51 protein-coding genes are annotated in these 49576 nt (G+C 47.0%); 35 read left to right on the top strand and 16 right to left on the bottom strand.

The window, feature by feature from the left end:
- Positions 1-81 precede the first annotated feature (81 nt).
- Positions 82-828, top strand: a complete 747-nt coding sequence (locus tag CALK_RS08470; protein ID WP_022637267.1) for a ZIP family metal transporter — start codon at positions 82-84, stop codon at positions 826-828.
- A 43-nt stretch (positions 829-871) separates the two neighbouring features.
- Here the strand turns inward: CALK_RS08470 and CALK_RS08475 are convergent, their stop codons facing one another.
- The 3 genes from CALK_RS08475 to CALK_RS08485 are packed head-to-tail and all read right to left on the bottom strand — an operon-like array spanning position 872 to position 2091.
- Entirely contained in the window at positions 872-1216 is a 345-nt protein-coding gene (locus tag CALK_RS08475) for a DUF2023 family protein (RefSeq protein ID WP_022637268.1), read from the bottom strand.
- Positions 1213-1698, bottom strand: a complete 486-nt coding sequence (locus tag CALK_RS08480) for a flavodoxin (protein WP_022637269.1) — start codon at positions 1696-1698, stop codon at positions 1213-1215. Before CALK_RS08480 ends, CALK_RS08475 begins: the two co-directional genes overlap by 4 nt.
- Before the next feature lie 15 nt (positions 1699-1713).
- On the bottom strand, positions 1714-2091 hold the full coding sequence (locus tag CALK_RS08485) for a hypothetical protein (RefSeq protein WP_022637270.1): 378 nt from the start codon (positions 2089-2091) through the stop codon (positions 1714-1716).
- 511 nt (positions 2092-2602) lie between these two features.
- Here CALK_RS08485 and CALK_RS12285 point away from each other — a divergent pair.
- From CALK_RS12285 to CALK_RS12295, 21 genes are all read left to right on the top strand, one after another.
- Positions 2603-3586 carry a type II secretion system protein gene (locus CALK_RS12285; RefSeq protein ID WP_022637271.1) on the top strand — a complete coding sequence of 328 codons (984 nt, stop codon included), beginning with the start codon at positions 2603-2605 and terminating at the stop codon, positions 3584-3586.
- Between the two features lie 118 nt (positions 3587-3704).
- Positions 3705-5264, top strand: coding sequence for a hypothetical protein (locus CALK_RS08495; RefSeq protein WP_022637272.1), 1560 nt, complete (start codon positions 3705-3707; stop codon positions 5262-5264).
- A complete protein-coding gene (gene pilO / locus CALK_RS08500; protein WP_022637273.1) occupies positions 5261-5836 on the top strand; it encodes a type 4a pilus biogenesis protein PilO in 576 nt (191 codons plus the stop codon). The genes CALK_RS08495 and pilO overlap by 4 nt, the downstream gene beginning before the upstream one ends.
- A gap of 9 nt (positions 5837-5845) precedes the next feature.
- A complete protein-coding gene (locus CALK_RS08505; RefSeq protein ID WP_022637274.1) occupies positions 5846-6061 on the top strand; it encodes a hypothetical protein in 216 nt (71 codons plus the stop codon).
- Complete coding sequence (locus CALK_RS08510) at positions 6033-6461, top strand: hypothetical protein (protein ID WP_022637275.1); 429 nt, start codon at positions 6033-6035, stop codon at positions 6459-6461. Before CALK_RS08505 ends, CALK_RS08510 begins: the two co-directional genes overlap by 29 nt.
- Before the next feature lie 13 nt (positions 6462-6474).
- Positions 6475-8793: a type II secretion system protein GspD gene (locus CALK_RS08515; protein WP_022637276.1), complete on the top strand. Its 2319-nt coding sequence runs from the start codon at positions 6475-6477 to the stop codon at positions 8791-8793.
- Positions 8781-9890: a type IV pilus twitching motility protein PilT gene (locus CALK_RS08520; protein WP_022637277.1), complete on the top strand. Its 1110-nt coding sequence runs from the start codon at positions 8781-8783 to the stop codon at positions 9888-9890. Before CALK_RS08515 ends, CALK_RS08520 begins: the two co-directional genes overlap by 13 nt.
- A complete protein-coding gene (locus CALK_RS08525; RefSeq protein ID WP_022637278.1) occupies positions 9877-11532 on the top strand; it encodes a GspE/PulE family protein in 1656 nt (551 codons plus the stop codon). The genes CALK_RS08520 and CALK_RS08525 overlap by 14 nt, the downstream gene beginning before the upstream one ends.
- A gap of 3 nt (positions 11533-11535) precedes the next feature.
- Complete coding sequence (locus tag CALK_RS08530; protein ID WP_022637279.1) at positions 11536-12732, top strand: type II secretion system F family protein; 1197 nt, start codon at positions 11536-11538, stop codon at positions 12730-12732.
- Between the two features lie 11 nt (positions 12733-12743).
- Positions 12744-13262 carry a SurA N-terminal domain-containing protein gene (locus CALK_RS08535; protein WP_022637280.1) on the top strand — a complete coding sequence of 173 codons (519 nt, stop codon included), beginning with the start codon at positions 12744-12746 and terminating at the stop codon, positions 13260-13262.
- Complete coding sequence (locus tag CALK_RS13370; protein ID WP_022637281.1) at positions 13237-13371, top strand: hypothetical protein; 135 nt, start codon at positions 13237-13239, stop codon at positions 13369-13371. The genes CALK_RS08535 and CALK_RS13370 overlap by 26 nt, the downstream gene beginning before the upstream one ends.
- A gap of 1 nt (position 13372) precedes the next feature.
- Positions 13373-14785, top strand: a complete 1413-nt coding sequence (locus tag CALK_RS08540; RefSeq protein WP_022637282.1) for a type II secretion system protein — start codon at positions 13373-13375, stop codon at positions 14783-14785.
- A complete protein-coding gene (locus CALK_RS08545) occupies positions 14782-15303 on the top strand; it encodes a hypothetical protein (RefSeq protein ID WP_022637283.1) in 522 nt (173 codons plus the stop codon). Before CALK_RS08540 ends, CALK_RS08545 begins: the two co-directional genes overlap by 4 nt.
- Entirely contained in the window at positions 15300-15677 is a 378-nt protein-coding gene (locus CALK_RS12290; protein ID WP_022637284.1) for a type II secretion system protein GspG, read from the top strand. Before CALK_RS08545 ends, CALK_RS12290 begins: the two co-directional genes overlap by 4 nt.
- Before the next feature lie 214 nt (positions 15678-15891).
- Positions 15892-16041 (top strand): YezD family protein, encoded by a 150-nt coding sequence (locus CALK_RS12590; protein WP_022637285.1) that lies wholly within the window; start codon positions 15892-15894, stop codon positions 16039-16041.
- Positions 16042-16135: 94 nt separating this feature from the next.
- A complete protein-coding gene (locus tag CALK_RS08555) occupies positions 16136-18127 on the top strand; it encodes a TonB-dependent receptor plug domain-containing protein (protein ID WP_022637286.1) in 1992 nt (663 codons plus the stop codon).
- A 22-nt stretch (positions 18128-18149) separates the two neighbouring features.
- Positions 18150-19139 (top strand): HmuY family protein, encoded by a 990-nt coding sequence (locus tag CALK_RS08560; RefSeq protein WP_022637287.1) that lies wholly within the window; start codon positions 18150-18152, stop codon positions 19137-19139.
- Between the two features lie 12 nt (positions 19140-19151).
- Complete coding sequence (locus tag CALK_RS13040; RefSeq protein WP_022637288.1) at positions 19152-19853, top strand: hypothetical protein; 702 nt, start codon at positions 19152-19154, stop codon at positions 19851-19853.
- A complete protein-coding gene (locus tag CALK_RS08570) occupies positions 19840-20433 on the top strand; it encodes a MotA/TolQ/ExbB proton channel family protein (protein ID WP_022637289.1) in 594 nt (197 codons plus the stop codon). The genes CALK_RS13040 and CALK_RS08570 overlap by 14 nt, the downstream gene beginning before the upstream one ends.
- Entirely contained in the window at positions 20420-20761 is a 342-nt protein-coding gene (locus CALK_RS08575) for a DUF2149 domain-containing protein (RefSeq protein ID WP_022637290.1), read from the top strand. The genes CALK_RS08570 and CALK_RS08575 overlap by 14 nt, the downstream gene beginning before the upstream one ends.
- A 108-nt stretch (positions 20762-20869) precedes the next feature.
- The gene (locus CALK_RS12295) at positions 20870-25552 is read left to right on the top strand and encodes a cobaltochelatase subunit CobN (RefSeq protein ID WP_022637291.1); all 4683 of its coding nucleotides are present in this window, start codon (positions 20870-20872) and stop codon (positions 25550-25552) included.
- 740 nt (positions 25553-26292) lie between these two features.
- Here the strand turns inward: CALK_RS12295 and CALK_RS08590 are convergent.
- The 6 genes from CALK_RS08590 to CALK_RS08615 all read right to left on the bottom strand — a co-directional run bounded on the left by CALK_RS08590 (position 26293) and on the right by CALK_RS08615 (position 33716).
- The gene (locus tag CALK_RS08590) at positions 26293-26577 is read right to left on the bottom strand and encodes a TRL domain-containing protein (protein ID WP_022637293.1); all 285 of its coding nucleotides are present in this window, start codon (positions 26575-26577) and stop codon (positions 26293-26295) included.
- Positions 26578-26886: 309 nt separating this feature from the next.
- A complete protein-coding gene (locus tag CALK_RS08595) occupies positions 26887-29229 on the bottom strand; it encodes a tetratricopeptide repeat protein (protein ID WP_022637294.1) in 2343 nt (780 codons plus the stop codon).
- Positions 29230-29247: 18 nt separating this feature from the next.
- Positions 29248-30054 (bottom strand): right-handed parallel beta-helix repeat-containing protein, encoded by an 807-nt coding sequence (locus CALK_RS08600; protein ID WP_022637295.1) that lies wholly within the window; start codon positions 30052-30054, stop codon positions 29248-29250.
- 21 nt (positions 30055-30075) lie between these two features.
- Positions 30076-30912: a right-handed parallel beta-helix repeat-containing protein gene (locus tag CALK_RS08605; protein WP_034637542.1), complete on the bottom strand. Its 837-nt coding sequence runs from the start codon at positions 30910-30912 to the stop codon at positions 30076-30078.
- 155 nt (positions 30913-31067) lie between these two features.
- Positions 31068-32093 carry a D-alanine--D-alanine ligase family protein gene (locus tag CALK_RS08610; RefSeq protein ID WP_022637297.1) on the bottom strand — a complete coding sequence of 342 codons (1026 nt, stop codon included), beginning with the start codon at positions 32091-32093 and terminating at the stop codon, positions 31068-31070.
- A gap of 87 nt (positions 32094-32180) precedes the next feature.
- Complete coding sequence (locus tag CALK_RS08615) at positions 32181-33716, bottom strand: glycine--tRNA ligase (RefSeq protein ID WP_022637298.1); 1536 nt, start codon at positions 33714-33716, stop codon at positions 32181-32183.
- Between the two features lie 144 nt (positions 33717-33860).
- Between CALK_RS08615 and CALK_RS08620 the strand changes: the two genes are divergently transcribed.
- Genes CALK_RS08620 through CALK_RS08630 form a run of 3 tightly spaced genes read left to right on the top strand, consistent with a single transcriptional unit; the run spans position 33861 to position 37568 of the window.
- A complete protein-coding gene (locus tag CALK_RS08620; RefSeq protein WP_022637299.1) occupies positions 33861-35087 on the top strand; it encodes a sensor histidine kinase in 1227 nt (408 codons plus the stop codon).
- A gap of 11 nt (positions 35088-35098) precedes the next feature.
- Positions 35099-35521, top strand: a complete 423-nt coding sequence (locus CALK_RS08625; RefSeq protein WP_022637300.1) for a response regulator — start codon at positions 35099-35101, stop codon at positions 35519-35521.
- Entirely contained in the window at positions 35514-37568 is a 2055-nt protein-coding gene (locus CALK_RS08630; protein ID WP_022637301.1) for a chemotaxis protein CheA, read from the top strand. Before CALK_RS08625 ends, CALK_RS08630 begins: the two co-directional genes overlap by 8 nt.
- Here CALK_RS08630 and rsmI read toward each other — a convergent pair.
- Genes rsmI through lpxK form a run of 4 tightly spaced genes read right to left on the bottom strand, consistent with a single transcriptional unit; the run spans position 37565 to position 40119 of the window.
- A complete protein-coding gene (gene rsmI, locus CALK_RS08635; RefSeq protein ID WP_022637302.1) occupies positions 37565-38266 on the bottom strand; it encodes a 16S rRNA (cytidine(1402)-2'-O)-methyltransferase in 702 nt (233 codons plus the stop codon). The two genes, CALK_RS08630 and rsmI, sit on opposite strands and share 4 nt — an antisense overlap.
- Positions 38263-38676, bottom strand: coding sequence for a Holliday junction resolvase RuvX (ruvX, locus tag CALK_RS08640; RefSeq protein WP_022637303.1), 414 nt, complete (start codon positions 38674-38676; stop codon positions 38263-38265). The genes rsmI and ruvX overlap by 4 nt, the downstream gene beginning before the upstream one ends.
- The gene (locus tag CALK_RS08645) at positions 38673-39107 is read right to left on the bottom strand and encodes a hypothetical protein (protein WP_022637304.1); all 435 of its coding nucleotides are present in this window, start codon (positions 39105-39107) and stop codon (positions 38673-38675) included. The genes ruvX and CALK_RS08645 overlap by 4 nt, the downstream gene beginning before the upstream one ends.
- Positions 39100-40119 carry a tetraacyldisaccharide 4'-kinase gene (gene lpxK / locus CALK_RS08650; protein ID WP_022637305.1) on the bottom strand — a complete coding sequence of 340 codons (1020 nt, stop codon included), beginning with the start codon at positions 40117-40119 and terminating at the stop codon, positions 39100-39102. Before lpxK ends, CALK_RS08645 begins: the two co-directional genes overlap by 8 nt.
- Positions 40120-40192: 73 nt before the next feature.
- Between lpxK and folK the strand changes: the two genes are divergently transcribed.
- From folK to coaBC, 8 genes are read left to right on the top strand one after another with little or no spacing between them, the layout of a single operon-like run.
- Positions 40193-40678, top strand: coding sequence for a 2-amino-4-hydroxy-6-hydroxymethyldihydropteridine diphosphokinase (folK, locus tag CALK_RS08655; protein WP_022637306.1), 486 nt, complete (start codon positions 40193-40195; stop codon positions 40676-40678).
- A 10-nt stretch (positions 40679-40688) separates the two neighbouring features.
- Positions 40689-41231 (top strand): TatD family hydrolase, encoded by a 543-nt coding sequence (locus CALK_RS08660; RefSeq protein WP_155851838.1) that lies wholly within the window; start codon positions 40689-40691, stop codon positions 41229-41231.
- Entirely contained in the window at positions 41212-41409 is a 198-nt protein-coding gene (locus CALK_RS08665; protein ID WP_022637308.1) for a hypothetical protein, read from the top strand. Before CALK_RS08660 ends, CALK_RS08665 begins: the two co-directional genes overlap by 20 nt.
- Positions 41410-41453: 44 nt before the next feature.
- Entirely contained in the window at positions 41454-41660 is a 207-nt protein-coding gene (locus CALK_RS08670; RefSeq protein WP_022637309.1) for an FmdB family zinc ribbon protein, read from the top strand.
- A 6-nt stretch (positions 41661-41666) separates the two neighbouring features.
- Positions 41667-42659, top strand: coding sequence for an Obg family GTPase CgtA (gene cgtA, locus CALK_RS08675; RefSeq protein WP_022637310.1), 993 nt, complete (start codon positions 41667-41669; stop codon positions 42657-42659).
- 1 nt (position 42660) lies between these two features.
- The gene (locus tag CALK_RS08680) at positions 42661-43536 is read left to right on the top strand and encodes a YicC/YloC family endoribonuclease (protein WP_022637311.1); all 876 of its coding nucleotides are present in this window, start codon (positions 42661-42663) and stop codon (positions 43534-43536) included.
- An 11-nt stretch (positions 43537-43547) separates the two neighbouring features.
- Positions 43548-43778: a DNA-directed RNA polymerase subunit omega gene (locus tag CALK_RS08685; protein WP_022637312.1), complete on the top strand. Its 231-nt coding sequence runs from the start codon at positions 43548-43550 to the stop codon at positions 43776-43778.
- Between the two features lie 5 nt (positions 43779-43783).
- Positions 43784-44998, top strand: coding sequence for a bifunctional phosphopantothenoylcysteine decarboxylase/phosphopantothenate--cysteine ligase CoaBC (coaBC, locus tag CALK_RS08690; RefSeq protein ID WP_022637313.1), 1215 nt, complete (start codon positions 43784-43786; stop codon positions 44996-44998).
- 4 nt (positions 44999-45002) lie between these two features.
- Here the strand turns inward: coaBC and dnaA are convergent, their stop codons facing one another.
- Positions 45003-46403, bottom strand: a complete 1401-nt coding sequence (dnaA, locus tag CALK_RS08695; protein ID WP_081698094.1) for a chromosomal replication initiator protein DnaA — start codon at positions 46401-46403, stop codon at positions 45003-45005.
- 322 nt (positions 46404-46725) lie between these two features.
- Here dnaA and CALK_RS08700 point away from each other — a divergent pair, with 322 nt between their 5' ends.
- Both CALK_RS08700 and CALK_RS08705 read left to right on the top strand, forming a co-directional pair.
- Complete coding sequence (locus tag CALK_RS08700) at positions 46726-47376, top strand: hypothetical protein (protein ID WP_022637315.1); 651 nt, start codon at positions 46726-46728, stop codon at positions 47374-47376.
- Between the two features lie 5 nt (positions 47377-47381).
- Complete coding sequence (locus tag CALK_RS08705) at positions 47382-47705, top strand: MerR family transcriptional regulator (protein WP_022637316.1); 324 nt, start codon at positions 47382-47384, stop codon at positions 47703-47705.
- 7 nt (positions 47706-47712) lie between these two features.
- Here the strand turns inward: CALK_RS08705 and CALK_RS08710 are convergent, their stop codons facing one another.
- Both CALK_RS08710 and CALK_RS08715 read right to left on the bottom strand, forming a co-directional pair.
- Positions 47713-48522, bottom strand: coding sequence for a flagellin (locus CALK_RS08710; protein WP_022637317.1), 810 nt, complete (start codon positions 48520-48522; stop codon positions 47713-47715).
- A 79-nt stretch (positions 48523-48601) separates the two neighbouring features.
- A complete protein-coding gene (locus CALK_RS08715; RefSeq protein WP_022637318.1) occupies positions 48602-49498 on the bottom strand; it encodes a TRAP transporter TatT component family protein in 897 nt (298 codons plus the stop codon).
- Between the last annotated feature and the right edge of the window lie 78 nt (positions 49499-49576).

Consider the following 49576-nt stretch of genomic DNA (forward strand, 5'->3'; position numbering starts at 1 on the left):
TCAGTTATCTTATTTTTGTTGGTGATGCCCCATAGGATATATATTCTTACTGTACTGTACACATGTAGTGAAAGGATTCTTATGGAAAGTATACTGTATAGTTTTTTGGCAGGAATATCTACTTCAATTGGTGTTATATTTCTCCTGATTTTTGGTATGCCCGGGAAAAAGACCTTGGCAACCCTTCTGGGCTTTGCCGGAGGGATTATGCTTGCCATCTCTGTGTTTGAGCTTATGCCTGAAGCACTTGAAATTGGGGATATGCCCAGTACTGTTGTGGGGTTTCTCTTGGGTGTTTTGCTAATGTATTTGCTTGATGCCGTGGTACCGCATTCTCATTTGTCCACTCCAGACAGCCCTGTAGAGGAAAATGCTGCGGGTTTTAAAAGCAGTGCGTCTCCCATACTCCGAACGGGCTATCTTATTCTTTTTGGCATCGCCTTGCATAATCTTCCCGAGGGTCTTGCCATTGGAGCAGGCTTAGAATCAAGTCCTGAACTTGGTTTAATGATAGCTGTAGCAATTGCCTTGCATAATATTCCCGAAGGCATAGCTATGGCGGGGCCTTTGAAGGCTGGTGGTATGAAGAATATGAAAATATTCCTTTTTACGTTGGCAGCAGGATTAATGACTCCTTTAGGTGCTATTTTGGGGCATATCTTTTTTAATATCTCTGAAGTGTTTGTGGGAGGTTCTCTTGCCTTTGCTGCTGGAGCTATGATTTACATTACCAATGATGAGCTTATTCCTGAAGCTAACGCCATGCACAGTCACCTTGCCAATGGGGGTATAATTGCTGGTCTTCTTCTTGGCTTTGCCGTGTTATAACTATGTATAAGAGAGAAGGGCCGCCCCTTCTCTCTTGCGAAGATCATGCTATCTTGTTTTGTGCAATTTTCCATATTCTTTTTCTTCGCAAATAGCGTTGACTTTGCTGCACAACATCATAGCCCAGCAGTACTCCCACAATAAAATCTTCAGTATCGGTATACTCATTTAGAGGCTTCGTTCCAAAACTTTTTACCACTTCAACACAGTCACGATCACCAAAAAAAATATTAAATTTACTATCTGTGACATCTGAAATAGAGTAATAGATACTATTATCTTCCATTTTCTTAATGACACGTTCTTTCATATACAGGGGCATTGTGTGCAGTATCATGCGCCGCACCCCCTTTTTATATTCATAGAGATGATGACAGAGCACCCTCATAGAGACTCCTTGAGAGATGCGGTCCATGCATCTATTTTTTCGTCAACTTCATCGCTGCTGTTATCGTAGTCAAGGACCAGGCCGACAAACATGTCATTGATAACAGCACGGCTTTCCTCAAAATTATATCCCTTGGTAGCAGTTTTTCCTATGAGGCGTGCTCCCTGTGTATCAACAACTTTATAGATATCTGCCATGGCGTCTACAAATGAATCCGGGTATGACTGAGCATCACCAGTTCCAAAGATCGCCACTTTTTTTCCCGAGAGATCAGCGGTTTCAAGATTTTTGAAAAAGGGTATAAAATCATCCTGTAAGTCGCCTATTCCCCAGGTGGACGCTCCCAGAATAATCACGTCATTTTCAGCAAGATCTTTACTTTGTGCTTCAGACGCATTTTTTGATTCACAGCCCATGGCGTGTGCTATCTTATGTGCTGCATCTTCGCAGTTTCCTGTGGTTGATCCATAAATCACAATCATAGTTTCATCCTTTGTTTAGTTTTGGTTTGTACTGTTTTCTTCTATCGATTGAATAAGGTTTTCTATATCACGTCGTGACTGTTTATATTGAATATCCTCAAGACGTTTATATTCGCACCAGGCCTCTGCGGTAAGGTGCATAAATCGTTCAAATGCGTGCGGACACATTTGCATAGTTACTCCACGATAGGTAAGGTAGAGACGGTGTACGTGTGTTTTTGTAAGGGCCCACACTTTCGTTTGAGGAGTATCGGGAGATAGTTCCAAGAGGTGTGCAAGTTCGGCAAATTCTACCTTTGTCATATAGAGTTTAAGACAGCCAAAGCGTAATTCTATTTCATTTTCCGATACGAGATGTATTTCAGCTGTTGTTTTTTGATGCGCAAGACGCATAAATCCTCCTACAGTTAGATTATGCTAACAAAATACGGCAAGGAATATAATGTTTCAACCTTTTTTTATAAAAATTGATTATTCTGAACGAACTAGTATAATACTGCGTTTGTTATGGTGTCCTTTTGGTGGCTTCATAGTATCTTAATACTTTCATATAGAATGTTTTAGGAGTTTTTTTAAGCTCTTCTTCATTTTAGTGTTATTTGTAAGAACTATTGACGGGAAGGGGCTTGTGTTTATTGCATTTTCTCTTTCGTGTTATTTTATATGAAAATGTTAGACACGTCTATTGTATTTTGTTAAAAAATTTATTATATTATAATTGTCGGACGAAAACCGTCTGACAGAACTTTTTCTTGCGCATTGTGGAGATGGCGGAAAAGGCATATTCGAGAACCCTTTTTCAATGGGCCCAAACAAAAGGGGTTTTCACCCTATACGAACTCAGACTCTGCGGGTGGGTTGTAGTTCACACATTTTTAATTTTTTATACTTTTAGGAGTTTTTTATGAATGTTAAGGCATTGCGCTCCAATGCGGGTTTTACCCTCATTGAGCTGTTGGTTGTAATTGTTATTCTTGGGTTCCTTGTGGGGATGCTCGCGCCTCGTCTTGCCTCTATTATTGACGATCGTGTACTTGATACTGTGTGTGGGTCAAACCAGCGTACGGGTGTTCAGTATATTGATGTTTTTCGTCAGCAGGAAGGGCGTTATCCCTCCGGTCTTATCAATCTTGTTGTGCAAGATGGTGACGGGGTTGCAGATTTTGCTGATCTTGTTTGGGATGAGGATCCTGAGACCGTTGGTCTTTTTGATGAAGAGCTTGAAGATCATCTTAAGCCCGGTAATTGGGGGATGAATGAAGCTGAGGTTGAAGAGCTTCGCAATTTGGGTATCACCATGTATCGTATGATGAATCAATATGATGGGTATAATTTTGGTGAGGGTATTGAAGAAGAAAATCGTCGTGAGCGCCTTGCCCGTGTACGTCTGCGTGAAGCGGAAAGTGCAACGGCAACAGTCCTTATGGCTGGTCGTGCAAGGATTAATAATGGTGACCCCATAACTGATCCTTTGAATGCTGATAATTTTGGATGGCCTGAAGGCAGCGATATCTCTATTCCTGAGTTTATCGGTTCTTTTATCTTTGGGCTTGGTGAGACTTCTGAGCTGGTTACCGGTGGGTATGTGCAAAGTACGGCTCTTTGTCCCGAGGCGGCGCAGCTTGATAATGTGATTTACGGGTATTACTCCCTGGTATTACCTCGTCTTCAAGCTACTTCTGATAGGCTTTTTGGTGACAATGAGGTCTATGCGAAGTTTGTTGCTGAGGATGACGATACCCGTACGGAGATATTTGCTCTGCATGAAGGTCTGGCAGAGTGGAATTATGCCGTTGTGTGCACCCATGGTCATATGCTTGGCGTAGAGGTTGAGGAGTATGATTTTGTTGGTGCGGCGGCTACTCGTGAAGATGCTGAAGCATTGTAGTAGTATTGTCTCTTCCTGTCTTATTGTTTGCATAATGTAGAGTGGGTTTGGTGTCGCTGCAGTGAGCGGCGGCACCTTTTTTCCTGATTATTTTTTTACGTAAAGGAGAGGTGTTTTTTTGGCAGAGGCAAAGCGGCAAGGTGCACGGGATATACCGGGGCGTGTGGGCGGAGTTGTGCAAAAGCTGCTCTCCCGGGAGTATTTGGTTATACAGGTGAGTGAGTACTGTGTGCGGGGGCTTGTGATTCGCAAGGGCGTCCGGGGGGTGGAGTATGGTGCGTTTCGGGAGGTTTATTTTGATGTGTCCGGGTATAGCTTGCGCATAAAGCTGTCCCGTTTGTTTGAAGAGTTGGGCAAAAATATCCCCGCTGCCTGCCTTTATATTGGTGATGAGGTGCAGATGCTCAGTCTGGATCTTCCCTTTTTTCCTCAGAAAAAGATGGGTTCAAATACTCTCCGTATGAGGGATTTAGCATACGCCGAAGCCCAAGAGCTCCAGGGTGAAAGTCATGGGGCGTATGTTTCTGCGTATTGGGTGGAAGAGGAGCCGGAGGTTCCCCTTGTGGCGATGGATGAGCCCCTGCGTCGAGAGGCTCTTGTTGCGGTGGTGGGGGAGCAGTTTTATTCCGGTGTTGCAGGGGTGCTGAGGGGGTTTAATAAGAAGCTTGTTGCTATGACATCGCCCGATGTGCTTGGTTTTTCTTTGTGTGGAAAGACCGTTGCCACCGGCGGTGTGTATGTGGTGGTGGAGTGGCAGCCCGGAGAGGTTTGTGCTGCTTTGGTGGATTCCGGTGTGCAGAAAAAAACTGTTCGGGTTCCCGTGGACAGGGCTTTGGAGCAGCATGAACAGGTTGCCCAGGTGTGTTCTTTGTTGGTGGAAGATCCCGCATGTATTACAGAGGTGGTTGTGGGGGGTGAAGGGGTGGAGTCGTTGGTGTGGGATGGGAGTGTCCGCGGTGATGAGCTGGTTTTGAAGAAATGGGATTGTTCACAGGATCTTCCAAGGGTACACGGTGATATCCCTCTTCCTCCGCGCTATATGGTGGTTTGTGCCGGGGCGGCAAACTGGTTCGGGGAGAAGGAGGCCTCTCTGTTTTGTACGGATGCACAGCCCCTGGGGAGACGCTTGCGGGCAAATATTCACGCCCTTCCCTTTGTGGTGTTGGTTGTATTGGTTATGGGCCTTTTGTTTGAGTATGGTCAGCTTCAGCGACGCCAATATGATATCGGTCTTCGGGTTGAGTCTCTGGAGGAAGAGAAGGAGGAGTTAGAAGAAAGGCAGCAGCAAAAGCGGCGGCTTGATAGAAATCTGCGTACCTTGACAGACTCGGTTGCTGTGATGAAAGACCGGATGGATCTTTTGCGTGGAGATATGCCCTTGCGTTTGGTTGGGCAGAGGAATTTCCTTGAAGATCTTGTTTTGGCAATACCTCCAGAGGTGCAACTTATGAGTTTGGTGCAGGATTCCGATGAGCTGTATTATGTAGAAGGCCGGACCCGGCATGTACAGTCTGTTCAGTCGTTGCCTCTCCATTTGCGTGATATTCAAGGGGTTCGTGATGTGCGTCTGGAAAGAAGTGAGGAACGTCTTCACGGGCGTGGCGGATATGGGTCGGGGCGGGAGCGGTGGTATTATGCCCGCCTGCGGGTGCATGTCTCTGAAAGGGGTGCGTTGTGAGAAAATTAACGCGGAATGAACAACTGTTGCTTGTTGTACTTGTGGGGATTGCCGGGCTGTACTTTTTTAATACGAAGGTGCATCAACCGCTGAGTGAAAATATCGACGCCTTGGTAGAACAGAACAATCAATTGGTTTCAGAGGTGGAGGAGTTACGGGCTCTTCCCCTTGAAACGGGGGGGGTCCAACGCGCAATAAGCCGTGTTTCAAAGGAGGTTGCGGAAGTTCAGGAGGAGTATGAGACAGAGCTTTTTGCCCGCCTTCCCATGCGGGATCGTGTGGAGGAGTTGGGGGTCTCCGTGGGGAATATTATCACCCAAAATGGATTTGAACTTGATCATATTCGTTCGGTTCTTGATGAGAGTCATTCCGTAAAAGGGGGGCCGGAGCAGTGGAGAAGGGAGTTTTCTCTGCATTTGCATACCGTGCGTATTATGGGAAACTTTATGGATTTTATACGTGTCCTTACGGCGCTTTCTGCCATGGAGCGCATTGTGGTGTTGAGCGATATTGTTATAAAAGATCCGGATGTTAAGGGTAATGTTACTATTGAATTTTATCTCTTGCTGTGAGGAAGGTATATGAATAAGGATGTTATTCGTGCGGTGAAAGAGCATGAACGGGTTATGGCAAAACTCCAGGAGTTGTACCTTGAGCTTTATTCGCATGATGGGTTTGGTCAATTGCGTTTAGAGATGCGGTTTATGAAGAAGGGTCAAAAGGAGGTGCTTATTAATTGTGGAAAGGAATATCGGTATGTGCTGCCCTATGAAAAAAGCTCTGATTCTTCCTCATAAGGCTGTACTTTCGGCTCTTCTTTTTTGGGTGTTCGGTCACGCAGGGGGTCAGGGAAGGAATCCTTTTTCTTCTCCAGAGTTGCGTCCTGTACCGTCTTTTCAGTCTTCTTCCGAGGAAAAGAGTGCTGCGGGGGATCTGCTTATGGATGGGGTGCGTTGGGAATTTTTGCCGCGTATACAGGTTCGCGGGATTATTCTCAGTGGGGATGTCCCCACGGTTCGTCTCTACGTTGAAGGCCTGGGTAATTTGATCCTCCAATCGGGTGATCGGGTTCTTTTGCCTCCTCCTGCGGAGGATACCGGAGGAGAGTATGTTTGGTTTCGTGTGCATCATATCGAGAAAAATCAGCTGACCCTCTATTTTGATGACGGAACCATGGTTTCAGGACGATTTCTATGAATGCGGGAGTATTATGAAACAGTTTTTCTTTATATTGCTTATTTTTGGCGGCGGGGGGTGTCTTTTTGCATCGAATATCTCCTTGGTAGATGTGACAGATACGCCTGTGCGGGAAGTGGCCCGTATGCTTACATCTCAAACTCCCTACAATATTGTTGTTTCTTCATCTGTGGCATCCCGGGAGGTTTCGCTGTATATGGAAGATGTCTCCCTCACGGAGTTTGTGGAGGCCTTGTGCTTGGGGTATGGCATGTGGTACAACAGAAGCGGTGGAATGATACGGTTGATGTCTTTGGAGGAGTATGCCGACGGCCTTGTATTTGGGAGGGATGAGCAGTTGTATCGATTTCCCCTGCGCTACGCCTCATCCATAGGTATTGCCGGGGTTCTTTCTCAGCTCTACGGAGATCGGTTAGAGTATGCCTCCCCCAGTGATATAGAAAGCTTTAGCCATGTTGGTACGGATGCATTTCCCAATATCGGTGCTGTTCCCGGGGTGACGGCGGCGCAGGGGGGAGAAAGGCGCAGGGCATCGCAGAGACAACAACAGGGTGATGGGGTTTTTGATATTGGTGGGGTTGAAGTAAGTGAGGCGGAGTTGCAGCAGCTTTTAGCAACGCAAAAACACCTTGCCCGGGAACAATTGGTGGAAGACAGAATCGGCCGGACCGATGCCTTTATGACGGTTTTCTTGCGGGATAACTCAATTCTTTTACGGACAGTTGATGCTGACCTTGCCCGTGAGGTTGAAGGTTTGATTGCAGATCTTGATAGTCCTACACGCCAGGTGCTCCTTGAGATGAATATCCTGGAGATTGTCTTGCGGGATGGGTCGGAGTCTTTTGTAGACCTTTCCTTGACCCCCGGGGGACGGGTCAATGATGAAGGGGAAGTCATGCGCCAATTACAAGGTATCCGTGGAGTTGATATGGTAAACCGTGGTACCCTTCAGGAAAACAGTTTTTCCATGGCCTATGTAAATGATTTTATTCAGGCACGGCTTGAGGTTTTGGAGATGGAAGATCGGGTGAAAAAAGTGGGTTCTCCCCTTATGCTGTGTGCAAACAATGCCCCAGCGCGAATCTTTCAGGGGGTGGAAACTCCCATTCGGAGAGGATATTCTGTTACCACTGCTAAAAACAGGGATGGTAATATTACGAATGAGTATCTGGAGATAGATATGGCAAATGAGGAGGTTGGGGTCTCCCTGGAGATATCTCCCTCCATCAATTATGACAGCACGGTGACCCTTAAAATACATGCAGAAATGTCTTCAGTTCTTCAGGGAGGGGGGCCGGAAATCCCCTATGTTATAGGTGGTTCGGCTCAGCTTGGGCGTACCGATGCGATTCGTCGAACACAGCTCAATAGTATTGTCGCTGCACGGGATCAACAAAGTATTGCCCTGGGAGGGCTAATTGAAGATGAGGAGATTTTTGGGGAGAAGCGGGTTCCTCTCCTTGGGCGGATACCCCTTCTGGGCTTCTTCTTTCGCTCGCGAAATGAGAGTAAGGAACGACGGGAGATTGTGTTTATGATCACCCCGCATCTTATTTTTAGCCCCGCAGATGGCGGGAAGGTCCATGGAGATTTTTTTAAAGATGTGTCCGCACATCCCCGTTTTGTTCACGATGAACAACGTATTTTGGATTATAACGAAGGGGCGAATGCCCTGGAGGCACGGGTTCCCACGGAGGGAAAAAAACAGGTGCATCTTTTCCAAAAGCGTGAACGATATGGTGATGCTGCCGAGGATGAAGGTACAGCCGATGATACAAATACTATTATCCATGAGGATGCTCCTTCTTCTCCATTGGAAAATGATTCCCTGTACAAAAATTCTGACGATATCGCCTCCCCTTCCGATGATTTTTCCGTGGAAATCCGTCTCAACGGCATAAAACAGGTTGATACTCTCCAAGATGATCGGTGGGGAGATACCCCTTTCCTTGAAGAGGTTTCGAAGTTTCTTTCCACGTGGGCCCGCCGGTGGGAAGAACGTGATATGATGGCATACAAAGAGCTGTATCATGAAGACTTTATGATTGATGGTATGCCCCGTGAGGAGTTTCTTGCGCGGCGGGAGTATGTCTTTGAAAAGGCGCAGAAAATAGATCTTGCCATATCTGATATTTCTATTCTGAGTAAGGGAGAAGAGGTGGTAATTATTACATTTACACAGGAGTATCGTTCGGATTATTATGCCGACCGATGCACAAAGGAGATGGTGCTCCACCGGGGACAGGATGGCTATTCTATTCTTTCTGAAGAGGCGTGTGATGAAAGCATCGAGGTCCTTGATATATCACCGGGGGAGACATGGGACGAATAGGCCACCCAAAGCATATTGATGAAATACTGGAACGGGGCATCGGTCTTGGTGCATCGGATGTGCATTTATCCCAGAATGCACCGGCGGTATACCGTGTACACGGGACATGTCGAATGTCGGCTATGCCCCCTTTCAGTGGCGAGGAGATACAAAACCTGATCTTTCCTCTTTTGAGCACTTCACAACAGGATGCTCTTGAAAAATATCGTTCCGTTGATTTTGCCTATTCCTATAAAGGGGGAATTCGTTTTCGGGTAAATGTGTTTTTTCAGCGGGGGTATCCCTCGGCGGTACTGCGACAGCTGCCGGATGTGCGATTGGATTTGGCTACACTGGGGTTGCCTTCCTCCGTGGGAGATTTTGCCCGGTGTCGTGATGGCTTGGTTTTGGTGACGGGCCCCACGGGGTCAGGGAAGACGACCACCCTTGCCACGCTGATTGATGCCATAAATGAGCAGCAACGTGGACATATTATTACCATTGAAGACCCTGTGGAGTTTCTGCATGAACATAAAAAATGCCTCGTTACTCAGCGTGAGCTGCATACGGATGTTCCCTCCTTTGCTTCGGCCCTGCGGGATTCACTTCGGGAAGACCCTGATGTGATACTTGTGGGAGAAATGCGGGATATCGATACTATCCGAACGGCCATAATGGCTTCTGAGACTGGGCATTTAGTATTCTCCACCCTCCACTCGCGTGATGCTGTTTCTACGTTAATGCGTATGGTCAATGTATTCCCCGTTGCAGAACAACAGCAGGTGCGTCAACAATTATCCGGAGTGCTTAAGGGGGTTGTTTCTCAACAGCTTATTCCTTGTATAAGTGGGGAATCCCGTCATGCCGCTGTGGAAGTAATGCAGGTTACCACGGCTATTGCAAATATGGTACGTCTGGGCAAGTATGAGCAGATATACTCCCTTATTGAGACGGGGACCGCCCAGGGGATGCAAACTCTTGAGATGTCCCTGTTGGACCTCTATGGTGCGGGAAAGATATCCCGGGATGCGGCCTTGCGCATGGCAAAGAATGCAGGACAGTTTTCCCGTCGGCTTGACATGGTTTCTCCGGAGGTAGATCAGTATGGAGAAGGGTAGATCCTCCGTGCGGGGGATTTCAGTACAAAGGTCGGGGAATACCTCGCCCTTGTCTCGTCGCTTTGGAGAGTATCTTGTGGAAACGGGGCGGGTTTCTTCGGAGGATATTCGCCGGGCGGTGCGTATACAAAAACAGGAGAAGGTTCGTCTGGGAGAAGCCCTGGTGAGAATGGGGTTGATGGATGATATTGCCGTGGCGCGTGTACTGGCAGAAAAGTCCGGTTGTGATTTTTCGGAGGTTGTCCCCGAGCCTGCGGCTGAAGCGCTGAAGCTTCTCCCCGAAAGGATGGCTCGGTCCTATGCGTTGCTTGCCGTGGGATATGATGATGATGTCTTACGCCTTGCCTGTGATCGCCCGCTTCCGGATCATCTGCGGCGAACTGTTGAACGACGAGTAAAGGGGGCTGTCTATCCGATTATCTGCCCCACCGGTCGTTTAAAAAATAGCATCGCCCTTGCCTATACCGGCGATTCGACGGTTTCCACTGAGGATATGTCAACGGTTGAAATTATTGAAAAAATTATTATTCGTGCGGTGAAGTGGAAAGCCTCGGATATTCATATTGAACCATTGCAGGAACGGGTTCGTATTCGCTATCGTATTGACGGGGTGTTACAGGAGGTGGAGTCCTGTGGTCTTCACGCTTTCAAGGCGATGATATCCCGAATCAAAGTATTGGCACGATTGAATATTGCGGAAAAGCGGGCACCGCAGGACGGGGCAATATCCTTTCGCAAGGGAGGGGTTTCCGTGGATCTTCGGGTCTCCTGTTTGCCGTCTTTATACGGAGAGAAGGTGGTCATGCGCCTTCTTGCTGGTACGGATGAGAAGATAACCCTTGCAATGATCGGACTTTCATCAGCGCATAAGGACGCCTTTTCTGCGGCTATAGGACGTCCTTACGGTATTGTATTGATTGTCGGGCCCACCGGTTCGGGGAAGTCCACCACTCTGAGTGCAGCTCTCCACCATATCAATCGGAGGGAAATTAATATTGTGACCGTGGAAGATCCGGTTGAGTATAAAATCCCCGGCATTACTCAAGTGCATGTGGGTCAAAGCGATAAGCTCACCTTTTCTTCTGCATTGCGCGCTATATTGCGACAGGACCCCGATGTTATTATGGTTGGGGAGACCCGTGACCGGGAAACTGCGGAAATATCCTTGCGAGCGGCTCTTACGGGGCATATGGTTTTTACAACCCTGCATACCAATGATGCCCCCGGGGCTCTTCCCCGGCTGGTTGACATGGGGTGTGAACCCTTCCTGGTAAGCTCTTCCGTGACGGGAGTATTGGCACAGCGACTGGTACGAAAGCTTTGTCCGCACTGTCGGGAAGAAACTGTGTTGAGTCCTGCTCAGTGGAGCAGCATTGGGACAGAGCCGGTAAAGAAACCTGTATATGCTCCGCGGGGGTGTTCTCTTTGCAACGGAATTGGGTATAAAGGTCGAGTGGGTCTTTTTGAATATCTTCCCGTAACTTCGGCAATACAAAAGGCGGTCATGGCGGGGGCTTCAGGGGATCAACTCACGGTGGTTGCCCGTCAGGAGAAAATGACAACCCTGCGTGAAGATGGTATAGAAAAAATGGTGCACGGGGTGACTTCCTTTGAGGAAGTTATTCGTGTAACCGTGGAGTAAAAGATGCAGTATACCTATCATGCATATACCCCGGCGGGGGAGGAAAAACGGGGGCGGGTGGACGCCGATTCCGTTGATATAGCTCGTCAAAAGCTTGTCGATAAAGGTTTGTATGTGGCCTCAATGGAGAAAACAAATCGTGCCACAAGTGGCGGGGCTCCACCCTTGTCTGTTTTTACGCGGGTAGGCAAAAAAGAATTGGCCCTCTTTTTTCGGCAACTGAGTGTTATGTTGCGTGCCGGTGTAACCATCGTGCATGCCCTAACGGTTTTGCAGCGTCAGTCTTTTGGTCGGGGGATGACTGGGGTGACCACCTATCTCCTTTCATCTCTTGAAAGCGGCAGTTCTCTTTCTGAGAGTATGAAGGAATCCCGCCGGTTTAGTCTTTATGATGTCAGCATGGTGGCATCCGCCGAGGAAAGTGGTGAGTTGGATCAAATATGCTGTATTTTGGCTGATCAAATGGAAAAACGGCATGCCTTTAAGGCACAGTTTATAACCGGCATGATTTATCCGGCGGTGGTAACCCTTTTTTCCGTTGTCGTTATCATTATTCTTTCGGTTTTTGTGGTTCCGCAGTTTGCAGAAATTTTGGGCGGGCAGGAAGGGCTTCCCGCCTTAACCCGTTCCTTGATGATCTTTTCTGAATGGATGCAGGAATATTGGGGGGCAATCCTTTTGGGTATATTTGGCACTCTTTTCGGTGTTCCCCTCATAAAAAAAACACGGGAGGGTTCGTATTTCATCGACTCTGTGGCCCTACACATGCCATTGATTTCTAAACTTGTTAGATCAGCCGTATTGGTGCAGTTTTCACGAAACATGAGTGTACTTCTCCGCAGTGGGGTTCCTCTGAGTGATGGTTTGCTGACAGTACGTGATACCTTGGGAAATGCCGTGGCAGCACAGCATATTTCCACCGTACATGAGCAGGTTATCACGGGAGACTCCATGGCAGAAACCATGCGCACCATACCGCGTATTTTTCCACCAATGTTGGTTGAAATGGTTGCCACGGGAGAAGAAACAGGTAGTATGGATGAGGTGCTTATTTTATGTTCTGAAATTTATGAACAGCAGATGGATCAGGCGGTAAAACGCATGAATGCACTTTTAGAGCCCCTGCTTATTCTTATTATCGGGGGACTTGTAGGATATGTTGTTATTGCCCTTATCACGGGTGTGTTGTCATTGTATTAAAAGGAGATTGTATGAAGATTTGGAAAAAAATTTTGCGTGGTGCTGTGGTGCTGTTGTGTTTTTTTTGCAGTGCCTATATTGGATGGGTTCTTTTAGGACCAGAAAATATTCCTCAATGTCGTCATGAAAGGCAGGCCTTTCGTGCCACTCCTTCCCTCAAGTCGGATACGGCAGCTGTGGTGAATGGAAAGGTGATTGATTCCCGTTGTGTGAAACGTCGTGTTGATTTACTGGAGGGTGATTCTATTGCCATACTTCAAGAGAGTCTCCGTGAATTGGTTACTCTGGAGCTTCTCTATCAACATGCACAAAAAAATGGAGTTGAGATATCCCCGCGGGCGGGGAATATTCGTGCAAATATTGTGGCAAGTTCCTTTCCCAGTCGGGAGGAGTATCTCGATTTTTTTAAAGCAGCGCGACTACACGGAGGAAGAGTATGCCCAAGAGTGGTATCAAAAGGTAACCATAGATATTTTTGTGGAGGAACAGGTAGAACGTCATCTTTTGGAAAAGGCTGCAGAAAACCTTGATGACACACTCTTTGAAGCGTATGTGGAAAATATTGATTCTGTCGTACGAAATTATATGGATATTCGTATTGATTCTCTTTTTTCTGTTGCTGATATACAGGTGTTTTAAAATGAGGACCGCCGACGGATTTACCCTTATTGAGTTACTTGTTTCCATTATGATACTGGGGTTTCTCACGGCCTTGCTTATTCCTGCAGGGGGTGTTATCAGTGAACGCCGATTGTACCAAAAGACCGAAGAAAAACTTGCGGCCATCGGTGAAGCTATTTTGGGTCCTCACCGCCGGTTTGATGATTCCGGGATGCCTCATTTTCAGGGCTTTGTTAACGATATGGGAGGGTTGCCGCGGCTCTATTATGCTACAACAGATGCCACGGGGAAGCTTGTTTTTATCGATTCGGTAACCTCCAATAATGCCTCCTGTCCGGATATTGGTTTTACGGGAGCAGCGGGTGCACAGCCCCTTGAGCTGTGGGAAAACCGTGATAGTCTTTCTTATTGGAAGGGTCCCTATTTCTTACGTCCTCAAAACACCCCCCGGAAACATGACTGGGATTACACCCTCGGCGGTGGTGAACGTCGCCGGTTTCTTTTGGAAGAAAACAGAAATCATCTTACCGATGCATGGGGTCGTTCACTGGTTGTTTATGCAGATAGTCTGCTTGATTCCGGTCGTCCGGCAAATCTTATCTTTCTCAGTGCGGGGCCGAGCGGAATGTATGACCTGGATGATACTACAGCTCGGGCGAATGCAGATAATATATCCATGAAAATATCTCAACAGGAATGGGAATCTGTGTTTAAAAAGCGCTGGGAGCAGCAATCTAAAGAACTTCATAGAGCCGTGTGTGGTCCCGGAGGGTTTCTTACCCATGTACGGGATATTGCCCCCCTCACCGGTTCCTATGTACGACATGCTGGCACGGTATATCGATGTACGGTTGGACATGATTCTTCGTCTTCTTTCGAACCCAATAAATGGGAGGCGATTGCTTCGTTGAGTGGCGCTGGCTGGGTGGAAGATTTTACGCCCCATGAGCGGTATTATGCTGTCCCGGACTCCCTTTTTATGCTTACAACCAATACGGATGCCTTCAATAATGAGTATATACCTTCTTTTAGTGGTGACTCATGTGGTGTTATAATGGATGAAGATACGGTATACTATCCAATTCACGGTGGGTGGCGTGGGCCGTATCTCCGTGCTGGATATTCTCTTCGTGATCCCTGGCAGAAGATCATACGGGCTGAGCGGGATTTTTCGGGAAATATTGTGTTTCGTGGTGGAGGAACCCCCTTTACCGTTTATTTTAACGAAGTTACGGGAGTTTTAGGTTTGAAAAAAGAGAGTTCTGTATCAGCCTGTTTTATGAAGAGCGGGAAGAAAAAAGTAGATACCCTTTCAACGCAGGCAGAACCGTTTATTCACGGAACGTATCTTCTGAAAACGGACGGGGGCGTACAATATATCGGCCTACAGGCAGGGGATATTATTGACACACTTACTCTGGAGGATGAATGAAAAAACAGAATAAACGTCGTTCCTATGTGGTGTATCCACGAATACAATTCCCCCTGGCAGGGGTTGTCATTATTACCGCTGGAGGCTCTTTTCTTATCAGTGCCTTGCTGCTTTCGGCATATTTTTTAATGCATTTTACTCCCCGTTTGGTATACCCGATCAATCACCAGCTGATGCTCCTTTTGGGCATGGGATTCTGCGTACTTCTCGTTGTTATTTCATATCTTTTATTCAAATTTTCCCATCGTGTTGTGGGTCCTGTGATAAAATTACAACGGGCGCTACATGCGTTGTCTGAAAACCCCGGAGCGGCAGAGCCTATTGCCTTTCGTCGGAAAGATTTCTTTACACAAACGGCTGTATCCTATAATCAGATTTGCCAGTATTGTAAAGAAAGAGAACGTATTCGCAGGGAGATGCGAAGTGTTATTGAAAAAATAAACCAGGATAAACTCTCCGTAAAAGAGGGGGGTATTCTGCTTGAAAAACTGTATAACACGGATGCCGATTTGATATGAATGTGGCATCTGCTCTTATCACCACCGCCCTTTCACTGGGAATTGTTGCGACGCATCAGGATGAAATTGAAGCGTTTATCACAGAGGTAATCCACGAGGTGCAGATGGTGACCACTGCCGCAAACATGCGTACAATAACGCAATTGCTTGATATGGAATATATTCAACGGCGGCGGTATCCCCGTGAAGATGATTTCCTTGCGTGGGTAGAAAAGAATACTCAACAACGTCTCTTGGAAAAGGATTTGGTTGATTCGTGGGGAAATCCCTTCATATATACGACAGGGAAAAATGGGAAAAGTTTTGAACTCCGGAGTAACGGTCCCGATGGCATTGCTGGAACAGATGATGATTTGGTTATTACCGGTCCGTAATGCATTTACAATACGGTGGCACCACAACGGGATATTGAAAAAGTCTATGGCCTCTTTTTTGTCTTCTCTTGGTATTGAAAAGGTATTGAACGGGCTGTTGTCATCCTCCTATTTTTTCTTAAGTTATGCGGAAGTTGTTTTTTTAGAATACTCTTGATATGTGAGGCTGATATTTCATATATTAGGCAAAACTAACTTGTTTTCCGTGAGTGTTATGGACAACAAAAAAGATACGATAATTCCTTCTCATATCCTGCGGGATATCTCCAAAGCTCTTGCAGGGCTTTCCTATGGGGAGGTGAGTATCACTGTTCATGACGGCAGGATCGTTCAAATAGAGCGTAAAGAAAAGAAACGCTATTAAGTAGTGGCCACCATACCAGTGGAGCCTTTCCATATACTGTAGATCAGCCAAAGCAGACAACTGCACGGGTTTATGATCATGGAGGAGGTTTTGTATGAACGTTATATTAGGTATGGTGTGCATTATCGTTTTTTTTCGATCTGCTAGTACCGCTGAAGTGTATTGCCTTGGTGATGTTTTTGTCCGTGACGATGTGAGTATTTCCCGTGAAGTACAGGGTGAGAAAGCCATGCGGATCGATTCAGTGTTTATTGCTGAGTCTGGTGCTGCAACTACTGAAGATCTATTGCATCGTGTTCCTGGCGTGTCTGTGCGCACGTATATGGGTGGACAGCGTCTTTCAATTAACGGTCTCGATGGTCGATATACCAAGATTCTTGTAGATGGTATTGCTCTTTCGGGAGATGTAAATGGCGCTTTTCCTATAGAGAGTATTCCCCTTTCTGAAATTGCTGCGGTAGAAATCGTGCGCGGTCCCGGATCATCACTCTATGGAAGTGATGCCGTGGGTGGTGTGATAAATATAATTACCCATGACGGACAGGGGGTAAAACCTTTTTCTCTTGGAGTGAGCAGCGGATATGAAACAAATATTGTTTCAGTAAAATGGGATGAGCCCGGTTTTTCAGATCCGGACGTCTCTGATCGGACCCGCTGGGGCGGTGTGTACACCGGTGACATTCGCGCTCGATACCGAGGAGAACAGATATCAGTTTCCGCCCATGGCGGTCTGTATAAAAATTTCGGGGCCCTGGATACCATTGCCGGACGCCGTTTTACCCGATATCTTCATAGTATTGGCGAAGAGACCCGCCTGAACCACGGGGGAAGCATTTCTACACAGGAAGGGCCCCTTTGTTTCAGCGAATTGGGATATCGCCTCGGCACCACAGAGCGAGTGTATTCTGCCACGGAGAGTGAGCAGATTACATCGTGGCGTCGTCGCCGTGAACTCATTTTTCGTGGTAATACCCTTGCTTCAGATAATCTTCTTTTCGAGGGGCATCTTTCTGTTCAACGTTTTGAGACGGAGCGGGAGCGGTATAATTTTGACCATGAGCGTATCTCCGATGAATCTCATACGAAGTTTCCTCGTATCAACGGCCAGGTTCAGTCGGTTATTTTTGGTGAGGTGGTGGAGTCAACCATCGGCATTGAAGGAACCTACGAAGGAGTGCAGGATGACGGCCTTGATGAGGGCGAGCAGTTTGGCTCTGCGGCGGCTCTTTTTGGTCAGAGTCGTATTATACCCCGTGAAGCGGGGGCTTTAACCCTTATTCCCGGTATTCGTTTCGGCTATAACAGCAGGTTTGACAATGTTATTGTGCCCAGCTTCAGCTCTCGTCTTGATTTTTTCAGTGGCTTTTTTGCCCGGGCTGCCCTGGGAAAGGGCTATCTTGCTCCCTCTTTTCAGCAGAATTATCGCAAAGACTGGGTTCATACGGGGGGGAGTTTTGTCCTATCGGGTAATCCTGATCTTGAGCCGGAAACATCCTGGGGAGGTAATGTGAGTATTGGCTCAGAGACGGACCGGTTTTCCTGGGAAGTGTATGGGCATGGTACCCGTGTCTGGGATCAGATTGCCACGCAGCAGATATCAGATGAAGGGGGAATTACCGACGATGGAGAGTTTTATCGTGCCGTTCGTGCCTATGTAAATCTTGACTCTGTGCAGACCTACGGAGGGGACATCTCTCTTTCCTATACATCTGAGTTCAATCTTATGGGATCTCTCACCTATTCATATCTTTATTCACAATTTTGGGATGCAGAGGGAGTGGCTCGCGAAGCAGAGCTCTATTCTCCCCATGGGGTATCGGCATCCCTTTCATGGAGTGTTCCTGCGGGGCAGGTGTTTTCCCCCGTTGTTTCCGGGAGTTTTGTCTGGCAGGATGAGCAGATACAGGACAGCGAGTCGGGAAGTACCATTCCTTCTGATTTTGATATAAATACCCAGGTTCATACAGGGGTTGGGGAGCATTTTTCTGTTTCCCTCGGTGTTCGTAACCTGCTGGATAATACCGTCCGTGAGCTCAATCAGACGACGGGAAGAACCATGTGGATACAGGTTGGATATGAGTTGTAACTTTTTTACTAAGGAGATATGTATGAAACAGCTTTTTTTGTGGGTTGCTGTGAGCATGGTTGCATTTTTTGCAGGGTGTTCAGACAGTACGGGAAGTGATGACAATGGTGGAGATCCTGCGGAGTATGTTATTGATACTGCCAATGTGGATTATAACGGTATAAACCGGGTCGTCTACTATAATTTTCGTACCCGGGAAAAGTGGGAGATGCCCCGCTCTTCATGGGATATTGCCGTGGGAGATGATCTCTACGTGATATCCAATTCCGGTGAATATGGCAGTGGTGTTCACGTTTATGCTACGGGGGATACCACATTCTCTAAGGATTATTCTCATATGGAAGGGAGTGATGACTTTGTTCCCACCTATATTGATGACAATCCCCTCGGGCATTCATGGCTTGATATGACATCCATGCCGCCGGAGTTTACAAGGGAAGTTTTTCTTATTCGTTCCGGTGATGATGCGTACTATAAAATCCAGTTTGTAAATGCCACCATGGGTGGTGGTGTTGAGATGCGTATTGATAGTCCTGACGGTGATGGCGGTGAGGTGCACACCTTTGGTCCTGCCAACGACCGTGAATACACCAGTATTCATTTAGGAGATCGCCGACAGGTTACGGCTTTTCCGCCCCATGATGAGTGGCATATCCGTTTCGGTCGAACGGAGTGGTCCATGGGAGATCGTATTGGGGGAAGAAGCTCCATTGCCATAAACAGCAGTGCCGGTATGGAGGCGGTGATACTTCCCGATACGGACATTGAAGAAGTGACCAGTGTTGGTTCCCGGGAATTTGCAGATGACCCTCTTGGTATCGGACATAACTGGTATACCTTTGACCATGATGAGCGTGTGTTCAGTGTGGATCCTGCCACGTCTCTGATTCGACTTCCGGATAATTCTGTGGTAAAAATGCAGATACACACCTTTTACGGGCCCGGGGGGGAACAGTTTTGGTGTGACTTTGAATATCTCTTTGCCAATGAAGACGGGATCTTTGAGCAGTAAGGGTTGTATGGTATGAACGTAACCTTTGTATTTATGCTCCTCCTCGGTGCGGGGGGAGCTGTTATTACCCAATCAATTATCGATCGGTGGTGGAGGAAGGCTATATTGCCGCTCCTTTTTCTGCTTGTGCCTCTTTTTTCGGCCCCCCACATTCTTGATACAAGCAGTGTTGCGGTGCAGAAGTTTTTTATGGATCCGGCCTTTGTGTCTCTTCTTTCACTTTTTATGATTTGTGAAGGGGTAATCGGTATTTTCCTCGGACTCCGTATTGTTCAGCGCCATTATCAGGGCAGGGATGTAACCTTTGGGGAGATTTTCTTCTATCTGCCCCCCACATCAGCCCTTGCAGGGGTATTGTGGTTTCCCTATCAGATGCTCTTTTTGTATCCCGGTGCGTCTTCTCTCTGGCTTATTGAACGTACTGCTGTTGCTTTGGTGACCCTGTTTTGTATTCTTTCTGTTCTTCTCCGCCGTGTAATAGCGCCGTGGGGAATTCGTGTGGAGATGAAATTGCTGCTGTACCTTGTGCAGATTGTGGTGGCGGCCTTTCTTCCCCTGTTAATACATCCGCCTGAAATTTATGCCGATGAGGTGTCCAGCACTGTGCCCACATTTCCTCTGTGGGTGCTTTTTGCTGGTTTCGGGTGTATTGCTTTCGGTTTTTTCTTTCGTCTTGTATGTGTTTCAAAAGGAGTTTTTCGTGGATCAGATTAATCAGCTTCTCTTTTTTATCTCAGATGGCATGCTTATTCCGGTTATCGTCGTTTTGCTGTTTTTCTTTGGGCGTTCATTAATTATGGTGGGTGGTTTTTTCGGCCTGGCGGTGCAACGTTTTGGTGCACGGTCGGTGCGGGATAAGCATCTTGGGGCCGTACGGGGGGAGGCACCACGGGCTGCGTGTCTGGCCTTGTCAGAACAGGATAAAACCATCTTTTCCCGTGCGGTGCAGGCCCTTGTATCCGCTACAGGAGACCCTGCGCGAATGGATCGGGTTCTTTCTGAGGCAGAGTTGAGTTATCACAGCGAATGCGAAGGTGCAAAGGTGATCATGAAGGTTGGCCCCATGCTGGGGCTTATGGGAACAATCATTCCCATGGGACCAGCCCTCACTGGTCTTGCCACGGGAGATATCGGTATGATGGCTCTGAATATGCAGGTTGCCTTCGGTACAACCGTGGTTGGTCTTTTTTGCGGCATTGTCGGTTTTGTCCTCAGTAGTATTAAACGGCGTTGGTTTGCTCGTGATATTATTGACCTTACTTATGTGCGGGAGGTGCTGGATGCAGAAGTGTAGACGGGGTGTCTCCTTTTTGCAGGAACAGGGGGAGGAAGATCCCATAAGCAGTGTGGCCAATCTTTTTGATGTGGGAATGGTCTTTGCCGTATCCCTTATGGTAGCCATGGTGAGCTTTATGCATATGAGTGACTTTCTTACGGGAGAGTCCTCTACAATTGTGAAAAATCCGGGACAGGATAATATGGAAATCATCCGTCGGGAGGGTGAACGTATTGAACGTTACAGAGCCTCAGAAAATCAAAGCGGTTCATCCGAGGGGACAGGTCGCCGTGTGGGTTCTGCCTATGAACTTGAAAATGGTGAGATTATTTACATCCCGGAATAGCACCGTGTACTGAGGGAAATATGAACGATGTTTCTCACTGATCATGTCCATGCGGTAGCAGTATTCGTATCCATTGTACGGTAAAATATTAGAATAGGATTGAGGTATATGAAAAAAGGTGTATTTATCGGAATTGCTCTTCTCATAGCTCTGGCAGGGTATGGGGTATGGGAGTATCATCTGCGTCCTACGCGCATTCTTTTTGTAAATTTTCGTGACTGGCAGGTTGCATCCCATGTGGATGCAGGGGATAATTTTTTTCTTCGTATCGACCGTATCGATACCGATGAAATATCCCTTGCTACACTTCGGAAATACGATGTGGTCTATCTTTTTGGTATGGGGTTGCGTTTAAGCGAGGAACAGCGTGATGCTGTTATTGAAGCAGGACGCCGGGGGGTATCTATATTCACCTATGCCTCCAATACTCAAGAAGATGATATGTCTACGGTGGATCCCCTCTCTGCCGAAACCATGCAGGCATATATGGCAAATCAGTCTACGGAAAATATGGCGGCCCTCTTGCGGTACAGTCGTGCCTATCTCCATGGACGTTCCTTTGGTGTGGGGGATGTCCCTGAGCTGGTGGTTCTCCCCGGAGAGTATTTCTCCCATCCCGATCTTGACAAGGTATATGAAGAGTATGCCGCCTATGAACTTGCTTATGCAGAACTTCCCCAGTATCACCCGGAGGGAAAAAAGGTCCTCATGATGACCTCAAATATCGGTATGGAGGATGAAAGCGGATCCCTTCCATACCGGGCTGTTTTACGTGCCCTGGAAGCACAGGGAATGCGGGTATATGCTCTGTCGGGTATGCGGAACCGCCTTGCCTATGCGCAAAAGGTGCAGCCCGATGCGCTGGTTCTATTTGCCCATGGGCGTTTTGCCATGGGGCAGCCCCATGAGTCTGAAAAGCTTCTGGAGGAGTTGAATGTTCCCCTCTTTGCTCCGCTCCTGGTGCGTGAGAAAAAAGAGGAGTGGATACGTAGCCAGCAGGGGATGAGTGGGGGGCTTATGGGACAGAGTATTGCCGCTCCTGAAATTGATGGTGCCATCGCGCCCTTTGCCGTGGGGGCCTTGTCAGAAAATGAACAGGGGTTTCAGGTCTTTGTGCCGATTCAGGAACGGGTGGACCGCTTTGCCCGTACGGTGCACAACTATGTCTCTTTACAGGATACTCCCGTAGAGGAAAAACGCCTTGCCGTTGTGTATTTTAAAGGTCCGGGACAAAACGCCATGGTGGCGGGGGGGCTTGAGGTTGCCCCATCCCTGCTACATTTTCTTCGCTCCCTGAAAGAGGCGGGGTATACCACGGGCCCCCTCCCGGAAACGGTGGAAGAGTTTGCGCGTATTGTGAATACGAAGGGGATACGACCGGGGCCCTATGCGGAAGGTACTATTGCACAGCTTCAGGAAATGGATATTCCCCGAATTCATGTGGACAGTTTAACCGCATGGATGGGCACGGCCCTGCCGGAAGAACTTCGTGCTTCTGTGGAAGAGCGGTACGGACCGCCCCCGGGGGACTATCTTATCAGGGAAGACAGCCTTCTCACGCTTCCTGCGATCAGTTTTGGCAATATTGTCTTGCTTCCCCAGCTCATGCCCGCCCTCGGTGATGATGATTTTTCCCTGATTCACGGCGCGGAGGTTGCTCCGCCCTATCCCTACATAGCCACATATCTTTGGGCACGAAAGGGGCATAGGGCAGATGCGCTTGTTCATTTTGGCACCCACGGGAGTCTTGAGTTTACTCCCTGGAAACAGGCCCCCTTGTCCAGTTATGACTGGCCCGACATCCTCATGGGAGAACTTCCGCACTACTATTATTATACTATTAATAATATCGGTGAAGCAATCATCGCCAAACGTCGTACCTATGCCGGTATTGTTTCTCATCTCACGCCTCCCTTTCGTCGTGCAGAGCTCTATGGCGGGTTTCAGGATCTTCATCGCATGGTGCACGACTACGAGCTTGTGGAAGATGCGGGGCATGAATCAGCTCTAAGTGATGAGCTTGAAGGAATGATTCTTTCTCTGGTAGAAGAGCTCGGCCTTCATCGTGATCTCTCTTTTCCTGATGATTTTATTTCCGTCATGGATGCGGATGATATTATTGATGAAGTACATCGATACCTGCATGAGGTGGAGGCGGAAGTAATTACGGAAGGGTTGTATACCCTGGGAAAACCTTATACCCAAGAGCAGGTAGAGCGTACGGTTGTCGAGATGTTTGGTGAAAATCTTGCCCATGGGAAATTTCGTCATGCTCGCGCAATCGGGCAAATTACGGAAGATTTGCGGGAAGATCTGCACTGGTTTGAAGAGAACTTTCTTGATGCAGCCCGTGACGATGTTACGTCGTTTTTCGCCGGGAAGGAATTCACCCTTCTTTCTTCTCATGAACGGCGGCGTCTTGCCTATCTGCAGGAAGTTATACCCTCTGATGCAAGTGAACCGGCAGATCTCATGGCGGATATGATCGCCATGGGAACGCAAACCGAATCTGACGAGAGGTGTGATCTTTCCCCGGAGGAGCTTTCGCGTATTCTCACCTCTCTCCTTGCCGACAAAACTCACCGTTCCATTGTCCATTCCCTTGAAGACAGTGAGCGGTACGAACGATTGCGCAGTATGATTTCACCAGAAAATCTCCAGCGGGCTCGAAGGATGAGCCGGGTTATTCCGCCCATGGCAGATGCCGTTGCCTTCATGGAAACGCCCGAGGGGCTTTCGCTCATGCGGTATATGGACTCACCCAAGCGTCGTCAAAACGTGCTTGCCCTTGTTTCAGACAGTGCCCGTGATGCGGAGGTGGAACAATACCGATTGAAACAGAATAAAAAACGTGTGCAGCGACTCAATAGGGCGGAAGAATTATTTCTTTCCCTTGTTCGGCAAGAGTATTCCCCACAGATGTGGAAGGACTCGTCCCTTTCTGCATTGGAGAACAGTGATACTCTTCTTGCAATCTTTATCAGCCTTGATACGCTCTCCGGTGCAGAAGTATATCTTTCGTCGTCGCTGCAGATGCTTGCCGATCAGGATGCCGTTGTTTCCTTATTACAACAGCGACAAAGAGAACTCCAGCAGATACGGGAGGCACGACGGGAGAAATATGGCGAGGAAAAAAATGCCCTGGAATATCTTGCCGGACTGGAGGAGGAGATTCCCCGGGTGGCCTATGCTCTGCAGGAGAGCTCTGCCATAGAGATGGAACGCATGCTCAATGCCCTTTCCGGTGGATTTTCCCCGCCATCAACGGGCGGGGATGCCGTGCATAATCCTCGGGCAGTCCCCACGGGACGAAATCTCTATGGTATTGACGCAGAAACAACACCGGGGCTGGCAGCATGGAATGCTGGTACTGCCTTGGCAGATCAATTAATTGCTGCGGAAAAATCCCGTACGGGAGGATATCCACGAAAGGCGGCCTTTACCCTCTGGGGCGGAGAATTTGTCCGTGACCGTGGAATTACCATTGCGCAGATACTTTCCCTTCTCGGGGTTGAACCGGTTCGTTCGTCCACGGGACGTGTGACGGATGTGCGGCTTATTTCCTCGGAGGAGTTGGGACGCCCCCGTATTGACGTGGTGGTACAAACCTCCGGGCAGTTTCGCGATATTGCCGCATCGCGCCTGTTTCTCATAGATCAGGCGGTCCAGCTTGCTGCTGCGGCAGAGGATGATGTGTACCCCAATTATGTTCGAAAGGCAACTGTGGAGGCAGAGCGTGCCCTTATGGAAGAGGGATACTCCCCACGAAAGGCCCGTGAGTTTTCAACAGCTCGTATTTTCGGCGGGGTGAATGGGAATTACGGGACCGGTATTCAGGGGCTTGTGGAGTCGGGCGACCGCTGGGACAGCGATACGGTTATCGCCGATCAATATTTGCAGAATATGGGTGCCGTATATACGCAGAATAATTGGGGCGAGTTTCATACGGGCCTTTTTTCAGCAGCCCTGACACATACGGATGTGTTGGTACAGAGTCGTTCCTCCAATACCACGGGCCCCCTTTCCCTCGATCATAACTATGAATTTATGGGTGGCTTAAATACGGCTATCACCCGGGTAACTGGTGAAGAAGCACAGGGGTATTTTACGGATGTTCGCAACCCCAACCGCCATAGAATGGTTGATGCAAAGGAGGCCATATGGACCGAGGCACGATCCACCATTCTCAATCCCAATTATATCACCCCTCTTTTGGAAGGGGGCGCGTCGTCGGCAGAGGTCTTTGCTGAAACCGTGCGAAACACCTTTGGCTGGAATGCCACAAAGGCGTCGGTGATTGATGAGGAGCTGTGGGAGGAGTATTACGAAACTCTCATTGAAGATCACCATGACCTGGGTATCCGTGATTTCTTCGAAGAGGTAAACCCCTATGCTTTGCAGGAGGTGACTGCGGTTATGCTGGAAACGGTGCGAAAAGAGATGTGGGATGCCGATTCAGCGGTCATCCAGGAGCTTGCCGACATCCATGTGTCCCTTGTGGCAGAGCATGATGCCGGATGCAGTGGGTTTGTCTGTGATAACCCCTTGTTACAGGAGATGATTTCTGAGACGGTTTCACAGGAAAAGCGTACCTCCTATGCAGAGAATATTGCCGCCGTCAGAAATCCCCGGGGAGAGTCCCTGTCTGCCGATAATTCTGTACGTCTTGAGAAGGAGACCCTTACAGATACCCTCCAGCGCATTGTGCAGGATAATCGCCCGGTAATTATGGGGATTGGCGTAATTCTTCTCATGTTGATTGTTCCCTGTATCGTACAACGACGTATGTAGCGGGGCAAGGCGTACGAGGGGCTTCTCGTACGCATCTTCTGGGAGTCTCTGAGAAAGACGAATATATTCGATGTCTCATCGAGGCTCCACTGAACGTGAGAACCTCACTCATGAAAGGCAGGCATGGGAGCTCTATCTATGGGGCAAAATTTATTCGTATCTTGAAAAATTCTCTTCTCTTACTCAGCAAAGAGAAATATATCCTCCTGGGCATACTCCATTGCTCGGCGAAATGACCGATGGGGCTTCGCTTGAAAGATAGTGGTATCTTGAAGCTTTATATGAAGAACGGCTGAATCGGAGAAGACAAGCTCCTGAAAATCCCTGTTTGAGATATGCGAGGTATAGCGATAGGTTTTGTCTGAATGTCGTTGGTAGAGGGGAGAGATATCATGAAGATGCAGGGTGTCACCATTGTAGGAGAAGAATACTTGAGAGAGTGGGGCAGAAAGACGCTAGGAAGGGGAGAGGGTAAAGTTGCACCGTGTCTTTGTTGTGTCGTGTTGTATGTAGGTGAAATCTATCCGTACGTCCATGGTACGGGAGGTGAGTCTGCTGGGGCGAATAAAATATTGATGGGTATTGTTGCTACGGAAAAACGTTTCGATATATGTTCGCGAGGTACAGGATATGCAGAAAATACAGAGGCTTACTATGCAGAGGTATTTCATGAAAGCGTTCTCCGAATAAATTACGGGAACGGAACACTCCGTTCCCGCAGAAATGTATGGTGTGGCATCTTACTCACCGGTAACAATGGTAGTATATCGCCGAACGAAATTAAGAAACAAGAGTTCATATTTTGAATCAACCGTAGAAATCTCTGAGATTCCGCCGTTTTTGGCAGCGGTTTTAATGCTTGCATCACCGCCATCAAAGAAAAACCCAAGGACTTGTACGGTTTCGGCTTCACCAACCTTTGATCCAACGGGGTTGCTCGTGGCGTTTACGGGTGCTGTGGCAGAACACCCCACAAGGGTAATGACCAGTGCTGTTGCTCCCACGATACTGAGTAATTTCTTCATATTCTTCTCCTTGATTATACTATACAATCCTTACTATATTGATAAGCTATATGATTGAGCCCTGCAGATTCAACCATTTTTTTTAATTTTGTGAAAAGTGAGTTCCTGTTCAGCCTGGAAATCTTCGTCGAAAGATGAGGTAATAAATGTACGATGAGCCTCTACATGAAAGTATGGCCTCATCTCACAACAAGCCGATTATTTTGTAACTAATTGTTCTCGTAGCTCCTCGAGGGGAGAGGTTGGAGTATACAAAAAGAGCTGCCCCGAAAGAGCAGCTCTTGTATAGTTTCTCCTCAGAGGAGTCGCTTATTCCATTTGCTCAAGCATTTCAAGCTGACGGAGAAGTTCCTCTTCCTCTGACTCAAGATCTTGCAGTTCACGCATCGCATCGTCATCCTCTGAAACGGTGCTTTGCTCGGAGGCACGTCCCAAGGTGTAGTTGACAAGCTGTTCGATGCTTCGACGATCTTGGGCAAAGAACCGATCGCGTTCAAGTTCATCTAAGGCCCGATGATACGCGCGAACAGTTTCTTCAATACTTTCGCGCACTTGATTTAAGCTATCTTTTTGTGTTTCCACATACGAGCTATAGGTTGTTTGCGCGAGGCGGTTTGCCGAATTTGCCAGATCAAAATATTCTGTTCTGCTTTCATAATACGCTTCTTCCTTATCGGCAAGGTCCTCCTCTGTTGGAGGTGTAAAGTCCTCAAGGGCGCGACTCATGGGCGTCAATACCTGTACCGCATCATCCCAATCATCATTCATCATGTGATAGTAGGCCAGAATAACCGACGCTTCAGCACGAAGAACAGGATTATCAGTTGCTTCAATCAGGTCGCGAGAGTAGTTACGGCAGTCACGCCAGTTCTGTACCTTAAAAGCTGACCATGCTTTACCCACCAAAGCATCAAGATAATACTGGCTATCGTCATCCACTTCCCGCAGAGAGGCAATGGCTTGAGGATATTGCCCATTATTAAAATAGTAGTATCCTAAGAGGGCGTAAGAACGATTTTTGATTTCCCGTTGTAAATCAACTTGTCGCTCTTCTAAATAGGTTTCTGCCTCTACACTGAGAGGAGCTTGAATGACATTATCCAAGTGAAGTTTCACCGCATCAAAATCACCATTTCGAGCCTCTGCAGTAGCAAGAGAATGCTGAGCGAATATGTAGTATTCATGCTCGCGGGGTACTTGGGAGAAATGGGTTATTGCACGGTTTGTATTGCCTTGAGCAAGCTCTTGTTCGCCCATGTAGTAGTAGGCTTGATTGCTGATAGAGTCTGCAACTACAGAGCGAGTGAGTTCTGAGAACTGGCTACTTACTTCTTGGGTCAGTCCTTCACGATAGTTTAAACGAAGCAGCCCCATCCGTGCAATGTCGACCGTGCTTTGCGAAGCAGGGAACTCTGTAAGCACCTTGTTATAGTTTTCCATGGCAAGCTCACGCATCTCCATTTCCTCTTGACTGCGGGCAATGTAGTAGGTGGCAAGGTGATTTCGAGGAAACTCGGGATATTCCACAGTGATTCGTCCGAAAAGAAACATGGCGTCCCAAAATTCACCTGCGGAGTAGTGACGCATGGCACGTCGCCACAAATCACCCACATTAATCATATGGCGCTCAGCCATGCGACGTGCCCATTTTTGCTCACGGTGGAGTCCAATTTCACTGCGGAGATACACACTGTGGGCAAAGGCATTATCGTCTTCATACATGCTTATGTACTGATAGTTGGCCTGGAAATCTCTTCCGCCAAAAACCGTTGGTACATTGAGCCCCCCGGCAAGACCGATATAATTATTCCCCACAAGGCCATAGACGTTTACCATCTGCATCATCCAGAACCCAATTCGACTGTTGAAATCAAACTCAATGGAACCGTCGCCGGGAACCAGTTGTGCCTGTCCATCCACAACCTCTACATCAAAGTACTCGTCAAGGCTGGTAAAGTCTTTAAAGTCAAGATCAATTCCGGCATCAATTCTGCCATCCCACATTTTCCCCATCCAAGAGAGTTTCGCATTAATTGACTGCTGCTGAAGCTCTTCAAATTCAAAGTCTGGTGAGAGGGCATTCTGAAAACTTAACCCAATAATATGTTCGCCGAGAACGGGATTGTTCATTAAACGGTAGGAGGCACCAACATCAAGGGCAATACCCTGTATGGGGTCGCCGAAGTTTGGAATTTGATAGTAGATGAGGTTGGCACCAACGCTTAATCGGTTCCATGGGTTAATGGCATAGGATGCCATGAAATGGGTGTGGTTATCTTGCCACGAATCTCCCGTGGGGGAGAAGGTATTTGTACCGGGATCCCAGAGATACCCTTCAATTTCTTCAGAGGAGTTTACCCCGAGAACTGAGAGCCCAACTGACTGGTATAACCCAATGGGATAGGTAATCCCCGCTTCATAGAGGGTAAAGGTTCCTCCGAGACTTGGAGAAAACACCCCCCGTACAGAGGCGTAGTTTTCTTCGGTCATAAAGGCAGGGTTTGTCGCCGGAGAGTGTCGTGAAAAGAGGTCACGCCACCGTTGGGTAATGTAGTATTCGCCGGGCAACCCGTCAGCATACACTTGAACTGCCATGACGGCGGTAATAAGGACAATCGCATATATCTGTCTGCTTAATCTCGTGAAGTTCATTATATATCCTTCCCTTTCCTATTCAGTGTATCTGATTCCAATGACGTTGCCATCTCGTGATCGAATTGCGCAGCATCCCTGGGAGCGACGAAAGTCCATACCGACACGGGGAGAACGAAAATCTGGTCGAAATTGAAAATTCCCCGGAGGAAATTCATAAAATTGATTTAAGTTTTCCCAAAAATTATTCTCCGTGATAATCGAGGCGGCTGATTCGCTGCTCCATTGTGCTCCAAATTTCTGATTGTACGCAACAATGTTTTTCTTAAATGTAACTTCTGATTGTCCACCGAGCCAGAGACCAAAACCGCCGTTATGGGCGATGGTATTATACTCAATTTCTCCCGTTGTTGACTTGGCATCCCAGGTTACAATACCACTGCCGCGGTTAAAGGCAATGAGGTTGTCTTCCATTTGCGGAGCATACCGCACAGCCACCACGCCGGTCATCCAGTTCTGTATAATTTCACAATTCTTTATTTTGGCCCGTTCAGATTTGCTGAATACACCGATAGTACCGTTTTTAATGACAAAGCCGTCGATAACACTCCCACGATTGAGCTCCACCACAGTACCGCGTCCACCGCCATCAATGATCGCTTCGTGTTTCACCTCCGCCTTCAAGACCACATCGGGCGGAACCAGTATCTGTTCTTCATAGATACCTCTTTTAACAAGCACCGTATCTCCCGGCTGTGCCTGCACAAAGGCAGAAAGTATTGATCTCATACCGGAAGAGGGCACAACGAGTACTTCACCATTACTGTCTGCCCCCATGAAAATGAGAAAAAAGAGGGCGGTCAAAAGGGTCTGCTTCAACTTCATATGGAGCACTCCATGGGTTTATTATTTATGATCATATATCCGTGAGCCTAAACGTCCCCTATCCGTAGCATCAAAGGAACTGCGTGACGAGCTTGGAAAATTGAAGTTACCGCTTCGGGCATCGATAAATTCAGGATCGTAGGAAAAATTATCTTCGGGAAGGGCCATGTTAAACTCTATGTTTCCGAAGTAATTGTTGTTTTCCTGTACCACGGTCACCTCCGGGCCCTGCACTTGCAAGGTGAGTCGTTTGTTGTAGGCAACAATATTGTTGCGGACATGAATTTCCGCTTCACCACCAAGGGAGATTCCGTGGTTTTCATTGTGAGCGATGGTATTGTGTTCTATAGAGCCGTTATACGCTTTATCATCAACCCAAATCTGAATACCGGAGCCGCCATTTCGATATATTATGTTATCCCGTATTTCCGGTACGGCAATAATTGATGATATACCGCTATTCCTGTTGCGTGATATGCGGCACTCCGCGATGGTATTATCAAGGCCACGACTGAAAACCCCAATGCGCCCGTTCTGTACCTGTACGCCGCGGAGAGTTGCGTTGTTGGTAAGGGTAACCACATGCTCGGCTCCAACACCGTTGAGCACTGCGCCGTGCAGGTTCTGAGATACCACGGTCACTCCCGGAGGAATCGGGAATTCTCCATAGTAATTTCCATCTTCTAACACGATGGTTGTGCCAGATTGGGCCGATTGCAGGGCCTCGCGTAAGGCACTTCCCCGAGGGGAAACCACAATCTCTTCAGCGGGAACAGGTAGAGTCATTACTGTCTGCATAAGAAGTACCAAGGTGATCCTTTTTAAAAACTGTCTTCCCACATACATACGCTGTTTCAACAGGCAATTCTCCGTATTAAGTTATAAAGATAACACCAAATGTGCCGTTTTGCAAAAAAAAGACCGTTCTATGAAAATAATATGCCTTGGGAGAAACAAGTGGGCGATTCTCATATTTTCTGTCTTTTCTTTTGTCATAAATTCTTCCTGTGCTCCTATCTTCTCGAATTTCTTCGAAAACTTTCTTCAATGATCTCCGTAAGGAGTTGCGTATAGCTGTTTCCCTGTGAGAGATACGACTTTGGCAAAAGTGAGGCCGGGGTGAAGCCGGGAAGGGTGTTGACCTCTAAGACAAAGGGGGTTCCGCCGTGGACTATCATGTCAGTACGGGAGTAGACGGAACATTCAAGGCTGATATGCACCGCTCGCGCTGTTCTCTCGAGAAGCTCCACGAGTTCAGGAGCATGTGGTACGGGAACAATCTCCTCGGATTTTCCCTTATATTTTGCATCATAATCAAAATATGTTCCCTCCGTGGGTTTGATATACACCGGGGGTAAGGCTTGTACACCCTCTGCTGTTTCCATGACGGGACAGGAAAACTCTTCTCCTTCGATATAGGTTTCTACCAATACCGACGGGGCATACTGTGAGTACTCTTCGAGAAGACCGTGCAACTCTTCTTTTGTATGGGCAATTCCCATGAGTTTGGAAGAGCCCGATTGTGGGCATTTTACAAAACAGGGAAACCCGTGTCGTGCGGCGATATGAGGAATTTTTTCCGGCTCATTTCGATAGAGAGTATAGGGTGGTGTCGGTATACCGCTTGCTTCAAATATTTTCTTGGCTAAGCCCTTATGCATTCCCAGGGCACTTGCGCTAACTGCACTTCCGGTATAGGCAACGCCAATAGTTTCCAGATATCCTTGAAATACTCCATCTTCTCCAAATTCTCCGTGGAGGGCATTAAAACAGATATCACAGTTATTCCAGACTGAAACAGCTCCACGTGGTGAATAGGGGCCGCGGAACCGAGAAGATTCTTTCGGGGTGTGGAGATCTTCCTCGGTGATGGCATCACCTGTTTCGGCAAAGTAGAACTGTCTTTTTTCGTCGATAAGGACAACCGCAGGGATGTATCGTTCACGATCAAGATTGCGTAGTATTTCAAGACCTGTTTGCAGGGATATCTCTCGCTCTTGCGACGGGCCTCCCATGGCGATAGTAACATGTTTTTTCATCGTATATAACTCCTTCTCTGTTTCCTTCAAAATAAAAAATGGGAAGGTTGAAAAACCTTCCCACGATAAAATTGGAGAAAAATGGGATCACAGAGCTTTTGCAGCGATCAATTTTTCCCGAATCCATGAAAGCGCCTCCGACTCAGCAATGGTAACCTGCTCTTTTGTATCACGGTCACGAATTGTCACGGTTCCCTGTTCGAGTGTATCCGTGTCAATGGTAATACACCAGCATGTTCCAATTTCATCTTGCCGTGCATAGCGTTTTCCTATTGAAGAATTTGCTTCCATCTGTGCGGAGATACCATTTTGTAAAAACTCTGTGTACAGGGCTTGTGCACGTTCTGGCATGCCGTCACGTTTTACTAAGGGGAGCACCGCCACCTTGTACGGCGCGATGGCTGGGTGAAAGGAAAGCAACTTCCGTTTTCCCTTACCCTCTCCTTCTTCACGGTAGGCGTCACAGAGAAAGGCGAGGGTTGCACGGTCTGCCCCCGCTGAGGGTTCGATAACATAGGGGGTATAATGAGTGTTTTCTTGCTCGTCAAAATAGGTAAGATGTTTCCCGCTTCCTTCACTGTGGGCTTTTAAATCGAAGTCGGTTCGATTGGCAACACCTTCCAATTCGCTCCAGCCAAAGGGGAATTTATACTCCATATCGACACAGGCCTTTGCATAATGGGCCAGTTCATCTTCAGCGTGATCACGGAGGGTGAGGTTTTCCTCTGCGATACCGTGGTTTATATACCATTGATAGCGAGCATCTCTCCAGTAGGAATACCACTCTTCATCCGTACCGGGTTTTACAAAGAACTCAAGTTCCATTTGCTCAAACTCCCGTGTACGGAAGGTATAATTTCCCGGAGTAATTTCATTGCGGAAGGATTTTCCTACTTGTCCAATGCCGAAGGGGATTTTTTTGCGAGTTGCGCGCTGAACATTGACAAAATTTACAAAAATACCTTGGGCTGTTTCGGGGCGAAGATACACCGTGGCAGAACTGTCTTCTACGGGGCCCATGAAGGTTCGAAAAAGGAGGTTGAAGTTTCGTACTTCTGACAAAAGGCCACCATTTTCCGGGCTAAAGGCGGTTGTATTTGTTACCTCTTCCATGGTTTCGCCGAGAAGCTCAGCTTTTTCAATGCCATGTTTTACCTTGTAGTACTCGCGCGCAGTTTTTCGTGCCTTATCAAATTGTGCCTTATGAGTGGCCAGTACTTTGTATTCCCGATCCGATTCTTTCCCGCTTTTTGCGTCCTTGGCTCCGGTAAAGGTAAGGACGGTTCCGCTTTGCGGCTCTATGTGGTCTGTTCGAAAGCGGTTGCCCGTGAGAAGACAGTCTGCCATGGGATCGGAAAAGCCGTCAAGGTGTCCTGATGATTTCCAAACCTTGGGATGCATGAGTATGGAGGCGTCCAAGCCAACCACATCTTCACGCTCTGCGATAACGGACCGCCACCACGCATTTTTCACATTGCGCTTGAGCTCTACCCCTGCCGGACCATAGTCCCAACAGCTGGTAAGACCACCGTATATCTCGCTGGATTGAAATATGAATCCCCGTCGTTTCGCCAGGGAGATTATCTTTGACATTTTATCGTCTTCACGACCGGCTCTTGGCATATAAAATCCTTTGGGTTAAACCGTACTGCACTGGCTAAAATAATATATGCAGAGATGATATTGCGAAGATTGGCTAATTGGTGGTGCTTTTGTTTTTTCCTTTCCCTCGATCAATTCCTATGGTATACTCATTTTTTTGGAGATATGAGTACCCTTATGAAAGCACATCCGATTCTTGTTGCTGATGATGATATGACTACACAATTACTCCTGCAAAATGCATTGGAGGAGTGGGGCTACTCGGTTATTGTGCGGGATAATGGCATTGAGGCCTTAGAGATTATTAATAGCGGTGCTGTTTCTGTTGCCCTGTTAGATTGGGATATGCCTGGCTATGACGGTATTACCGTGTGTCGCCGTCTCATGAAACAGAAGTGTGAGTCCTCCGTATATCGTATTCTTCTTACGGCGAAGGAAGGGAGTGAAAACATTTCCCGGGGGCTTGAAGCGGGCGCACATGACTACATTATAAAACCCTTTGATCCAATTATTCTGCAATCGAGGATTCGAGCGGGATTACGCTTTTACAAATTAGAAAAATCTCTCTTTGATCGAAACCGTGCCTTACGCAAATATGCCTTTGAGATGGAGCGTCTGGCCCAAGAACGGGCGGAACAGCTGATTCACGCAGATCGTTTAACCACCATTGGAATGCTGACGGCGGGGGTGGCCCATGAAGTGAATAATCCAAGTACCTTCATCAGCGGGAATATCTCAATTCTGAAAGAGTTATGGCCACTCATACGGCGTGGGCTTCACGGACTTCGTGAAGAGGTTTCTCCTGAAGATGCTTCTCGCCTCGATTTTGCCATAGAGGAAATTCCCCCCATTCTCTCAGCCATGGAATCGGGGGTGAATCGTATTGGGAAAATCGTCGAGGGGTTAAAGCTCTATGCCAGAAAAGATTCCATTGAACAAACAGAATTCTCCTTAGCTGCGTTGATACATGATTCGCTCGCCTTGCTGCAGGCATCCTTAAAAAATATAGCCCTTGATCTAGAAGTGGATGACTCGCTTATGGTGTATGGAGATTACCAAAAGGTGGAGCAGGTTCTGGTGAATCTTCTCGTTAACGCCGTAGATGAGTTACACTCTCTGGAGGGCCGTGAGCAGCGTATTCGTATTGCTACAGAGGAGGATGACAAAGATGTATGGGTACATGTGCATGATACCGGACCGGGCATTGCAGAATCGGTGCGGGAAAAACTTTTTTCTCCTTTTTTTACCACCAAAGAGCCGGGAAAAGGGACCGGTTTAGGGTTGTCAATCTGCGCGGGAATTATAGAACAACATGGAGGAACAATTCGCGCTTCCTCCTCAGAGCTTGGTGGTGCTCTCTTTTCATTCTCAATACCGAAACATTCAACATAAAGGATGATTGTATGAAGTATCGTATTCTCATTGTCGATGATGAAAAAGAGATTCGTGATATGCTGTCTCGTCATTTCCGTCTAAAGGGGTATTCCTGTTCAACCGCAGAAGGGGTTGATGCTGCAGAGGGGGTACTTCAGTCTGAGTTGGTGCATATTGTCATATCAGACATTGTCATGCCGGGTAAATCTGGCACGGAGTTAATGAAGCTGATTAATGAAGAGTATCCCATGGTAAAGATTATTATGATAACGGGCTATGTTTCCTTAGAAAACGCTTTAACCTGCATGCGCCGCGGAGCAGACACCTGCATTTTTAAGCCGTTGGGAGATCTAACAGAGCTGGATGAGGCCGTGCATCGTGCGGGGGCCTGGCATAGTCGGTGGCTTGAAAAGCTGCATATACTAAAAGACAATAGGAGGGGGCATGAGTAATTCTGAGATTGATCTTGATGTACTCATCGGCTTTATCGACGAAGCGTCAGATGACTTGACCGATGTCTCAGAACATATTCTGCGTCTGGAAGAAGAAGCCGATCTCGAGACCATCCAAGCCGTGTTTCGTGTATATCACTCACTGAAGGGGAACGCGTCCTATTTTGGACTCTTTCGGGTTAAGGAGCTCGCCCATGCCTTGGAGCAGGTGTTGGATAAGCTTCGAAATAATGAGTTGTCCCTCTCTGGAACGGTCATAAAGACTCTTTTAGAGGGAACATCCCGTTTAGAAGAGCTCTTTCGAGGAGTCCGCGAAAACAGCGGTGTTGAACCGGCCATATCGGTGGATGACCTTCTGGAAAAATGCACCTCCCTATTTGCCTCTTCCGGAGAGAGCCTTCTGGAGATTCAAAGAGAGTTGCGTCGTATTAACACAATTCATGAATTAAAAGATCTCGACAGGCTTATTACGTACATCGATTCTGTACGGGGAGAAACCACAGAGGGGCATGCTGATACACGTGATGTTCAGCCCCAAGAGGGACGTTCCCTTCCTCTTATCGATACGATTCTTGCGTTTTTTCTCGAACAGCAAGAGAGCGATCTCCTCTCCGATGCTGATACGGCATGGGTGGAACAGCAGCTTCGGGAGTTACAGGAGGCGTACCAATGGAACGAAGGGGGGAAAGATCTTCTTGAGAGTGTGTGGGATGATTTTCGCGTTTGTAAAGACACGGTGGGGCTTGATCCACTTATGCGGAGTATTCTCCAGGATAAATTAGTAGAGCTGAACTCTGCAGCCTTTGTAAAAACACCGGAGGCCCCGCGGAAAAATAGTTCTCAGGAAGAACCTGATTCACCCCAAAAGATTTCTCACGATAAGACCATGCGGGTAAAGGAGTCTACGGTTGACAAATTTTTATCCTTTGTGGGAGAGTTGGTGATTGTAGAAGAGATGTATCGTAATTTTCATGTACAACTACTTGATGAATCTCTTACACGGGAAGAGTTACTCTTTCGTCATAAAAAAATCACGGAAAATTTTCAGGGGTTTTCCCGGATGTTGCGTAAATCCATCATGGATATTCGAAAGATTAGTATTGGAAAAGTGGTAAAACGTATGCCCACCATTGTGCGTGAGGTGGCGGATACACTGAATAAGAAGATCGTAACAGTGATAGAAAATGGCGATATAGAAATAGATAAAACTCTTGTTGAAAAGATTGATGCTCCCTTGGTGCACATGGTGCGTAATTCCGCGGATCACGGTATTGAGCTTCCAGAGGAGCGTAAAAAGCAGGGGAAGTCGCCGGAAGGTACCATCCGAATTACTGCAGAAGAAGTTGACGGAGATATCCTTATTACGGTTAGTGATGATGGAGCTGGGGTAGATACCGATAAAATACGGGATAAGGCGGTGTCCATGGGGATTATCACTCCCACTGATACATTGACAGAAGAGGATATTCTGTCTGTAATGTTTAGCAGCGGGGTTTCTACTGCCGAGACCGTGACAGATATTTCCGGCAGGGGAGTAGGCATGGATGTGGTGAAAACTGCTATAGAAAGTTCAGGTGGCTCCATCGGGGTTCACACCGTACGTGGAGCAGGAACCACCTTCACAATAAGTTTACCTGCTTCAGTTACAACACAAATAATTCAGGGGTTGGTTGTGAGCAGTGCAGGTGAGCGTCTTGTTTTTCCTGTAGAAACGGTTGTCACAACCCTGTCCTCGAAAGACGCACACATACATAGCTACAAAGCAACATCTCATATGATGCCCCTGGACGATGAGATTATTGCGGTGAAAAACCTTGCCGATCTAACAGGGAAAGGTCCTGGTACCCAAGACGGGTTTGTTGTTGTGGTGGAAGATTCAAGCAAGGCTAAAACGGCCTTGCAGGTAGATGCCATTGTTGGTATTAGTCAAATAGTATTAAAGGATATTGGAGAGGCTTTGCAACCGGATTTTATTGCCGGTGGAGCGGTAATGGGAGATGAGCGTGTTGCCTTGGTTCTTGATGTGGATGCCTTGTGTCAAAGCTAAGGGGTAAATATGTTAGCCCTATCACGAAACTGCGTGTTAAAGAGTACAACGAGCTCACCTTTTAATTTTCGTTGCCCAATAGTGGTAATAATTTGTTCAGGGGTACCACGGAGAAATTCTTCGTGGCGTTTTGTTATTTCTCGGGCTATGGTTACAGCGGCATCAGGAAGGAGTTGGTCTAACTCATCTAAGACTTTCATGATACGATGCGGGCTTTCATAAAAAATAACGGTTCGTTTCTCCGCTGCCATGGAAGAGAAAAACTGTTTTCGTTTTGCAGACTTTGGAGGAAGAAAATTTTCAAAGAGAAACCGATCTGTCGGGAGTCCACTTGCAATAAGGGCTGAGATGGCAGCTGTTGGCCCGGGAATAGGAGATACGGTGATATTGTTTTGAAGCGCTTTTCGAACAATGTAGAAGGCAGGATCTGCAATACCGGGGGTTCCCGCATCCGTAATAAGGGCTAAACTGTCTCCGGAGCATAATCGCTCTATGAAAGAGTCTGTTACACGTTCCTTGTTGTGGTCATGATAGGCACGTACAGGGGTGGAAATATGGTATTCTTTCAGTAATTTCCCAGATACTCGCGTGTCTTCCGCAAGAATGCAGGTCACCTCACCAAGTATTTTTCCTGCTCGAAGCGAGAGGTCTGCGAGATTGCCAATGGGGGTTGCCACAAGATATAAAGTGCCCGTCATAGTTCGGAAAGAAACTCCTCGAGAAAAATGCATGCGGCTATTTTGTCGATGTTCTTTTTGTTGCGCCGCTGTTTTCTTGTTCCCTGTTTTTTCAATAGTCGGTGTGTTGTAACCGAGCTGAGGCTTTCATCTTGATACGCATAGGGCTGGGTAAGAGAGAGTTTATCGTAGAGTTTCGCAACAAAGGAACGAACTGCAGCACACATCTCTGTTTCCTGATCATCGTGATCAAGGGGAAGGCCGAACACCAATTTTTCCGGCTCTTCTTGGCTGATAATCTCCTGGATGCGGGGAAAGGTATCTTCTACCTTTCTGTCAATTGTGCAAACTGGGCGAGCAATGATTCCGAGGGGGTCTGATACAGCAATGCCAATCCTTCGCATGCCGTAATCGATGGCCATATACTTCATAGAAAGTCGCTGTCAAATTCCTCTTCATCATCTTTGCGTGAAGTGAGAAAAATGGCAACTCCTACAATGAGGGCTATTAGTATGGCACTAAAGAAGAGGATGAACCGTGTGTTTCCTGCTTCTTTCAAGCTGATATTAGATTTTTCGTCAATACGACAGTTGATCGTTCGAATCCAGCCGGGGCCACGGCTTGTTTGTACGCGCAACCACTCCGGGCTCGTTTCGAGTATTTTATAATGGCTATGACGTGGAGCGATCATGAGGATATCAGAGTCGGGGCTGAGGGATTTATAAATATTTCCACTCTGAACTACATAGGCAACTTTCTCAGCGCGCTCTTCTTCTCCCAAAACAGCCGTAGGCGCAAGAGCTATCATGAGGGGGAGTAAGAGAACCAGTAGGGACGAAAATCTTCGTACGTGTTTATTCATGTGTTTCCTCGCATAATTCGATAATTGCCTTGTCAAGAGACAAAAGCTCCCGCGTATCTACCTGTGTATAAAGATACCAAAAGTTTTTCCTAAAATCCAATTTTTTTAAATCCAAACGAATAAAATCTTTTTCTGTTGTGCCAATATTTTCCGCTGAAAGAGAGTTTATCCGTTTATAGTCACACTTTCTATAGGTGTGATGGTCGGAAAATATAATGTGTTTCCCAATTTTTCCAGATTTATTTAAAGAACTCTTTTTAAACCTTTGGGGACGAGCAATGCCTGAAAAGAGATCCACCGTTCCTGGTATGTACGTCTTTTTTCTTCCATCGCGCGTATGCACCCAGTGGTGTGCTGTTATGGTAGCACTCAGAATTTGCGGAGGGGTCTTTTGGGTGGGGAGGAATTGTGTCGGTGTGCAGGAGCGCGTACGCTTCTCGTTATTCATACAAACACAGTGTGTTGCCCGTGAAATGTTGTGGAGTGGTTCGCGCATTTTTCCTGCAGGGATAAGCTTATCTGTGCGTATGTTAGGGGGCAGCGTAACGATGTCAAGGTGGCGTGCTACCTGCCTGTGCTGGAATCCATCATCCATAATATAGACTGGTCGATGAAGTTTTTTTTCTTCCATGGCACGGAGGTTTTTGCTACGATGTGCTCCCACGGCAAGCCATAGGCTGGGATGGCGTCGTTTTAGCATGAGTGGTTCATCACCAACTTCAGCATAGAAGGTGGACTCTTCCGGGGAAATAATTCGATGTTTGTTTTCTTTTCGTCCATATCCGCGTGTAACAAGGACAGGGGTGTATCCCTGGCGACTTACAAGGGAAATTATATGTGAAACCATGGGGGTTTTTCCCGTACCCCCTGCGGAGATTCCTCCCACGCTGATGGTTGGGCCTGTGGTGGTTGTGTATCCGCCGCGATAGTCGTACCAATGGTTTCGTAACTGAATAGCGGCTCCATACAGTATTGAAAGAAGGGATAAAAGCAGGTGGAAAAGTTTTTTCATGGGTATTCACCGGAGTTGTCAGATAGTATTTTACTTGTATGCTAAATATACATTGTTGAGAACAGGAGCACGTATGGCAAAGGTTGTCTTGAGTCTCGGAAGCAATGTGGGGGATCGGTTTTTCTATATACACCAGATGCAACGCTGTTTAGAAGAGATTATTCTCCATGCGGATTATTCCACCCTTTTTGAAACTGCTCCTGTGGGGGTATCGAAAGAACACTCGCCGTACCTGAATATTTTACTGGTTGGTTTCTATGAGGGGAGCCCCGCCACGCTTCTTCGGGAAACTCAGAGGATTGAATCTCGATGGGGGCGTCAGGAGAAAGGGGGATACACCCCCCGTACTGCCGATATTGATATTCTGCTCTTTGGTTGCGAAGAAGTGCATGAGCCGAATTTGCAAATTCCTCATCCCGCATTATTTCATCGTCGCTTTATTTTGGAGGGGTTGCGTGAACTGGTGCCGCACTGGCGAGTTGGTGATGCTCCGCCCTTTGATGAGTATGTTATACCGAAAACGATTTTGCACCAAAAGATAACCCCCCTTGACCTCTGAGCTCTTTGATATGCATTGTCACTGTTTGAGTGATTCTGACCAGGCGGGTATCTACTCTGTGGTATCTACCGTTTCCTGGGATGAGTGGGATAGAGCGGTGTCATTAGAAGGGGACGAGCGTGCCATATCCCTAGGAATACATCCCACCTTTGTGGCAACTCTGCCTGCCAATTGGCATGAGCGTCTCTCTATCCGTCTTGCACAGTCCGCTGCCATGATAGGGGAGTGCGGGTTGCACCCCCACAAGAGTAGGGATATACGTCTGTTGCAAGAAGAGGTGTTGGGGTGGCAGTTTTCTCTTGCGCATACGTACAACCGTGCCATGGTACTACATGTTACCGGGATGTGGGATCGCTTTTTTTCGCTCTTAGATCACTACGGTGTACCTCCTGGTGGGCTTCTCATGCATGATTTTGCGGGGTCTGTGGAGGTTCTTGCGCGTCTACAAGGGTATGGGAAAATCCTTTTTTCCTATGGTCCTTCCCTTATGAAAAAGGGGTTTTATAAAAAAAGAAGCCTTTCGTGCAACTCCAATGGGGCATGTCTGTTTTGAAACGGATCTTGATGACAGTGATGAGGTACGGCGAAAACTACTTCTCTCTCTTCTCACATTATGGGCGGAGGAGAAAGAGTGGTCACTGCACAGGGCAATGCGACAGGTCCGTATGAATTGTGAATGGTTCCTTCGTGCTGCGGTAAATAATACAGGGGATTATACTTTTCCTCCTTGAGATCATATATTTTAAGCCTCGTAAGATTTAAAAGGGGTTTTCGTATGCCAACCTATTCGTATGAGTGCTCCCGCTGTGGAAAGCAGTTTTCTCTCTTTCAGAAAATGTCTGAAGAGCCCTTGGAGATATGTACCTTTTCCGACTGTGGTGGTACAGTTCGTCGAATCATCGGTGCGGGAAGTGGTATTGTTTTTAAGGGAACAGGGTTTTATCAGACCGACTTTAAAAACAACCGAAAAAAAGTAGAGTGATATTATATGTTTATTGACGAGGCTGTTGTTGAAATCCATGCCGGTGATGGTGGGCGTGGGTGCTTTTCTTACCTTCGTGAAAAGTTTCGACCCAAGGGGAAACCTGATGGGGGAAATGGTGGTCGCGGTGGAAGTGTTTTTTTTCGCGCCTCTCAGAGAGTAGAGACCTTGCAGGATCTTTCCATTCGTCATATTCTCCGAGGAAATCGAGGAGATCATGGCGGAAGTAAGAATAAACACGGCAAAGATGGAGAAGATATTTATATTGATGTACCCGTAGGTCTCACGGTGCGCACCTATGACACGGATGAAATTATTCATGATTTTACTGAAGTTGGTGAAACCTTCTGTGTCGCCGCAGGTGGTCGCGGTGGTCGGGGAAATGCAGCTCTGGTAAGCCGAAATAATCCAGACCCAGATCATGCACAATACGGGATGCCCGGTGAACAGTTGAAAATGAAACTCGTCTTAAAGGTTATGGCGAATGTGGGGCTTGTTGGTAAGCCCAATGCGGGAAAGTCGACCTTTCTTTCTTCGGTTTCCAAGGCACATCCCAAAATTGCTGATTATCCTTTTACAACCCTACAGCCTCAGCTCGGTGTTGTTCGACTTCCACGAAGACATCAGTCCTTTACCATTGCAGATATTCCTGGAATTATCGATGGTGCCCACTTGGGAAAAGGGCTTGGTATTCAGTTTTTAAAACATATAGAACGGACCCAGGTCTTGGCAATACTTGTGGATGGGCAGAGCGAAAATCCTCTTGCTGAAGCAGAGAAAATTGTGGAGGAGTTGCGTCAATACAGTTCGCTTCTTTTGGAAAAACCCCGGGTGTTTATTCTCACCAAGGGTGACATCTCTGCTGATACGGTTGTTCCGGAAGGATGGTTTTCTATGTCCTCAGTTACTGGCCAAGGGGTAACAGAGGTTCTTCACCATTTGTTTACCTTGGTAGCACAAATTAAAGGCTCGCAACGTGAGCCCGTAGAGGTAGGATAATATGCCCTTAGTAAGCATGACTGGTTTTGGCAGCAGTGAAATAGAGCGTCCGTCGGGGTTCTATAAAGTAGAGATAAAAAGTGTCAATAATCGATATTTAAGTATACAGTACCGTGCGCCTCGGATGTTTAATGCCCTTGAAGCACGTGTGCGAAAACGGCTTTCCGATGTGTTAATTCGTGGTTCAGTTCATGTTTCTATACACCACGAGCTTCCCGATTCAGAAAAACAGGTGTCGCATGACTCTTATCTTGCTGGTAAGTATGTTACTGCCCTTCAGCAGATGGCTCAGGAGCATGGTATTGATGACCATATTGGCCTTGATACCCTTTCTCCCTTTTATAAGGAGATTATTACTCATGAGTCTCCCACCTTTGATGAGCAGCAGTTATGGGAGGATCTTTCCGCAGCGGTAGAGGCAGCCCTTGTTCCTCTTGTGGAGCAGCGGAGACGGGAGGGGGCTTTTATTCAAGATGAGTTTCTTCAGATCATAACTACCCTTGTAGAGGGAGTTGAGCAGATTTTTGAGGTGGCACCGCAACGCTTAGAGCGATATCGTGAAAAACTTGCCACGGTATTTCGTGAGTATCAAAATGATTCCTGCGAGGAGACTCGTTTTTATACTGAGGTTGCTCTCATGGCGGAGAAGTTTGATATCACTGAAGAAATTACCAGACTGAGGGCCCATGTGGAGGCATTAAAATCTCTTATTGATCGTGACGAAAGTGGAAAGAAAATTAACTTCATGTTGCAGGAATTGGGGCGTGAAATTAACACAATAGGCTCCAAGGCAAACGACATAACCATATCGGAGCATGTGGTTGAGCTAAAAGAGCAGGTTGAGAAAATACGTGAACAGGCGTTAAATATACTATAAGGAGAGTCTTTATGGCTAATGATGCACGATTAGAAATGAATCTTGATAAATTTGAAAAAGAGCGAGGTATCAGCCGATACAAGGCGGTTGTCATGGCAGCAAAGGAAGCACGTTTTTTGCGGGAGCAGCAAGCTCTTGGTATTGATGATCTCGGTGGAGAAAAACCAGAAACGGTTGCCATCCGCCGGCTCTATGAGGGTAAGGTTGTTGAGGTAGAGAAGAGCGAAGAGTACCAGGAGTAGTTTCTATGAATACGTCGGGGGAGATCAGGAATATTCTGATTGGTGTTTCCGGTGGTATTGCTGCATATAAAATACCCATATTAGTACGGCTGTTGCGTAAGAATGGCTATGCAGTGAAGGTTGTTCTTTCGCCCATGGGGGCACGGTTAGTTTCGGCAGAAACGCTCCGCACTCTTTCTGGCAATACCGTGTATACGGAAGTCACCAGCTCCGAGTATGATATGGGACATATTTCCCTTCAGGAATGGGCCGACTTGTTTCTCGTAGCGCCTGCAACTGCCAATACTTTGGGAAAATTTAGATGTGCCTTGGCTGATTCCCTTCTAACCACTCTCGGTATTTCCCTGACAGTACCCCTGCTATTTGCTCCTGCCATGAATGACGCCATGTGGGCGAATGAAGGGGTGCAGGAGAATATTCACGCTATTTCACAGCGGCATAACTGCTGTATTCTCCCCATAGCAGAGGGGGAGTTGGCATGTGGTGTTCGTGGTGCTGGGCGAATGGTTGAACCAGAAGATCTCTATGCGTATATTGATATGGCAACATCATCCTACATTCCAGTACTAGCGGGAAAGCGTATCCTCATTACTTCCGGACCAACGTGTGAACCCCTCGACCCTGTACGGGTACTCTCAAATAGATCAAGCGGAAAAATGGGCACAGCCCTTGCACGGGCAGCGTTATATTTAGGTGCTCGGGACGTCGTGTTTATTCATGGCCCGCAACGGGAACAGCTTCCCGCGGGATGTTGCTGTGTGTCAGTGACAACAGCGCAACAGATGCATAAGGCGGTGCAAGCTCATATGTCGTCATGTGATATGGGTATTATGGCCGCTGCCGTCGGTGATTTCTCCTGTGCAGGAGATGTTCCTTCAGAGAAGATTCGTCGAGAGGCCTCCGGTGACTCCCAGGGGAAATATACCCTTGCCTTAGAAAAAAATGAAGATATTGCAGCATGGTTTGGTCGTCATAAGTCATCACACCAGCTTCTGATTACCTTTTCTCTTGAAACGGAAGGGTTGGAGCGTGCTGCGGAGAAGATGCGGCGAAAAAATGCCGATTTTACGGTGTATAATACGGTATCTGAAGGATTAGAGGGAGATACCACGGAAATACGGCTTCTGTCACGTGCCAGTGACGCTGTGGTTTTGCACATGCACGATGTCTCGAAAAATGATGCAGCACGGGGAATTTTAGAGGCGGTTGTTTCAGTCTAATAGCTTATTTGCTGCTCGTGCGTATTCGTTCTTCAATAGAGGTAAGGGTTGTCTTGAACTGTGTGTCGGTCTCACGGAGTTTCTCTATTTTTTTACAGGCATAAATAACTGTTGAGTAATCTCTTCCGCCAAATTCAAGGCCAATACTTCGCAGAGCTTGTTTTGTCATTTTTCTTGATAAATACATGGCTATACTACGGGGAAAGGAAATTGATTTTTTCCGTGTATGTGCTCGGAGCTGATTGGGGCTGATATCGAAATAGGCAGAGACGGTGTTTTGTATTTTTTCGATACTTACATTCTCTTTACGTTCACGGCGATAGTCATCCAGAAGAACTTGTACCGTCTCAAGATCCAATTCGCGATTGCAGAATATGGACGAGGCAAGTACCTTCGTGAGCACCCCTTCCAAGGCACGGATGTTTGTTGTAATCTGTGATGCCATGTACTCTAATACATCATCTGAGAGCTGAATGTTATCAGTTTTTGCTTTTTGCTTCAAGATGGAAAGCCGAGTTTTGAGAGAAGGGGGCTTGATATCAACAACAAGACCATTTTTGAATCGGTTTACTAAATTTTCCTGCATGTGAGGAATCTCACTGGGAAGCCGGTCTGAGGTGAGGATGATCTGTTTGTTGAGATTAATGAGTTTGCTAAAAATTGAGTAGAAGCACTCTTGAGTTTTTATTTTATTGCTCAAGAAATGAATATCGTCAATGAGTAATACATCCACATGGTGGAATTCGCGATAAAAGGCATTGAGATCGCGTCGTTTATAAATGAAATCAAGAAATCGTTGTAGAAAGTCGTGAGCGGTAATGTAGTAGATGTTTTCGGCTGTCCCCTCATGTTTGCAAAAATGGCCGATTGCCTGAAGAAGGTGGGTTTTCCCTAAGCCACTTTTCCCATAGATGGTAAAGGGGTTAAAGGATGTCATTCCCGGTGCTTCAGACACAGATAAGGCTGCATGGTATGCCATTTGATTGCTTTTTCCTACGACAAAGGTGTCAAAGGTGTAGTCGGGGTAGAACAGGTTTCCGTTAATGATTCGACTTTCAGGTTCCCTTTGAGACGCGCTCTCCTCTTCGGCAGATATATCGACCTGTTCAGTGATTTTTTCACGTTCAACTACCTCAAAAGCAACGGCCTTCACCGCATTGGCTGTTTTCTTCCTCAGCAATGTTAAGATCATGGAGCCGTAATGTTCTTCAACAATATCTTGAACAAACTGATTGTGTATAGAAACAACGGCTGTTTCCTCATGAATACGGAGGAGCTCGGTATTGCCAAAGTAGGCTTCGTATTGGACAGGATCTTTCAAGAGGTTTCTGACATCGTGCAGCACTTCTTCCCATAAACGGGAATGGTGTCTTTGTGTCGATTTTTCGATAGATCTCAGAGCCAAGGTATGCCTGCTTTCATGGGAGCATTATGTATTGCAAACTTGATGAATATAATAAAAATCATCTCTAATTCAAAGGACAATTTTATCAGAGATACATAAAAACATGTAACCCCCTTATACAGCAGTTTTTAACAAGTATAAATCGCATGTCTTTGTCGTCTTTATGTATAGAAAAGTACATGATTTTATTCATCTTATATCGAAGTGGTATGGGTCTACTTCTCCTGTAACATCTCATTGTATCTTCAATGTATATTCTTTCTTGCATTATTTTATTTCGTAAATAATTTTACGTGCATGCTAACAAAAGACAGGAGTCCCTATGAAGACATTTCTGAATTGTAAAATGATCTGTGTTGTGTTGTTCCTTCTCAGCGGGGCCTTTGGAAGGTCCTATGACTCATGGGCTCTTGGGCCGAGTCTTGGTTTTTATGTTCCTGAAGGAAGTTGGGGACGCTATTTTTCTAATAATAACCCAGCCGTGGGAGCAGGTTTCAACGGGGATATCCGTTTTTCCCTGGGGTCAGCCGGTGAGATTGCCTACGCGCCGACCATCGATTTTTGGTTGCGTCATGACAGTTGGAAGCGCAGTTCTCCGGGGTATGTGGGGTCTCGGGAAGTTGAGCTTACTGATTTTGCAATTCATCTCAACCTTTTTTCAGCCAAGTATTTTCCTCCGATCTCCGATGTGGTAAAGCCCTACGCGGGGTTGAGTCTTTTAACCATTCCTATTTACTACCATTCTGAAACGGTGAAGTTTTTCCGTGGAAATAGTTATTATACTAATTATGGGGGAGAGTATACGAATGGTGGAACAACCGATGTTGGCTTGGGTGCAGATATTTTTGCCGGATGTGAGTTTCGGATTTCACCACGCCTATCTCCGTATATTGAAGTACGGTACTCTGGTTCAAACAATAATGCCCCTGATGTGTTTAAGCTTCGCCTCGGGCTTGCTTTTGAACAGGACTGAGTTCTGTGAAAAAGAAGTATTACTCCATTGGTGAAACCGCCAATCATTTTGGGGTAGAGCAGTATGTATTACGTTTCTGGGAGAAAGAGTTTTCCTGTTTGTGTCCAAAAAAAAGTGCCGGTGGGAGTCGTCGGTATCAGCAGCGAGATTTTGATATTATTGAAAAGATACTCTATCTCCTCTACGAGGAGTTATATACCATAGAGGGTGCGAAACGTAAGCTGACGCGGCTTCTCTCTATTCCCCTTGATGATTATAAAAAGACAGAGAAGATGCTCTGTGATCCTGTATTCGTGCAGGAGCTTCAGCATCTTCTCAACATGCTATAGCAAGGTCTTACTGCAGTAGATTCATAATGTGATCACTGCTGATCTCTCGAAACAGAGAGAAGGCTTGCGTACTACTCTCGGAAAGAAGCTGTTCTTGGGTTAACTGAGCAATTCCCCGTGCCATATCTTGGTCTCGAATCGCAGATTCCGCAGCTGTGGTATTTGTTTCTGCAGTTTGGATGGTTGATATGGCTGTGCTGAATCGATTTATGGTCGACCCTATTTCGCTTCTCTGGTCTGATACTTGCTCCAGGGCAGCATCAATTGACTGCAGTGCTTCCTGTGCATCTGCTGTGGTAGCAATTGTTGCAGTGTCCATGCCGAGTGTTTCAGGACGAAAATCAACCTCAGGAATGGCAATGGTATCGCCACCGTCTGGTCCTGCAGATATTTCCTGATTTCCATCGGTGAGATCGCTACCTTGAGCAACATTTTGCGTGTTGAATTCCGTGTTTTGAGAGATTTCTTCAATCTCCTGATTGAGTTGCTGAAACTCACGGTCCATCATCTCCCTGTCTCTATCAGAGAGGGTGCCATTTCCTGCCTGTAGAGCAAGTTCCCGTTGGCGTTGCAGGATGTCTGTTACGCGCTCTCCCGCTCCATCAGATACGTTCATGGCGGACATAGCGTCTTGTACATTTCTTCCTGCGGTTCTAAAGCCTCGTACTCGAGAAGACAGCTGCTCTGATATGGCAAGTCCCGACGCGTCATCACTGGCTGTATTGATGCGCTGTGCCGTAGACAGACGCATGAGAGCGCTTTGTAAACTTCTCTGGTTTCTGTTAAATAGGGAATTCCCCGTTGTTCCTATTCGCATAGTACCTCCCCGTTAAGAGTTATAACTTCCCCAATACATTTATCGGCAGAATATGCAAAAGCTTTAATAAAATAATAAATTATTCGAATAAAAGTTTTTTGTTCCGCAAAAGCCATTTGCCATGACTTTGCTGCGCCGTTCGGAGGAGGAGGTTGTCTCTGTCTTTCTGAGGGTCTATGGCAATTGCTTTTTCGAGCATTTTGCCAAAGGTATCCCTGTCTTCTTCAGCGTAAGCTATTGCCAGGGCGTAGTTAATATATGTGGCGGGTCGAGGAGTTTTGGCGGTTTCAGTGGCTTTCTGAAAGTAGTATTTTGCCGAATCAAGGCTTCCACCCATGGAGGTTGGCAGGGTGGCGTAATAGGTAATAAGAAAATCTTTCAAGGCGCCATTTCCATAGTTGGGGGAGTGGTCTCGAATCGCAGATAATAGGCGGCGGGCGTTGGGCATGGAAAGGGCAAGGCGCATGTTTCGCGGGTTTTGTCGAAAGGCACCCATCCACGATATGGCAGCCCAGTAAAGGAGGTCAATGTCGGAGGAGTCTACCAAAGCCAGAAGGGAGTCTGCATTAGAAGAGAGACCGCGCATGAATTGAGGGTTTTCCATAGATAGTCCCGTGATGGCATAGGTGCGTCCGCGGAGGTAATGTTTTTTTGCCCGGGTGCGGAGGGCTGCTGCTTTGGCGCTGTCTGTGTAAACAAGGGTATCTGCGGGGAGGTCAAGATAGAGATAGCTGTACGAGGTATATCCTTGGGCAAGGGTAAGGTAGAGGTTTTTGTTTTCTGGTGATAGGGGGATAAGGCTTTCGTACATTTTCAGAGCAAAGGGAAGAGCGGATTCAATAAACGCGGGGTCGTCATCGCTTTGAAAAACATTCTGCTCTTGAGTAGTTACTTGGTCTACTAAGGAGGTGTTGATGCGTCGTGTACAGGAAAATAGAATGAGTAATAGAGTACAAAGGGTAAAGTGGGTACGCATGAGTACGTCGTCCAAAGAAGGAGGTTGGTTGTATCAGAAAATATACTGTGGGGTACGATCTGTGGAGAAAATGGTACA

This window comes from Chitinivibrio alkaliphilus ACht1 (assembly GCF_000474745.1).
Taxonomy (GTDB): domain Bacteria; phylum Fibrobacterota; class Chitinivibrionia; order Chitinivibrionales; family Chitinivibrionaceae; genus Chitinivibrio; species Chitinivibrio alkaliphilus.

Bases quoted from the DNA above. Each gene is read 5' to 3' on its own strand.
- CALK_RS08470 (WP_022637267.1), top strand. From the start codon at position 82: ATGGAAAGTATACTGTATAGTTTTTTGGCAGGAATATCTACTTCAATT.
- CALK_RS08475 (WP_022637268.1), bottom strand. From the start codon at position 1,216: ATGAGGGTGCTCTGTCATCATCTCTATGAATATAAAAAGGGGGTGCGG.
- CALK_RS08480 (WP_022637269.1), bottom strand. From the start codon at position 1,698: ATGATTGTGATTTATGGATCAACCACAGGAAACTGCGAAGATGCAGCA.
- CALK_RS08485 (WP_022637270.1), bottom strand. From the start codon at position 2,091: ATGCGTCTTGCGCATCAAAAAACAACAGCTGAAATACATCTCGTATCG.
- CALK_RS12285 (WP_022637271.1), top strand. From the start codon at position 2,603: ATGAATGTTAAGGCATTGCGCTCCAATGCGGGTTTTACCCTCATTGAG.
- CALK_RS08505 (WP_022637274.1), top strand. From the start codon at position 5,846: ATGAATAAGGATGTTATTCGTGCGGTGAAAGAGCATGAACGGGTTATG.
- CALK_RS08510 (WP_022637275.1), top strand. From the start codon at position 6,033: ATGAAAAAAGCTCTGATTCTTCCTCATAAGGCTGTACTTTCGGCTCTT.
- CALK_RS08515 (WP_022637276.1), top strand. From the start codon at position 6,475: ATGAAACAGTTTTTCTTTATATTGCTTATTTTTGGCGGCGGGGGGTGT.
- CALK_RS08520 (WP_022637277.1), top strand. From the start codon at position 8,781: ATGGGACGAATAGGCCACCCAAAGCATATTGATGAAATACTGGAACGG.
- CALK_RS08525 (WP_022637278.1), top strand. From the start codon at position 9,877: ATGGAGAAGGGTAGATCCTCCGTGCGGGGGATTTCAGTACAAAGGTCG.
- CALK_RS08530 (WP_022637279.1), top strand. From the start codon at position 11,536: ATGCAGTATACCTATCATGCATATACCCCGGCGGGGGAGGAAAAACGG.
- CALK_RS08535 (WP_022637280.1), top strand. From the start codon at position 12,744: ATGAAGATTTGGAAAAAAATTTTGCGTGGTGCTGTGGTGCTGTTGTGT.
- CALK_RS08540 (WP_022637282.1), top strand. From the start codon at position 13,373: ATGAGGACCGCCGACGGATTTACCCTTATTGAGTTACTTGTTTCCATT.
- CALK_RS08545 (WP_022637283.1), top strand. From the start codon at position 14,782: ATGAAAAAACAGAATAAACGTCGTTCCTATGTGGTGTATCCACGAATA.
- CALK_RS12290 (WP_022637284.1), top strand. From the start codon at position 15,300: ATGAATGTGGCATCTGCTCTTATCACCACCGCCCTTTCACTGGGAATT.
- CALK_RS12590 (WP_022637285.1), top strand. From the start codon at position 15,892: ATGGACAACAAAAAAGATACGATAATTCCTTCTCATATCCTGCGGGAT.
- CALK_RS08555 (WP_022637286.1), top strand. From the start codon at position 16,136: ATGAACGTTATATTAGGTATGGTGTGCATTATCGTTTTTTTTCGATCT.
- CALK_RS08560 (WP_022637287.1), top strand. From the start codon at position 18,150: ATGAAACAGCTTTTTTTGTGGGTTGCTGTGAGCATGGTTGCATTTTTT.
- CALK_RS13040 (WP_022637288.1), top strand. From the start codon at position 19,152: ATGAACGTAACCTTTGTATTTATGCTCCTCCTCGGTGCGGGGGGAGCT.
- CALK_RS08575 (WP_022637290.1), top strand. From the start codon at position 20,420: ATGCAGAAGTGTAGACGGGGTGTCTCCTTTTTGCAGGAACAGGGGGAG.
- CALK_RS12295 (WP_022637291.1), top strand. From the start codon at position 20,870: ATGAAAAAAGGTGTATTTATCGGAATTGCTCTTCTCATAGCTCTGGCA.
- CALK_RS08590 (WP_022637293.1), bottom strand. From the start codon at position 26,577: ATGAAGAAATTACTCAGTATCGTGGGAGCAACAGCACTGGTCATTACC.
- CALK_RS08595 (WP_022637294.1), bottom strand. From the start codon at position 29,229: ATGAACTTCACGAGATTAAGCAGACAGATATATGCGATTGTCCTTATT.
- CALK_RS08600 (WP_022637295.1), bottom strand. From the start codon at position 30,054: ATGAAGTTGAAGCAGACCCTTTTGACCGCCCTCTTTTTTCTCATTTTC.
- CALK_RS08610 (WP_022637297.1), bottom strand. From the start codon at position 32,093: ATGAAAAAACATGTTACTATCGCCATGGGAGGCCCGTCGCAAGAGCGA.
- CALK_RS08615 (WP_022637298.1), bottom strand. From the start codon at position 33,716: ATGCCAAGAGCCGGTCGTGAAGACGATAAAATGTCAAAGATAATCTCC.
- CALK_RS08620 (WP_022637299.1), top strand. From the start codon at position 33,861: ATGAGTACCCTTATGAAAGCACATCCGATTCTTGTTGCTGATGATGAT.
- CALK_RS08625 (WP_022637300.1), top strand. From the start codon at position 35,099: ATGAAGTATCGTATTCTCATTGTCGATGATGAAAAAGAGATTCGTGAT.
- CALK_RS08630 (WP_022637301.1), top strand. From the start codon at position 35,514: ATGAGTAATTCTGAGATTGATCTTGATGTACTCATCGGCTTTATCGAC.
- rsmI (WP_022637302.1), bottom strand. From the start codon at position 38,266: ATGACGGGCACTTTATATCTTGTGGCAACCCCCATTGGCAATCTCGCA.
- ruvX (WP_022637303.1), bottom strand. From the start codon at position 38,676: ATGAAGTATATGGCCATCGATTACGGCATGCGAAGGATTGGCATTGCT.
- CALK_RS08645 (WP_022637304.1), bottom strand. From the start codon at position 39,107: ATGAATAAACACGTACGAAGATTTTCGTCCCTACTGGTTCTCTTACTC.
- lpxK (WP_022637305.1), bottom strand. From the start codon at position 40,119: ATGAAAAAACTTTTCCACCTGCTTTTATCCCTTCTTTCAATACTGTAT.
- folK (WP_022637306.1), top strand. From the start codon at position 40,193: ATGGCAAAGGTTGTCTTGAGTCTCGGAAGCAATGTGGGGGATCGGTTT.
- CALK_RS08660 (WP_155851838.1), top strand. From the start codon at position 40,689: ATGCATTGTCACTGTTTGAGTGATTCTGACCAGGCGGGTATCTACTCT.
- CALK_RS08665 (WP_022637308.1), top strand. From the start codon at position 41,212: ATGGGGCATGTCTGTTTTGAAACGGATCTTGATGACAGTGATGAGGTA.
- CALK_RS08670 (WP_022637309.1), top strand. From the start codon at position 41,454: ATGCCAACCTATTCGTATGAGTGCTCCCGCTGTGGAAAGCAGTTTTCT.
- cgtA (WP_022637310.1), top strand. From the start codon at position 41,667: ATGTTTATTGACGAGGCTGTTGTTGAAATCCATGCCGGTGATGGTGGG.
- CALK_RS08680 (WP_022637311.1), top strand. From the start codon at position 42,661: ATGCCCTTAGTAAGCATGACTGGTTTTGGCAGCAGTGAAATAGAGCGT.
- CALK_RS08685 (WP_022637312.1), top strand. From the start codon at position 43,548: ATGGCTAATGATGCACGATTAGAAATGAATCTTGATAAATTTGAAAAA.
- coaBC (WP_022637313.1), top strand. From the start codon at position 43,784: ATGAATACGTCGGGGGAGATCAGGAATATTCTGATTGGTGTTTCCGGT.
- CALK_RS08700 (WP_022637315.1), top strand. From the start codon at position 46,726: ATGAAGACATTTCTGAATTGTAAAATGATCTGTGTTGTGTTGTTCCTT.
- CALK_RS08710 (WP_022637317.1), bottom strand. From the start codon at position 48,522: ATGCGAATAGGAACAACGGGGAATTCCCTATTTAACAGAAACCAGAGA.
- CALK_RS08715 (WP_022637318.1), bottom strand. From the start codon at position 49,498: ATGCGTACCCACTTTACCCTTTGTACTCTATTACTCATTCTATTTTCC.